46 protein-coding genes, 20 tRNA genes, 3 rRNA genes and 3 pseudogenes (1 of these 72 running past the window's edge) are annotated in these 57,671 nt (G+C 42.8%); 5 read left to right on the top strand and 67 right to left on the bottom strand.

From position 1 onward, the window contains the following. The 3 genes in view from dhaM to dhaK are tightly spaced (at most 10 nt apart) and all read right to left on the bottom strand, a layout consistent with a single transcriptional unit that may run on beyond the window. A protein-coding gene (gene dhaM, locus FFV08_00360) for a PTS-dependent dihydroxyacetone kinase phosphotransferase subunit DhaM (protein ID QLB51269.1) crosses the window boundary here: on the bottom strand, window positions 1–189 show its 5' portion. It extends 186 nt beyond the left edge of the window; 189 of the gene's 375 nt are visible here — the first part of the coding sequence; the start codon lies at window positions 187–189; its stop codon lies beyond the left edge, outside the window. Further along, window positions 189–767, bottom strand: coding sequence for a dihydroxyacetone kinase subunit L (dhaL, locus tag FFV08_00355; protein QLB51268.1), 579 nt, complete (start codon window positions 765–767; stop codon window positions 189–191). Before dhaL ends, dhaM begins: the two co-directional genes overlap by 1 nt. Before the next feature lie 10 nt (window positions 768–777). Further along, window positions 778–1,767 (bottom strand): dihydroxyacetone kinase subunit DhaK, encoded by a 990-nt coding sequence (gene dhaK, locus FFV08_00350; protein QLB51267.1) that lies wholly within the window; start codon window positions 1,765–1,767, stop codon window positions 778–780. A 217-nt stretch (window positions 1,768–1,984) separates the two neighbouring features. Here dhaK and FFV08_00345 point away from each other — a divergent pair, with 217 nt between their 5' ends. Together FFV08_00345 and FFV08_00340 are read left to right on the top strand one after the other, a co-directional pair. Then, complete coding sequence (locus tag FFV08_00345) at window positions 1,985–2,581, top strand: TetR/AcrR family transcriptional regulator (GenBank protein QLB51266.1); 597 nt, start codon at window positions 1,985–1,987, stop codon at window positions 2,579–2,581. Then, window positions 2,578–3,144: an NAD(P)H-dependent oxidoreductase gene (locus tag FFV08_00340; GenBank protein ID QLB51265.1), complete on the top strand. Its 567-nt coding sequence runs from the start codon at window positions 2,578–2,580 to the stop codon at window positions 3,142–3,144. The genes FFV08_00345 and FFV08_00340 overlap by 4 nt, the downstream gene beginning before the upstream one ends. On the opposite strand, the pseudogene FFV08_00335 reads toward FFV08_00340, so the two are convergent. From FFV08_00335 to FFV08_00290, 10 genes and pseudogenes are all read right to left on the bottom strand, one after another. Continuing rightward, window positions 3,127–3,329: pseudogene (locus FFV08_00335) on the bottom strand (hypothetical protein). The gene FFV08_00340 and the pseudogene FFV08_00335 overlap by 18 nt on opposite strands. 6 nt (window positions 3,330–3,335) lie before the next feature. Further along, window positions 3,336–4,631, bottom strand: coding sequence for an adenylosuccinate lyase (purB, locus tag FFV08_00330; protein QLB51264.1), 1,296 nt, complete (start codon window positions 4,629–4,631; stop codon window positions 3,336–3,338). Between the two features lie 21 nt (window positions 4,632–4,652). Continuing rightward, a complete protein-coding gene (locus FFV08_00325) occupies window positions 4,653–5,828 on the bottom strand; it encodes a hypothetical protein (GenBank protein QLB51263.1) in 1,176 nt (391 codons plus the stop codon). Window positions 5,829–5,839: 11 nt separating this feature from the next. Beyond that, window positions 5,840–6,067 carry a phosphoribosylaminoimidazole carboxylase gene (locus tag FFV08_00320; GenBank protein QLB51262.1) on the bottom strand — a complete coding sequence of 76 codons (228 nt, stop codon included), beginning with the start codon at window positions 6,065–6,067 and terminating at the stop codon, window positions 5,840–5,842. A 14-nt stretch (window positions 6,068–6,081) separates the two neighbouring features. Beyond that, entirely contained in the window at window positions 6,082–6,717 is a 636-nt protein-coding gene (locus tag FFV08_00315) for a YdcF family protein (protein ID QLB51261.1), read from the bottom strand. A 147-nt stretch (window positions 6,718–6,864) separates the two neighbouring features. Further along, window positions 6,865–7,944 (bottom strand): 5-(carboxyamino)imidazole ribonucleotide synthase, encoded by a 1,080-nt coding sequence (gene purK, locus FFV08_00310; GenBank protein ID QLB51260.1) that lies wholly within the window; start codon window positions 7,942–7,944, stop codon window positions 6,865–6,867. Next, a complete protein-coding gene (gene purE, locus FFV08_00305) occupies window positions 7,931–8,419 on the bottom strand; it encodes a 5-(carboxyamino)imidazole ribonucleotide mutase (protein ID QLB51259.1) in 489 nt (162 codons plus the stop codon). The genes purK and purE overlap by 14 nt, the downstream gene beginning before the upstream one ends. Before the next feature lie 233 nt (window positions 8,420–8,652). Next, window positions 8,653–9,834 carry an ATP-grasp domain-containing protein gene (locus tag FFV08_00300; GenBank protein ID QLB51258.1) on the bottom strand — a complete coding sequence of 394 codons (1,182 nt, stop codon included), beginning with the start codon at window positions 9,832–9,834 and terminating at the stop codon, window positions 8,653–8,655. A 59-nt stretch (window positions 9,835–9,893) separates the two neighbouring features. Beyond that, on the bottom strand, window positions 9,894–11,153 hold the full coding sequence (gene purD / locus FFV08_00295; protein ID QLB51257.1) for a phosphoribosylamine--glycine ligase: 1,260 nt from the start codon (window positions 11,151–11,153) through the stop codon (window positions 9,894–9,896). A 92-nt stretch (window positions 11,154–11,245) separates the two neighbouring features. Then, window positions 11,246–11,456 (bottom strand): annotated as a pseudogene (locus FFV08_00290) (hypothetical protein). A 17-nt stretch (window positions 11,457–11,473) separates the two neighbouring features. Here FFV08_00290 and FFV08_00285 point away from each other — a divergent pair. Beyond that, window positions 11,474–13,423, top strand: a complete 1,950-nt coding sequence (locus tag FFV08_00285) for a CHAP domain-containing protein (protein QLB51256.1) — start codon at window positions 11,474–11,476, stop codon at window positions 13,421–13,423. Window positions 13,424–13,559: 136 nt separating this feature from the next. On the opposite strand, the gene purH is transcribed toward FFV08_00285, so the two are convergent. From purH to FFV08_00080, 41 genes and pseudogenes are all read right to left on the bottom strand, one after another. Further along, on the bottom strand, window positions 13,560–15,107 hold the full coding sequence (gene purH / locus FFV08_00280) for a bifunctional phosphoribosylaminoimidazolecarboxamide formyltransferase/IMP cyclohydrolase (protein QLB51255.1): 1,548 nt from the start codon (window positions 15,105–15,107) through the stop codon (window positions 13,560–13,562). Window positions 15,108–15,144: 37 nt separating this feature from the next. Continuing rightward, complete coding sequence (locus FFV08_00275; protein QLB51254.1) at window positions 15,145–16,053, bottom strand: hypothetical protein; 909 nt, start codon at window positions 16,051–16,053, stop codon at window positions 15,145–15,147. Further along, a complete protein-coding gene (purN, locus tag FFV08_00270) occupies window positions 16,053–16,601 on the bottom strand; it encodes a phosphoribosylglycinamide formyltransferase (GenBank protein ID QLB51253.1) in 549 nt (182 codons plus the stop codon). The genes FFV08_00275 and purN overlap by 1 nt, the downstream gene beginning before the upstream one ends. Then, window positions 16,598–17,620 (bottom strand): phosphoribosylformylglycinamidine cyclo-ligase, encoded by a 1,023-nt coding sequence (locus FFV08_00265; protein ID QLB51252.1) that lies wholly within the window; start codon window positions 17,618–17,620, stop codon window positions 16,598–16,600. Before FFV08_00265 ends, purN begins: the two co-directional genes overlap by 4 nt. 59 nt (window positions 17,621–17,679) lie before the next feature. Beyond that, window positions 17,680–19,119, bottom strand: coding sequence for an amidophosphoribosyltransferase (locus FFV08_00260; GenBank protein QLB51251.1), 1,440 nt, complete (start codon window positions 19,117–19,119; stop codon window positions 17,680–17,682). 98 nt (window positions 19,120–19,217) lie between these two features. Next, window positions 19,218–22,952 (bottom strand): phosphoribosylformylglycinamidine synthase, encoded by a 3,735-nt coding sequence (locus FFV08_00255; GenBank protein QLB51250.1) that lies wholly within the window; start codon window positions 22,950–22,952, stop codon window positions 19,218–19,220. A gap of 19 nt (window positions 22,953–22,971) precedes the next feature. After that, window positions 22,972–23,679, bottom strand: coding sequence for a phosphoribosylaminoimidazolesuccinocarboxamide synthase (locus FFV08_00250; protein QLB51249.1), 708 nt, complete (start codon window positions 23,677–23,679; stop codon window positions 22,972–22,974). Between the two features lie 154 nt (window positions 23,680–23,833). Beyond that, complete coding sequence (locus tag FFV08_00245) at window positions 23,834–24,082, bottom strand: acyl carrier protein (GenBank protein QLB51248.1); 249 nt, start codon at window positions 24,080–24,082, stop codon at window positions 23,834–23,836. Between the two features lie 2 nt (window positions 24,083–24,084). Beyond that, window positions 24,085–25,082: pseudogene (gene plsX / locus FFV08_00240) on the bottom strand (phosphate acyltransferase PlsX). Window positions 25,083–25,087: 5 nt separating this feature from the next. Then, the gene (gene recO / locus FFV08_00235) at window positions 25,088–25,861 is read right to left on the bottom strand and encodes a DNA repair protein RecO (GenBank protein ID QLB51247.1); all 774 of its coding nucleotides are present in this window, start codon (window positions 25,859–25,861) and stop codon (window positions 25,088–25,090) included. Then, entirely contained in the window at window positions 25,854–27,026 is a 1,173-nt protein-coding gene (locus tag FFV08_00230) for a pyridoxal phosphate-dependent aminotransferase (protein ID QLB51246.1), read from the bottom strand. The genes recO and FFV08_00230 overlap by 8 nt, the downstream gene beginning before the upstream one ends. 178 nt (window positions 27,027–27,204) lie before the next feature. Beyond that, complete coding sequence (gene srtB, locus FFV08_00225; GenBank protein ID QLB51245.1) at window positions 27,205–28,050, bottom strand: class B sortase; 846 nt, start codon at window positions 28,048–28,050, stop codon at window positions 27,205–27,207. 94 nt (window positions 28,051–28,144) lie between these two features. Continuing rightward, window positions 28,145–28,714: a hypothetical protein gene (locus FFV08_00220; protein ID QLB51244.1), complete on the bottom strand. Its 570-nt coding sequence runs from the start codon at window positions 28,712–28,714 to the stop codon at window positions 28,145–28,147. Window positions 28,715–29,023: 309 nt separating this feature from the next. Then, complete coding sequence (locus FFV08_00215) at window positions 29,024–29,989, bottom strand: ribose-phosphate diphosphokinase (protein QLB51243.1); 966 nt, start codon at window positions 29,987–29,989, stop codon at window positions 29,024–29,026. 124 nt (window positions 29,990–30,113) lie between these two features. Further along, a complete protein-coding gene (locus FFV08_00210; protein QLB51242.1) occupies window positions 30,114–31,328 on the bottom strand; it encodes a CHAP domain-containing protein in 1,215 nt (404 codons plus the stop codon). Between the two features lie 96 nt (window positions 31,329–31,424). Beyond that, window positions 31,425–31,925 (bottom strand): rod shape-determining protein MreD, encoded by a 501-nt coding sequence (mreD, locus tag FFV08_00205; protein ID QLB51241.1) that lies wholly within the window; start codon window positions 31,923–31,925, stop codon window positions 31,425–31,427. Window position 31,926: 1 nt separating this feature from the next. Then, on the bottom strand, window positions 31,927–32,742 hold the full coding sequence (mreC, locus tag FFV08_00200) for a rod shape-determining protein MreC (protein QLB51240.1): 816 nt from the start codon (window positions 32,740–32,742) through the stop codon (window positions 31,927–31,929). 73 nt (window positions 32,743–32,815) lie between these two features. After that, window positions 32,816–32,903 (bottom strand) — tRNA-Ser (locus FFV08_00195). A 9-nt stretch (window positions 32,904–32,912) separates the two neighbouring features. Then, a tRNA-Ile gene (locus tag FFV08_00190) sits at window positions 32,913–32,986 on the bottom strand. A gap of 33 nt (window positions 32,987–33,019) precedes the next feature. Further along, window positions 33,020–33,090: transfer RNA gene (locus FFV08_00185), tRNA-Gly, on the bottom strand. Between the two features lie 20 nt (window positions 33,091–33,110). Continuing rightward, a tRNA-Phe gene (locus tag FFV08_00180) sits at window positions 33,111–33,183 on the bottom strand. Window positions 33,184–33,188: 5 nt separating this feature from the next. Then, window positions 33,189–33,262, bottom strand: a tRNA-Met gene (locus tag FFV08_00175). Window positions 33,263–33,281: 19 nt separating this feature from the next. Beyond that, window positions 33,282–33,371: transfer RNA gene (locus tag FFV08_00170), tRNA-Ser, on the bottom strand. A 12-nt stretch (window positions 33,372–33,383) separates the two neighbouring features. After that, window positions 33,384–33,457, bottom strand: a tRNA-Met gene (locus FFV08_00165). Window positions 33,458–33,470: 13 nt separating this feature from the next. Continuing rightward, window positions 33,471–33,544, bottom strand: a tRNA-Met gene (locus FFV08_00160). Window positions 33,545–33,549: 5 nt separating this feature from the next. Next, window positions 33,550–33,623 (bottom strand) — tRNA-Pro (locus FFV08_00155). Window positions 33,624–33,643: 20 nt separating this feature from the next. Then, window positions 33,644–33,717: transfer RNA gene (locus FFV08_00150), tRNA-Arg, on the bottom strand. A gap of 31 nt (window positions 33,718–33,748) precedes the next feature. After that, a tRNA-Leu gene (locus FFV08_00145) sits at window positions 33,749–33,834 on the bottom strand. A 7-nt stretch (window positions 33,835–33,841) separates the two neighbouring features. After that, window positions 33,842–33,913: transfer RNA gene (locus FFV08_00140), tRNA-Gly, on the bottom strand. 14 nt (window positions 33,914–33,927) lie between these two features. Beyond that, a tRNA-Thr gene (locus FFV08_00135) sits at window positions 33,928–34,000 on the bottom strand. 16 nt (window positions 34,001–34,016) lie between these two features. Beyond that, window positions 34,017–34,098: transfer RNA gene (locus tag FFV08_00130), tRNA-Leu, on the bottom strand. A gap of 5 nt (window positions 34,099–34,103) precedes the next feature. Beyond that, window positions 34,104–34,176 (bottom strand) — tRNA-Lys (locus tag FFV08_00125). Window positions 34,177–34,208: 32 nt separating this feature from the next. Further along, window positions 34,209–34,281: transfer RNA gene (locus FFV08_00120), tRNA-Asp, on the bottom strand. Window positions 34,282–34,297: 16 nt separating this feature from the next. Further along, window positions 34,298–34,370 (bottom strand) — tRNA-Val (locus tag FFV08_00115). A gap of 104 nt (window positions 34,371–34,474) precedes the next feature. Further along, a 5S ribosomal RNA gene (gene rrf / locus FFV08_00110) occupies window positions 34,475–34,590 on the bottom strand. Between the two features lie 116 nt (window positions 34,591–34,706). Further along, window positions 34,707–37,608 (bottom strand): 23S ribosomal RNA (locus FFV08_00105). A gap of 242 nt (window positions 37,609–37,850) precedes the next feature. After that, a tRNA-Ala gene (locus FFV08_00100) sits at window positions 37,851–37,923 on the bottom strand. Between the two features lie 57 nt (window positions 37,924–37,980). Further along, window positions 37,981–39,534 (bottom strand): 16S ribosomal RNA (locus FFV08_00095). Together the 16S, 23S and 5S rRNA genes with 18 tRNA genes alongside form the textbook arrangement of a ribosomal RNA operon. 268 nt (window positions 39,535–39,802) lie before the next feature. Beyond that, window positions 39,803–40,288: a sigma-70 family RNA polymerase sigma factor gene (locus FFV08_00090; GenBank protein QLB51239.1), complete on the bottom strand. Its 486-nt coding sequence runs from the start codon at window positions 40,286–40,288 to the stop codon at window positions 39,803–39,805. 347 nt (window positions 40,289–40,635) lie between these two features. Beyond that, window positions 40,636–40,712, bottom strand: a tRNA-Asn gene (locus FFV08_00085). 5 nt (window positions 40,713–40,717) lie between these two features. Continuing rightward, window positions 40,718–40,789, bottom strand: a tRNA-Glu gene (locus FFV08_00080). Window positions 40,790–40,991: 202 nt separating this feature from the next. Between FFV08_00080 and FFV08_00075 the strand changes: the two genes are divergently transcribed. Further along, window positions 40,992–42,518: an IS1182 family transposase gene (locus tag FFV08_00075; protein ID QLB51238.1), complete on the top strand. Its 1,527-nt coding sequence runs from the start codon at window positions 40,992–40,994 to the stop codon at window positions 42,516–42,518. Between the two features lie 72 nt (window positions 42,519–42,590). On the opposite strand, the gene hflB is transcribed toward FFV08_00075, so the two are convergent. The 10 genes from hflB to ychF form a co-directional block, all read right to left on the bottom strand. Further along, window positions 42,591–44,570: an ATP-dependent zinc metalloprotease FtsH gene (hflB, locus tag FFV08_00070; GenBank protein ID QLB51237.1), complete on the bottom strand. Its 1,980-nt coding sequence runs from the start codon at window positions 44,568–44,570 to the stop codon at window positions 42,591–42,593. A 17-nt stretch (window positions 44,571–44,587) separates the two neighbouring features. Beyond that, window positions 44,588–45,130, bottom strand: a complete 543-nt coding sequence (hpt, locus tag FFV08_00065) for a hypoxanthine phosphoribosyltransferase (GenBank protein QLB53247.1) — start codon at window positions 45,128–45,130, stop codon at window positions 44,588–44,590. Between the two features lie 4 nt (window positions 45,131–45,134). Beyond that, window positions 45,135–46,412, bottom strand: a complete 1,278-nt coding sequence (gene tilS, locus FFV08_00060) for a tRNA lysidine(34) synthetase TilS (GenBank protein ID QLB51236.1) — start codon at window positions 46,410–46,412, stop codon at window positions 45,135–45,137. Further along, the gene (locus FFV08_00055) at window positions 46,409–47,692 is read right to left on the bottom strand and encodes a serine hydrolase (GenBank protein ID QLB51235.1); all 1,284 of its coding nucleotides are present in this window, start codon (window positions 47,690–47,692) and stop codon (window positions 46,409–46,411) included. Before FFV08_00055 ends, tilS begins: the two co-directional genes overlap by 4 nt. Beyond that, on the bottom strand, window positions 47,685–47,813 hold the full coding sequence (locus tag FFV08_00050; protein ID QLB51234.1) for a hypothetical protein: 129 nt from the start codon (window positions 47,811–47,813) through the stop codon (window positions 47,685–47,687). The genes FFV08_00055 and FFV08_00050 overlap by 8 nt, the downstream gene beginning before the upstream one ends. Window positions 47,814–47,815: 2 nt before the next feature. Then, window positions 47,816–48,184 carry a septum formation initiator family protein gene (locus tag FFV08_00045; protein QLB51233.1) on the bottom strand — a complete coding sequence of 123 codons (369 nt, stop codon included), beginning with the start codon at window positions 48,182–48,184 and terminating at the stop codon, window positions 47,816–47,818. Next, entirely contained in the window at window positions 48,177–48,443 is a 267-nt protein-coding gene (locus FFV08_00040; protein QLB51232.1) for an RNA-binding S4 domain-containing protein, read from the bottom strand. The genes FFV08_00045 and FFV08_00040 overlap by 8 nt, the downstream gene beginning before the upstream one ends. 90 nt (window positions 48,444–48,533) lie before the next feature. Continuing rightward, complete coding sequence (gene mfd / locus FFV08_00035; protein ID QLB51231.1) at window positions 48,534–52,037, bottom strand: transcription-repair coupling factor; 3,504 nt, start codon at window positions 52,035–52,037, stop codon at window positions 48,534–48,536. Further along, window positions 52,030–52,599, bottom strand: a complete 570-nt coding sequence (locus FFV08_00030; protein ID QLB51230.1) for an aminoacyl-tRNA hydrolase — start codon at window positions 52,597–52,599, stop codon at window positions 52,030–52,032. Before FFV08_00030 ends, mfd begins: the two co-directional genes overlap by 8 nt. A 73-nt stretch (window positions 52,600–52,672) precedes the next feature. Next, window positions 52,673–53,788, bottom strand: coding sequence for a redox-regulated ATPase YchF (ychF, locus tag FFV08_00025; protein QLB51229.1), 1,116 nt, complete (start codon window positions 53,786–53,788; stop codon window positions 52,673–52,675). 166 nt (window positions 53,789–53,954) lie between these two features. On the opposite strand from ychF, the gene FFV08_00020 reads away from it, so the two are divergent. After that, window positions 53,955–54,446 (top strand): DUF1307 domain-containing protein, encoded by a 492-nt coding sequence (locus tag FFV08_00020; GenBank protein QLB51228.1) that lies wholly within the window; start codon window positions 53,955–53,957, stop codon window positions 54,444–54,446. Between the two features lie 256 nt (window positions 54,447–54,702). Here the strand turns inward: FFV08_00020 and FFV08_00015 are convergent, their stop codons facing one another. From FFV08_00015 to dnaA, 3 genes are all read right to left on the bottom strand, one after another. After that, a complete protein-coding gene (locus tag FFV08_00015) occupies window positions 54,703–54,897 on the bottom strand; it encodes a DUF951 family protein (protein ID QLB51227.1) in 195 nt (64 codons plus the stop codon). A 126-nt stretch (window positions 54,898–55,023) separates the two neighbouring features. Continuing rightward, the gene (gene dnaN / locus FFV08_00010; protein QLB51226.1) at window positions 55,024–56,160 is read right to left on the bottom strand and encodes a DNA polymerase III subunit beta; all 1,137 of its coding nucleotides are present in this window, start codon (window positions 56,158–56,160) and stop codon (window positions 55,024–55,026) included. Window positions 56,161–56,318: 158 nt separating this feature from the next. Continuing rightward, complete coding sequence (gene dnaA / locus FFV08_00005; GenBank protein QLB51225.1) at window positions 56,319–57,671, bottom strand: chromosomal replication initiator protein DnaA; 1,353 nt, start codon at window positions 57,669–57,671, stop codon at window positions 56,319–56,321.

Below are 57,671 nucleotides of genomic sequence, written 5' to 3'. Positions count from 1 at the left end.
CAAAATAATGTCCTTGTCATTGGCATCTAAAGCTGCCTGAATCCCTTCAAAGCTGGTCCCGATGCTGCCGTCTTCTAGCCCGCCTACATAGCTGATGGCCACATCTGCCGCTACCTGCGAAATGAGGTCAAACAAACCTTGGGCCAGGTTTTTGGAATGAGAAATGATAAGAATACCAGTATCTGCCATCAGTCTGCCTCCGTTTCTAGAAGAGCCTCAAAGAGGAGACCGGATGAAGCAGAACCGGGATCGAGATGACCAATAGAGCGCTCCCCGACATAGGAAGCCCGCCCCTTAGTCGCTTTCAGATCTTTGGTCGCTTCCACTAGGGATCCAATCTTTTCATGCGTCAAGTCTCCAGACTGCAGAGAAACAGGAATCCCCGACCAAACATCCACCATGGTTTTCTCACCGGGCACAGCCTTGCCCCGCTTCTGAATCATGTCCAGCCCAGCTTGGATGACTTCTGACAAGTCTTTGCCGTCTTTTTCAGCCTTGGCCATGCCCATGAAGGCCGAGCCATAAAGAGGGCCTGAAGCACCGCCGACCTTGCTAATCAGCTGCATGGAAACAGCCTGAAAAACCTCGGCCGCACTAGCAAAGTCTTTAGCAGCTAAACTCTCTACCGCTGCTGCCATCCCTCTGGCCATATTGGCACCGTGATCGCCATCACCGATGGGTGTATCAAGGTCAGATAGATAGGCCTTTTGCTCCTGAATTTTCTCATTGAACAACTGCATCCATTTTTTTGCTCTTGCTGCGTCCATAAGCACCTCCTTACCAAGCGGCTGTCGTGACTGGGCTACTGAGAGCCTCCAGCCATTCTGGCTGATCCAGCTCGATAAAGGTCAGAGAAATCCCTGCCATGTCAATAGAAGTCATGTAATTACCCAGCTTTTTATAGACAACTTCGACTCCAGCATCTGCCAGGAGATTTGCTACATCGGCCGCAAAGACATACTGCTCCATGAGCGGTGTTGCACCCATACCATTGATGAGGATGCCGATTTTCTTGCCAGATTTGAGCTCAACAGACTGACTTAGCTTTTCGACTAATTCTTTAGCTAAGTCCTTAGACGGCTGCATCTTTTCCTTGCGATAGCCTGGCTCACCATGGATGCCAATGCCGAACTCTATCTCATCATCAGCCAAAACAAAACCAGGCTTGCCGACTTCCGGAACGGTTGCCCCACTCAGAGCCAAGCCGACTGTGTGAATATGTTTGACTAGCTCATCAGCCAGAGCCTTGATTTCAGTCAGAGATTTGCCTGCACGCGCCACATCCCCTAGAATCTTATGGACAAGAATCGTACCAGCCACTCCGCGGCGACCTTGAGTATAGAGGCTGTCTTCTACTGCGATATCGTCATCTACGACGACACTAGCCACCTCAATCCCTTCCATCTCAGCCATTTCCTGAGCCATTTCAAAGTTCATGATGTCACCGGAGTAATTCTTGATTACCATGAAGACCCCAGCTCCCTCATCTGCTTCCTTGATAGCCTGCAAGACCTGGTCAGGTGTTGGTGAAGTAAAGACCGCACCGCAGATAGCAGCCGACAGCATACCCTCTCCGACAAAGCCAGCATGGGAAGGCTCATGACCACTGCCACCGCCAGAAATCAGGCCAACCTTGCCTGTCTTCTCACTCTTGCGGGCAATGATATCAAAGCCCTCCACCCGATAAACCAAATCGCTGTGAATATAGGCTAAGCCGTCCAGCATTTCGTCCACAACTGCTGTTGGATCGTTGATAATTTTCTTCATAGGTGTCCTCCGTTTCTCAGCGCTTCTTTATAATTGAGCAATTTCCCCTAAAAAGAAAGCGCTATCATTTTAATGTTATTTTAACATTTTATCTTACCGAAAGCAAATTCTGCCACATCTTAGACTAGAAGAAAGCATCAAATTAGTTGACAAGAGAAAGTAGACAGCGTATACTAAAGATAGATAAGTAGACAGTGTATACTTTTGGAGGACATACATGAAACGCAATACTGCCCAGCTGAAAGAACAACTCATCCAAACAGGGATTGACGAAATCGGAAAACACGGAATTGAACAGCTTTCGCTCAGGACTGTTGCCAAGGCCTGCGGTGTAACTCACAGCAGCCCTTACCGCCATTTTGAGAGCAAGGAAGGCTACCTTAAGGTAGTTTTGACCCAGCTTTCGCTGTTTCTCAATCAGGAAATCAATGAAAATATTGATGCGACAGGTTCTGCGCGTGATCAGCTGACCCGGCTTGGACTTAATTTCATTATTTTTGCTAAGACCTATCCTCATTTTTTCGAAGCTCTCTTTATCAAATTTCCTTTTAAATATATGAAGGTGACTCAGGACACCATTCTCTTGGAGTCTGACTTGCCTGGATTTGATAAATTTAAGGAGCTTGTTTTAAAGCTTCGCGAGGAGGAAAATTTTAGCAATAGCGAAGCGGAAAGCCTTTTTCACTTTTGGAGCTTTATCACAGGCCTAGCCGTTCTAGCCAACAGTCCTATCGGGCAAGACCTTGATCCTCAAGCCATCCAAAGCACAATCGAGCACATGCTTGACATTTATATCAAAGGAGAACGATCATGAAAACCTTGATTATTTACACCCACCCCAGCCCAACTGGCTTCAATGCTGCTATTCTCAAAGAAGTTCAAAGCAACCTTTCTAAAAAGCACGAGGTGAAAACCTTGGACTTGTATGCTGAAAATTTTGATCCGATTTTGCGCTTTGACCAAGAACATAGACGCCGTGACCTGCACAAAGACCCTGAAATGGCAAAATACCGCGATTTGATTACTTGGGCAGACCACCTGATTTTCATTTTCCCTATCTGGTGGAGCGGCATGCCGGCCATTCTCAAAGGCTTTATCGACCGCGTCTTTGTGGCTGACTTTGCTTACTCTTATAAAAAAGTTGGCCTCCAAGGCCACCTGCAAGGCAAGTCCGGCTGGATTATCGTCAGCCATAATACACCAGGTTTTGCCCTGCCTTTTGTCCAAGACTACGGCAAGGTACTTAAAAATCAAGTCCTGAAACTTTGTGGTATTTCTCCCGTCAAACTGACAGAGCTCAACGGAGTAGAACGCAAAACAGACCAACAACGCCAAGAAATGCTCAAGAAAGTCGGGCAACTAGCCAGTCAAATTTAAGATAAAGAAAACGGGAATGGGAAAGAACTTCAAACAAGTAAAAAAAGTTCGTCTTCCCACCCCCGCACAGTTGATTAGGTCATCTTTGGAGCTTAAAAAGCGAAGGAAGATGCCAATCAACCACTGCGCCATCTATTTTTCCTAATTTAGATTCAAAAGCCTGGACTTTTTGCCCAGGCTCGTTTTTATGTTTAATCCAGCCCCACGCGCTTGAAGATTTCATCCACGCGCTTGGTATAGTAAACTGGGTTGAAGATTTCATCAATCTCTTCCTGAGTCAGGCGGGAAGTGACTTCTGGATCCGCTTCGAGCAGAGGCTTGAAGTCCACTTGATTGTCCCAAGACTGGGCAGTCTTTGGCTGCACCAAGTCATAAGCCTGCTCCCGTGTCATGCCCTTTTCAATCAAGGTCAACATAGCCCGCTGGCTGAAGATAAGACCAAAGGTCGAGTTCATGTTCCGCTTCATGTTTTCTGGAAAGACGGTCAAGTTCTTGACGATATTACCAAAGCGGTTGAGCATGTAGTCGATGAGAATGGTCGTGTCTGGTGCGATAATCCGCTCAGCTGATGAGTGGGAAATGTCGCGCTCATGCCAGAGAGAGACATTCTCAAAGGCTGTTACCATGTGGCCACGAATGACACGCGCCAGACCAGTCATATTTTCAGAACCGATTGGATTGCGTTTGTGGGGCATAGCAGATGAACCCTTTTGCCCCTTAGCAAAGAATTCTTCCACTTCGCGTTGCTCAGATTTTTGCAGACCACGGATTTCCGTCGCCATGCGCTCAATAGATGTCGCAATCAAGGCTAGAGCTGAGAAGTATTCAGCGTGGAGGTCACGTGGCAGGACTTGAGTCGAAATCTCCTGCGGACGGATGCCTAATTTCTCACAGACATAGCTTTCCACAAATGGCGGAATGTTGGCGAAGTTCCCAACCGCACCAGAGATTTTCCCGGCTTCCACACCCGCAGCCGCAATCTCGAAACGCTCGATATTGCGCTTCATTTCGCTGTACCAAGTCGCGAGCTTAAGTCCGAAAGTCGTCGGCTCCGCATGCACCCCATGGGTCCGTCCCATCATGATGGTGAACTTGTGCTCCCGCGCCCGCTCTGCAATGATGTCAGTGAAGCGACGCAGATCCTCACGAATAATGTCATTGGCCTGCTTGTAGAGGTAGCCGTAGGCAGTATCTACCACATCAGTTGAGGTCAGGCCATAGTGCACCCACTTGCGCTCTTCACCAAGTGTCTCAGAAACTGCCCGCGTGAAAGCCACTACATCGTGGCGCGTCTCCTGCTCAATCTCCAAAATGCGGTCAATGTCAAAGCCAGCCTTCTCACGAATCAAGGCCACATCTTCCTTGGGAATCTCACCCAGCTCAGCCCAAGCCTCGTCAGCCAGAATTTCAACCTCCAGCCAAGCCTTGTACTTATTTTCCTCAGTCCAAATGTTCGCCATTTCAGGGCGAGAGTAACGTTCAATCATTGTTTGTTTGCTCCTTAAAAATTAAATCAATTTCTTCAATTTTGTACCAATAAATTCAACGAATTTAGAAGGATATTTTATCCACCACGTTTGTTCAACATATTTCTCTAACTGCTGTTCCTCAGATATAATTATTGCTTCAAAATCACTATTTGCCATTATCTTGCTCTCATATTCATCACCACCATAAAAAATACAGTCTCTGAGAGAATCATATTTCACATCGTCTGATGACTTAATATGTGAATAAATATCTTCAGCTTTTGACTTACCTAACTTTATTTTAAGAGTAATAATGATTGTTCCAATAGAATAAGAAGTGAGTAATAAAAATCTTAAAGTAGATAAATCAGAAGTAAAAGAATTCAAATCATGAGCTATAGACATCTCTCGAAATCTATTCATCAAATCAATAATATATGGATTTGCCTTAATGAACGAAAGGACATCTGGGGTTAAACCTTGTTTATTCAATAAATCTAACGTTATAGGATTACTATAAAACTCTTTCTGAATTGCTTCCACCATATAGTACTTAAAGAAATACTCCAAAAATAAAGGAACTAGCAATGTGGTTAGCACTCCAAACAACCAAGTACTACTAGTTATTTTTCTTAATGAGTGCAAGGGTAATAAAAGTGTCAAAAAAATATATGAAATTAATATCGAGACTATAAAGATTATAATCGAATTTATGCTTGAATATGAACCAACATAATCAACAGTGATAAGAACAACTAACCATGGCAAAATATAATAATACATTCCGGTTACATAATTTCGAACTGACAATATTATACCAATAAAAGCAATAATCATTGCTCCATATATAATAATACCAAATAATCCTGTTGCTAACGGATAGTTAATCAAAGAGGTTACAGCTGAAATAATCATAATCAACACTATAAAACCAATATTAGAAAATGCATAAATAGCACTACCTAATTCACGACGTTTCTTTAAATCCGTTTTATAACCTTTTTCGGTAACATAAAAATACTTTCTTTTTCGAATATCTTTTAAAAGATTATATTTATTTTTTAACCAAACAACTAATTTTGATTTCCAAGAGAATACTAATCCCCCCAAGATACACAGCGCTATCAATTTATAGAAAACATTCTCATTTACAAACAATATAGCTGCTAAATAGCCAAAAATAATCGAAATTAATTTCTTTGTTTCCTCTTTCAATATGATGTCTCCTATTCAAACTCTTCTTTTCCAATAAACACAGATGGATAGTGATCTAGTATGTTCAAATCAGTATCCAATGGCAAATCATAGATAGCCAGATAATTGTTTGGATATTGAATCTTTAATTCCTGATATTTGGCTTTTACTTTTTCATGGTCGGCACTGGCAAAGAGCACTTCCACAACAGCTCCAGTCTTGCCTTCTTCCACAAAAGCATTGACGATGATTTGAATCATAGAAACCTCCTATATCATAATTCAACATCTAATTTTAAAATATCTCCCTTTTCTCCATAATGGAGAAGCCGCAGATATTCTCCCCAAACTCTGGACTTGCCAATTTCTGTACTCATCCAGCTATCCCGACCAATCTCAACATCCTTGTAAAAGGCATTGAAGGTATATGGGATATAGCGAAGATGCTCCGGTAAGTGCTGAGCCAAGGTCCGCCATTGCCTACCAGTCGCGTGGCTTTTGCAAATGAACATAACGGTCTCAACAGTGTTAAAATCAAAAATTTCTTTGGCAAACAGTACGTTTTCTAAAGTATTGCTAGAGGAGTTTTCAGATTTAATCGCTTCTTCAGGAATGCCCGCAGCCAGCAGATGCTGGATAATAACCTCTGCCTCTGTATGTCCATTCCAATCTGGATGAGGCGTTCCTGTCAAACTTCGACCGCCGGTCACAATAATTCGTCTTACATAGCTTTTTTGATAAGCCTCAATAGCTTTTTCCCAGTGGCCTGGGTGAGTCCCACTGAAAACAAATAAAACATCACACGGCTGAGGTTCGATTATTTCCCCAAAAACACTCTTAGTCAAAAAAGAGATTTCTTTATCAGATAACTCTTTCGGAACTTCTGGACTTTTCGGGATAATTGGTTTCATCTATAACATTTCCTCCGCAGAGTTTTCTTAAAAATCAATTCCTTCTAGCGGTAGTTGACCGACTTCTCTTGCTGACTTTATCAGCTACGACAAGCCTAGTCAACCTTGCAGGGGTAAGATGACGGACCTTATAACTGGAATCCTGTCTTACTCCCCAAATTCAACCACGCTATCCGGCGCATCACTAAATAAAGTCACATGCCCCATCTTGCGATTGTGCTTCGCTTCTATTTTACCATACAGGTGGAGGTGGGCGCTTGGATTTTCTGTGATATATTTTTCAGCGGCCTCGACGTGCTGGCCGAGAACATTGAGCATGACGGCTGGCGCATGCAGTTTGATGGCTGGCAATGGTGCTCCGAGAACACCGAGAATATGGGTGTCAAACTGCGAGAAGTCGCAGGCTTCGATAGAGTAGTGCCCAGAGTTGTGTGGCCGTGGCGCAATTTCATTGACAATGATGTCATCAGCCGTCGCAAACATTTCCACGCAGAGCGTTCCAGACAAGTTAAGCTGTTCTGCGATTCGCACTGCCATTGCTTTTGCCTTGTCAGCTAAGCTTGCTGGAATGCGGGCTGGCACAGTGGTCTTAGACAGGATGTTGTTACGGTGGATATTTTCCTGAACTGGGAAAACCGTCACGTCCTTGCCATTTCCTGATACAATGACAGAAATTTCAAGGTCAAAGTTGACAAACTCTTCCAAGACGCAGTCTGCCGAATCAGCCAGCGCATAGGCTGCTTCTAAATCTTCTGCTGAACGAATAACCTTTTGTCCATGCCCGTCATAGCCACCAGTCGCAGTCTTAAGGACATAGTTTTTTGACAGGTCTATATCCGCCAAGTCTTGGCTAGAAGCCACGACCTTGTAGGGTGCCACGGTGACTTGGGCCTTATTTACGAGAAAGTCCTTTTCAAAAATCCGATTTTGAGAAATGCGGAGCAAGTTCGTTCCTTGAGGGAGTTGTCCCTCCTTGATAACGGCATCCAAACCGTCGGCATCAACATTTTCAAACTCATAGGTGAGGACATCGCAACGCTCCGCCAGCTGACGGAGAGCGTCCACATCGTTATAAGGTGCCACGATGATTTCTGCCACACGAGAGGCAGGGCAATCTGTAGCAGGATCTAGCGCGATAACCTTATGCCCCATGTAGATAGCAGAAATGGCCATCATCTGCCCCAGCTGACCGCCACCGATAATTCCGATTGTTTTAGATGAGCTCATTGCTAGACTCCTCAGCGATTTTTCCTTGTTCTTCAGCAAAATCCGCTAGCGCTGCTGCTAGGTCTTGGTCTTCAATGGCCAAGATCCGAAGGGCAGTCAGGGCAGCGTTGGTCGCTCCTGCTTCCCCAATAGCCATAGTTGCAACAGGTACACCGCCTGGCATCTGCACAATAGAATAAAGTGAGTCCAGACCGCTGAGAGCACGAGATTTGACTGGTACACCGATGACAGGCAGAGTGGTCTTAGCTGCTACCATTCCTGGCAAATGGGCTGCACCGCCAGCACCAGCGATGATGACCTTGATGCCATGGCTGCGAGCTTCTTCTGCATGCTGAAACATGAGGTCAGGCGTGCGGTGGGCAGAGACGACCTTTTTTTCGTAGGTTACACCGAAGCGATCTAGGACTTGGGCTGTTTTTTGCATGGTAGCCCAGTCAGATTTGGAGCCCATGATGATGGAAATAATTGGTTTCATATTAAGATACAAAGGGACGTTTCGCTTGCGAAAAATCCCGTAGAAAAATAGGAAAACTAACGACGACGTTACGTCTAGGCAGTTTTATCATTTTTCCTAGGGATTTAGTCCCGTGTTCAATTCCTTTCATTTTTATGTTATAGCATTTTTTGTTATTTGCGAAAATCCCTTAGAAAAGAATAAGTAAACTAAGGGAATGTTCCTTTACCCTTTGAATAAATGGAATCTTTTACTCAAATATTTTTTAGGGTGGCTGCTTCCACACTGTAATCTTTAACAGTATTATTGACCAGTTTTGTGACACTTTTAGGATTTATCAATAATCGGATTGTAATAGTGGCAAGAGGGATAAAACTTAGGAAATCTTTCCAAACTGGAGTTAAAACCTCCTCGCTGTCACTTTTAAAAAGCCACTGCCCTATTGTCTGCAATATCTTTTTTCTGCTCTTGGTTCTTTCTGCAGTGCCGATAAGCAAAGCCATCAGGCTATGCGTCCCTACCCCTGCTTGCCCAACACTAACATCAGATTTGGAATAGCAGCCATTGGCTAACTCTATCATGATTTTTGGGAAGTTAACTCCTGCTTTGTAGGCATTAGCAGGTTCAACCATTCTAGGATTGCATTCTATGTAATAAAAATGACCGTCGGTACGTATAAAATCTAAAGTTAAAGCACCATGCCATTGTAAAAATTGACCTAATTTTTCGACATGCTCTCTCGTTTTCTCAGATTCTATACTTAATCTAGCAGCAGCTGAACCACCGGCACCAGAACCCACTTTAACACTAGAATGAACTGCAAGTAACTGACCATGATGAAATACTGCTTGAACCTGACCATAATCTCCGACTATGTCTTGCTGAACCATCCATTTTTCATCATTGGCTAATAAAACGTCCGCAGCTCTCGCCAAATCTTCCTTACTTGTGATTTTATAAACCAAACGACCGGCAGTACCATAGTCTGCCTTTAGCCAATAAGGATAAGGAAGAGAAACAGATTCTAAATTTTCCACACGCTCCCATTTAGGAATTGGCAGATTTAACTGATCCGAAATTTCAGCAAACGCAATCTTCCCAGCCAGCTTTTCAATTTGTTCTTTATCAGCAAGCGCTACTGGCAAACGAGTTGGTAAAAAATTTCCCCCATTTGCCAATAACCAGCCTTCCTCATGTGTCGGCAAAATAGCTGCATAATTTTTTTGATGAAGCAGCTGATTAACTTGTTTCAAGTAATCTAAAGGAAAACGATTTATATCAACTGTCGGAATTCTATGAGTGAGTCGACTGAATGTTGCAATAGAAAACTTATCAGGAGACAGGACATCAACTTTGTAGCTCTCTTTTAGCAATACTGTTAGAGTCTCTCTTGAAGTTAAGCTAGAACCTTCTAAAAATAGCAGTCTGTTTTTCATTTTTCAAACACCAGAATTCTATATTCAAGCCTCACGGCTCAAAGTTTAATACATTTGATTTACAAAGCCTTGCTTCCGATGTCTGTTCGGTAAAAGAGGCCTGTGGTGTCTTGTTTTTTAAGTTGGTCGTAGATTTTTTTCTGCGCAGCTGAGACGGTATCTGCTGTGGTGACCAGCATGTACACTCGGCCACCATTCGACAGCAGTGCTCTACTATTTTCCGCAAACTTAGCCCCAGCATAGTAGGTGATGATGTCGCCTTCGGTTTTTGCTGGCAATTCGACACCCTTTTCATAATCTAGCGGGTAGCCATTTGATGCGACAACCACGCCAAGGGTCACGCCCTCAGCCAGCCAAGTGATAGCAGGCTCTTTCTTGTCCAAAATGTCCGTGATGTTCTGCGCAAAATCAGACGTAAGGCGCGGCAGGATAATCTGGGTCTCTGGGTCGCCAAAGCGCGAGTTGAACTCGATAACCTTGGGGCCATCGGCTGTCAAAATCAGCCCAGCGTAGAGCACGCCAAGATAAGGTCGGCCCTCAGCAATCATGCCTTTGAGAACCGGCTTGATAATCGTCTCAACCGACTGAACCACCACGCTTTGTGGCAGGTGAGGCACTGGCGCATAAGCTCCCATACCACCTGTATTGGGACCCTTGTCCCCATCGTAGGCCCGCTTATGGTCCTGGGCCGTCGGCAGGATGTAAAACTTATCGCCATTGACAAAGGCAAAGAGAGAGAACTCCTCACCTTCAAGAAATTCCTCGATGACCACGCGCGCACCGCTGTCGCCGAACTTATTATCCAAGAGCATATCGTGAGCTGCTTCGACCGCCTGCTCCACAGTCTCCGCTACGACCACACCCTTGCCCAGAGCTAGGCCGTCCGCCTTGACCACGATAGGCGCCCCTTGCTTTTCGATGTAGGATTTGGCTTCCTCAAAGTCGGAAAATGTGCCATAGGTTGCTGTCGGAACACCGTATTTAACCATAATTTCCTTGGCAAAATCCTTGGACCACTCCAGCTCCGCTGCTAAACGAGATGGACCGAAAGCCTTGAGCCCAGCTTGGTTAAAATCATCTACAATCCCAGCTGCCAGGGCATCATCCGGACCGATAAAGGACCAAGCAACATCATTCTCCTTGGCAAATTCGATTAGTTTAGAATGTTCGGAAATTCCAATATTTACTAAATCCAACCCATCCAAGGTCATGCCATCATTTCCAGGAGCGACAAACACCTGCTCCACACCCTGAGACTCTAACAATTTCTTGGCAATCGCATGCTCACGACCGCCTGAACCAACAACTAAAAGCTTCATAGCCAAGATACCTCAATATCCAATATCACAGGCGCTTACGCACCAAACTAACACATCACGTAAAAATCATTCTATTTTTACGAATTATTTATCTAAATTATATCACAATCGTTCGTTTTATTCCATTCTAATGAGAAAAAGAATATCTCTTCTATATGATTGCCGTAGTTATTGTTGTCTTCAGCCTTCCCCTTTTAGAATGGATTGTACCTAATTTAGAAAAAAATATTCAGGGCTTGTCAAATTTACTATCATTTTCAAACAAGTTTTCCGAATAATACAGGTGGGCCCATCCAAAACCATTCTCACAAAGGAGTTTTATGAAGAAATATCAAAAACTGTTTTTATTATCTGGAGCTGTCCTAGGTCTCTTTGCGAACCACTCAACAGTTCATGCGGTTGAATCGCCTGAATCTGAAGTCAAAATTCTAGGCCCCACTGATCGTGCCAGCAATGTCGATGTGACTGTGAACGATCGTACAGCCTCTATTAGTTATACCCGTTCCCAAGCTCAAGAACCTTATCTTATTGCTCATGCTGTTTGGTCTGAAGAAAACGGACAAGATGATTTGAAATGGTATGATACACCACAAACGCCCATCACTGACATTGACTTAAGCAACCATCCAGGATATGGTACGTTTCATGTTCATACCTATATACGGATAGGAGAGCGCTTGGTAGCTCTAAATGCCACTACCTTTCATGTAGATAAACCAGCTAGTAAAACGAATGCATCCGTCTCAGGAGGTACAGGGCGCATTAGTTTTTCCCGCAACAAAGACCAAACTCACTCAAAGATTGTCCATGCTGTCTGGTCAGAGGAAAAAGGCAGCGACGACCTTCAGTGGTATGACGCAGGAGAAGAATCAACTGAGTTTAATCTATCCAAACATCGTAGTTATGGACGATACTTCGTTGACACTTACGAAAATGTAAACGGAAAAATGATTTTCCTATCTGGTACTACGTTCCATCTTGAAAATCCGAAACCGATAATCGAAACCAGCTTCCCTCAAACCGGTATCATGGAAATTACGGTCAAAAACGTACCTGATACCATGCATCGAATTGTTCTTCCAACTTGGTCTGATAAGAAAGGGCAAGATGATCTACAATGGTACGAAGCAAGCAAAAATCCGGATGGCAGCTACAGCGCTCGGGTGGAACTCAGAAAGCATAACTACGACACTGGGACTTACAATATCCACCTTTACGGCCAAAGCTATGTTCAACCGGAATCAACTGGTATAACAGGAACGACAGTTGAAATTGACAGCTTAAAATTACCTTCGGACGAGGAACAGAAACCTCTTTTTACGGTGGAAAATATCAACCCCAAACAAGGGACCTACACCGTGAAAACTACCGAAACTAGCTTATCTAAACCTATAAAGTCTGTCCAAGTTCCCATTTGGAGCACTAGCAATCAGAGTAATCTTAAATGGTATAAGGCAACGCCTAACGGAGACGGAACCTTCAGTGCGACCTTTGATATCCGCAATCATCAGGCTTTGTCTGGGACCTATAATAATCACATCTATATCACTTACAATGATGGTAGCGAACACAACTACGCAGCAGATTCTGTCTCAATGTCTACCGACCAAATTCAAGCCAAGGTTGCAGTTAGGAAAACTGAGGCTAATCGCTATGAGGTGACCGTGACAGACGCCTACGGAGATGGCGATATTGTTCTGCCAACTTGGTCAGAAGTCAATGGGCAAGATGATATCAAATGGTATACCGCCAATAAGGCCGGCAATGGAACTTACAAATTTACCGTGGATACTCAGAATCACAAGGGGAGCGGTCTATTTAACACCCATGTCTATCGTAAAAAAGCGGGGCAACTGACTGGTCTGACTGGAACTAGCTATCAGGTTGAGAAATCAAGCGTTCAATCAGCTAATATTCAGCCTAACTATGCCGCTGCTAATGCGACAACTTATCCTGTCGGCCAATGCACTTGGGGAGCTAAAGCTCTAGCTCCTTGGGCAGGAAATTACTGGGGCAACGGCGGTCAATGGGCAGCTAGTGCCAGAAGAGCTGGATTCCGTACCGGCAGTAGGCCTGAGGTTGGCGCCATCGCCTGCTGGGATGACGGTGGCTACGGCCACGTTGGTGTCGTGACTCATGTCGAATCCAATACCCGCATCCAGATCCAAGAGTCTAACTACCTCGGCAAGCAGTACATCAGCAACTTCCGTGGCTGGTTTGACCCAACTGCTTCCTACTGGGGCCGCCTGACCTATATCTACCCTAAATAAGCCGCTTTCGCATTCCTCAAAACCACTTCAAACCAGTGCTTTGAGCAGACTACTCCTGCTTAGTTTATTCATGAATTTCATTGAGTATAAGTCTACTCAAAAATCCTCGGCTCAACCCGAGGATTTTTTATATTTCTTAATGCCTAAAATGCCGTACGCCAGTGAATATCATAGTCAGGCCATGCTTGTCAGCTGCGATAATAGACTCCTCATCACGGACAGATCCACCCGGCTGGATGATGGCTTTGATACCAGCCGCTGCGATTTCTTCGATATTGTCCGCAAATGGGAAGAAAGCATCAGAAGCCAGAGCGGCACCGTCAAGGCGATCTTTGGCTTGCTCAATAGCAATCTTGACAGAAGCCACGCGGTTGGTTTGACCGGGACCGACTCCCAGCACCTGACGGTCATTGGTAATGATGATACCGTTGGATTTGACATATTTGACGGACTTCCAAGCAAATTCCAAAGCCACACGCTCCTGCTCGTTCGGCTGGCGCTTGGTCACGACCTGCCAATCAGCTGGATTTTCCTCGATAACATCTTGATTTTGCACAAGGAGACCACCCAGAACACCAGTCACTTCCTTCTCAGCTCCAGAAGCTGCCTGCGCATCAAAAGCCAACTCCAAAATCCGCAGATTTTTCTTTTTATTGGTCAAAATCGCTAGCGCTTCTGCCGTGTAGCTCGGTGCGATGATGATTTCCAGAAAAACACCGTGCATCTTCTCAGCCGTCGCAGCATCCACCTGACGGTTGAGGACGACAATCCCACCAAAAATAGAAACCGGATCAGACTCATAAGCATAGTCCCAGGCAGTCTCAATATCGTCCGCCTGACCAATGCCACAAGGATTCATGTGTTTTAGTGCCACAACAGTTGGCCGATCCTTAAAATCTCGAATAATCCGAATGGCCGCATCCGCATCACGAATGTTATTGAAAGACAACTCTTTTCCATTCAACTGCTTAGCGGAAGCGATGGAATAGTCCAGTGGCAAAGCAGTCTGATAGAAATCAGCATCCTGCTGGGGATTTTCCCCGTAGCGCATGGGCTGCTTGAGTTCATAGGTCAAGGTCAGCTTTTCAGGCTTACTTTCGCCCACCTGAGCCGTGAAGTAGTCTGCAATTAAAGCATCGTAAGCGGCTGTGTGACGGAAAACCTTGGCTGCTAAGCGTTGCCGCGTTTCATAGGTCGTTTGGCCATTTGCTGCCAACTCTTCCAGAACAAGAGCATAATCAGCCGGATCTACAACAACCGTCACGCTGGCATGATTTTTAGCCGCAGAGCGCAGCATAGAGGGCCCACCGATGTCAATATTTTCCACCGCGTCCGCATACTCCACACCCGGCTTGAGAATGGTTTCCTTAAAAGGATAGAGATTCACCACGACCAGGTCAATGAGCTCAATCTGATTGTCCTTGGCCGCTTGTAGGTGGCTATCTAAATCCCGACGAGCCAAGAGACCGCCGTGAATGTTGGGATGGAGGGTCTTGACACGGCCATCCATCATCTCTGGAAAACCAGTTACATCATCAATGGCAATGGTGCCCACTCCAGCACTATCAAGGGCCACCTTGGTACCACCGGTTGAGATGATATCCCAGCCCAGAGCTTTCAGCTCTTTCGCAAATTCTACAATGCCTGTCTTGTCTGAGACACTGATCAAGGCGCGTTTAGTCATGTTTTCTCCTTTATTCTTCAATATTTATTGGTTAAAACTACTTATTATAAAATTGCTTTTTTAATTCTTCATAGTAATAAATTAGATCAGAAAGATTTTCAGACTTATCTAAAATTTTATAATTCCTTTTTGAAATAGGAATTGCTCCTTTTTCCCAATATGTACGTGTTACTTCTTGTCCGTTAAAAGATAAATCTTTAATTTTCTTCAACTCTCGTTTATGTGTTTCACATTTCAATAAATAATATTGCTTGAAATTATAAGTGTCCTTTACAATTAGATACTTTATTGTCTCATCATCATTTGAACTATCAAATTCAGAGACTACATTATATCGCAAATTTGAAAATTTTAAATGCGATTCAATATCTTTATATTTTATGACAAACAAAGATCGTACTACGATAAGACAAAGAACTAAATAATTTATATTCCAAAGAAAATTTATCAAACTTTCTTCACTAACTTTTCTTATTAGCACATAGTTATTCTCTATGGAAAAATTTCCCGGTTTAATAATAAAAAGAATAAAAACGTAAACAACATACCAACTTGTTGACAACTTAATTAATAAATTAAATAATCTATTTACTGCACTTACTGGATTCCAGGATTCAGTATATCCATTTACATACTCTATATCTTTTGGAAGTAGATTAAAAACAGGAGTTTTCTCAAACAAGAATAAAATGAGAACCATTACTATAATCACGAAAATATATATTGTTAAAATTCTATCGTAAAATATAGATAAAATCTCTAATAGCAATATGAAAATATTCTTCAGTACAGAATTACTAATAACAAGATCTGAAAGTAGTTGATCTTTATTTAAATAAATTAATACATTTAGTACTATGAACAATATATAATTTATCGGTATCCTAGTATATTCTTCAGTAACTTTTTTTAGCTTTGACCAGCTATCAACAACATTCTCCATCACTACTGCCCTACTCCCAACTCTTTCAGCACTTGAGGATAAAGCTGATACTCGGCGGCATGGATGCGCTCTTCAAAACTTTCCAGCGTGTCTTCAGCTAAACGCGGCACGCGCACTTGCTGGATAATCTTACCAGTGTCGACACCCGAATCCACCCAATGAATGGTCACACCACTTTCAGTAACACCAGCTTGCCAAGCATCCTCGATGCCATGAGCCCCTGGAAATTCGGGCAGATAGGCTGGGTGAATATTGATAATACGACCTTCATAGGCGCCAAGCAAGGTCGACCCGACAATTTTCATATAGCCTGCTAGGCAAACCAAGTCAATCTGGTGCTCTTCTAGCAGGTCTACAATAGCTTGCTCGTAAGCCGCCTTACTGTCAAACTCTCTAAGCTCAAAGGCATAGCTTTTGACACTTAGCTTATCCGCCCGCTCGAGCACATAGGCATCGCGATGGTCTGAAAAGACAAATTCAACAGGAAACTGCTCAGCAATCACTTGGAAATTTGATCCATTGCCCGAAGCAAAAACGGCAATTTTTTTCATTTGATAAGGACACTTTCACTTTCTTTTTTGACAATCCGGCCAACTTTATAAACAGGCTCGTCAAGGAGTTCTCTGACACGATTCACATTTTCAGGAGCTACAGCCAAAATCATCCCCAGTCCCATATTGAAGATTTCAAACATTTCTTGGTGCTTGATGTGACCATATTTTTCTAGGGCTTTAAAAATCGGCAAGACTGGAATCTTGTCTTCTTCAATCTCAGCAGCCAAGTCATTGGCAAACATGCGGGGCACATTTTCAATAAAACCACCACCAGTAATATGGGCAATCCCATGAACCAGCTTTTCCTTAATCAGCGGTAGCAAAGCCTTGACGTAGATACGAGTCGGCTCAAGCAACACTTCCTTAAGTTTCTTACCTTCCAATTCTGGTAAGACTTCTTCACCCGTATAGTCCGCAAAAACACGACGAACGAGAGAATAACCATTTGAGTGAATACCGCTGGAAGCCAGCCCCAGAAGGACATCGCCCTCAGTGACTTTAGAGCCGTCAATAATCTCTGACTTTTCAGCAACCCCAACTGCAAAACCAGCCAGGTCATAATCATCTTCACCATACATACCAGGCATTTCAGCGGTTTCTCCACCAATCAAAGCAGCTCCAGACTGGACGCAGCCTTCAGCCACACCGGCAACAACTTGCTCTAGCTTTGCTGGCTCATTTTTCCCAGTGGCAATATAGTCCAGGAAGTAAAGGGGCTCCGCACCTGCAGCGATGATGTCATTGACACACATAGCCACACAGTCCTGCCCAATGGTATCGTGCTTGTCATACTGAATGGCCAGCATGAGCTTGGTTCCGACCCCATCCGTACCAGAAATCAGCACTGGCTCCTTGACCCCAGTCTGAGACAGGTCAAACATGCCGCCAAAGCCACCCAGTGCTCCCATGACACCAGCCCGCTCTGTACGTGCCACATGCTTTTTGATTCGCTCAACAACTTCATAACCTGCTTCAACATCTACACCAGATTGAGCGTATGCATTTTTATTTGTCATAATTTTCTTCCTTACTCTTATTTTTGAAAAAGATTGCGACAACTACCGTTGGCCTTGTTTCAATAAAAACTTGTCTTCTCCTTCAGGCTTTCCAGATAGCGCTCTTCATAATCATAGAGCGGAGTTGGGTACTGACCGTCAAAGTAAGCCACACAAAGCCCGCCATTCGGAGCATCCGTCTCAATACCAACTGATTCAATCAATCCTTCCAGCGACAGATAGGTCAGGCTGTCCGCCCCGATAATCTCACAGACCTCATCAACCGTATGATTGGCCGAGATGAGCTCGCGCCGATTCTGAATATCAATGCCGTAGAAACAAGGATATTTAAGTTCTGGACTACCGATAGCCACATGGACTTCAGCAGCACCTGCATCTCGTAGGAGCTGGACGATGCGTCGGCTAGTCGTTCCCCGCACGATAGAGTCATCCACCATAACCACGCGCTTGCCCTTGACAATACTGGAAACAGCAGATAATTTCATACGAACTCCTTGCTCTCGCAACTCCTGCGTCGGTTGGATAAAAGTCCGTTGGATGTATTGATTTTTAATCAGACCCATTTCATTTGGCAGGCCAGACTCTTCGGAAAAGCCAGAGGCCGCTGACAAGGAAGAATTAGGCACGCCGACAACGATATCCGCCTCATGTTGAAATTCCTGAGCCAGCTTGCGCCCCATTCGTTTGCGAGCTGCATGGACATTGACCCCATGAATAACGCTATCCGGCCGAGCAAAATAGACATATTCCATTGAGCAAATAGCCAGCTGAGTATCTGTCGTATAGCTGTCATAGGTCACGCCTTCATCATCAATAATCACGATTTCCCCTGGCTCAAGGTCACGCACCCATTCAGCACCCACCACTTCAAAAGCACAGGTCTCACTAGAAACGACCCAGGCCCCATTTTTCATGCGGCCAATGGACAAAGGACGAAAGCCGTTAGGATCCAGCGCAGCGTAGAGCTTGTCCTCTCTCATGATGAGATAGGCAAAGCCGCCCTGAACTCGTCTCAAGGATTCCTTGAGCTTGTCTAAGAAATTTTCCTGCTTACTATGGCGAATCAAGTGCATGAGAATTTCCGTATCAGACGAGCTAGCAAAGATGGAACCCCTCTTTTCCAACTCCTGTCTCAGTGAATGGGCATTGGTCAGATTACCATTATGTGCCAAGCCCATCTGCATATCATAGAAACTGAAGAAGAAAGGCTGAACATTATTGATGGAGGCTCCGCCAGACGTTGCATAGCGGACATGGCCGATGGCTGCTTCTCCTGTCAGATTATCCAAATCTGCCGGGTTCTTAAAGACCTCTGCAACCAGTCCCAAATCGCGGTGGCGTTTGAGCTTTCCATGGTCGTTTGACAGGATGCCTGCTCCTTCCTGACCGCGGTGCTGCAGACTATGGAGTCCGAAATAGGTGACCTGAGCCGCCTGTGGATGACCCCAGATTCCAAAAATACCGCACTCTTCATTCAGTGACTTTACTTCGTATGTCATTGTTTTACCTAAATTCTTTTATCTTGTAAAAGGGAGAAAACCTGGCCTAACAGGCCAAGCAGACTCCTTTTTTGATTGCTCGCTCTTGCAAGCCAACTTTATTCATGACTCGCTTGGAAATAACGAACGGCGCTTTCAAACAATTTCTGGTCTTTCTGACCTGGAATATTTTGGAAAAGACCGTCTTCATAACGCTCTGAGTGGCCCATCTTCCCAATGATTTGACCGTTCTTGCTCATAATCCCTTCGATAGCGTAAAGCGAGCCGTTTGGATTATACTTACTATCCATGCTTGGCTTACCATCGAAGTCTACGTACTGACTCCAAATCTGACCATTGTCACGCAGATCAGCAAACTCCTCAGCCGTCACGACAAATTTCCCTTCACCATGTGAAACCGGAATGGCATGGATATCTCCCACTTGCACACCAGCCAGCCAAGGCGAGTTGGTATTGGCAATGCGAGTCTCCACCATCTTGGCCACGTGCTGGTTGGCATCATTGTAAAAGAGAGTTGGACTGCTAGCCCCTGCTTCTTCGAAATTTCCGTAAGGAAGAAGACCAGATTTAACCAGAGCTTGGAAGCCATTACAGATACCAATGATGAGACCGCCGCGAGCGATGAAAACATCAATGGCTTTCTTGACCTTCTCGTTGAGCAAGATGTTGACGATAAACTTAGCTGAGCCATCTGGCTCATCTGCAGCAGAGAAGCCACCTGCAAAGAAGATGATATTTGCCTTGTCAATGTTGTCAACCATACTGTCAACGGACTTGACAATGGCTGCTTCATCCAAAGTAACAAAGGGAACTAGATTGACCTTGGCTCCAACTGCTTCAAAGGCTTTGGCTGAGTCGTATTCTGAGTTAGTTCCAGGGAATACTGGAATATAAACCAGCGGCTCCTCTACTGTCTCTTTGGCTTTAATAACTGTATCAGCGACAAGAGCTGGCACTTCCTCAATAACTGTTTCCTGTTTAAATTCTGTCGGGTAGATAGGCTCTAGTCGGCCTTCAAAGCTTGCCAAAAGCTCTGCTCCCTCAAGCTGGACACCATTGACAATCAGTGTAAAGTCTGGCTTGGTCTGACCGATCTTCACTGCGCCTGGAATATCCTGCTCCGGACTGGTAAAGACAAATCCGCCCAGCTGCGCCTGCAAAACGGAAGGCAAATTAGCAATATCCACTTGGGCACCAATACGATTACCAAAGCTCATCAAGGCCAGACTCTCTGCTAGACCACCGTATTTGACAGCAGCAGCGGCTGTAATCTGATACTTGGCCTGAATGGCCGCAAAATTTTCAAAGTTATTCTTGATTAAGTCAAAGTCAATATCCTGAGATAGGACCTGTCCTGGCAGATAGTAGATAGACTCTCCTGCTGCCTTAAACTCTGGAGACAGGATGCGCCCAGCAGTTGAAGTAGTCACTCCAAAAGCTACCAAGGTCGGCGGTACGGTCAATTCTTCAAAGGTTCCGCTCATGGAATCCTTGCCACCAATAGACGGCAAACCGAGCTGAATCTGGGCTTCAATCGAACCAAGCAGAGCAGAAACCGGCTGTCCAAAACGCTCAGCCTGCTTGTCCATCCGCTCGAAGTATTCCTGATAAGAGAAGCGAGCCTTGGACCAGTCCGAACCAGCAGCAACCAAGCGAGCTGTCGCTTCAATCACTGCATAAGCTGCTCCATGATAAGGTGACCAAGCTGCCACATAAGGATTGTAGCCCTGCGCCATCACAGAGACTGTCTCTGTCTTGCCATGCTCCACTGGCAGTTTCTGAACAGAAGCCTCAGTAGGCGTGATTTGGTAGCGTCCGCCGATAGGATGATTGACAGTAGAGCGGCCAACAGAGCTGTCAAAGATGGTCTGCAGCCCCTTTTGACTGGTATGATTGAGGTCGCTGAGCAAGCTCTTGAGGTTCTGCTCCAAAGTCGCTTCAGAAGTCACAGCTTGCCCCGGCAATGCTGCTTGGGCATCCACAACCTTGGCATCCACAACCACACGCACACCATTGGTGTCCAGAAAATTCCGCTCAATATCGACGATGGTTTCCCCGTTCCAGTGCATGACCAGATTTGGCTTTTCTGTCACTTTGGCCACAACGACTGCCAACAGATTTTCCTTAGCTGCTGCAACGATAAATTGTTCGACATCTTCTGGGCGGACCACCACAGCCATCCGCTCCTGCGATTCAGAAATCGCGATTTCTGTACCGTTAAGTCCTTGGTATTTGAGAGGTACCTTGTCAAGGTCAATTTCCAGCCCATCTGCCAACTCGCCAATAGCCACACAGACACCGCCGGCCCCAAAGTCATTGGATTTCTTGATGAGACGAGTCACATTGCCATCGCGGAAGAGACGCTGAATCTTGCGCTCCTCAATAGCATTTCCTTTTTGTACTTCTGCGCCAGCCGTCTCCACAGACGCAGCTGTCTGCACCTTGGATGAGCCAGTTGCTCCACCGACACCATCACGGCCCGTCTTGCCTCCCAGCAAGATGACCACATCACCTGCTGCTGGTTTTTCACGGACGACGTTTTCCTTAGGAGCCGCACCTACAACCGCACCAAGTTCCATCCGCTTGGCTACAAATCCTGGATGGAAATACTCACGGACATAGGTTGTTGCTAGACCAATTTGATTCCCGTAAGAAGAATAACCGTGCGCTGCAGTTTTTGAAATGACCTGCTGAGGAAGCTTGCCAGCCCGCGTTTCAGCAATCGGCTGAGTAATATCGCCCGCACCAGAAATCCGCATAGCCTGATAAACATAAGAACGGCCAGAAAGCGGATCACGAATGGCTCCTCCGATACAAGTCGCAGCCCCACCAAAGGGCTCAATTTCTGTTGGGTGGTTGTGAGTTTCATTTTTAAACATCAGCAGCCAAGGCTCTTTGACACCATCCACATCCACTTCAATCTCTACTGAGCAGGCATTGATTTCATCAGACACTTCCATGTCATCCAGACGGCCATTGGCTCGCTCGTAGCGACCAAAAATAGTCGCCATATCCATGAGGGTCCGCGGTTTGTCCCCACGCCCCAGCTCATCGCGCATAGCCAAGTATTTATCATAAGTAGCCTGCAGCTGCTTTTCAAACTTAGAAGCTGAAAAATCAATCTTCTTCAACTCCGTCTCAAAGGTCGTATGTCGACAGTGGTCGGACCAGTAAGTGTCCAGAACCTTGAGCTCGGTCTCTGTCGGAAAACGGCCAATCGACTTGAAATAGTCCTGAATAAAGAGCAAATCTGCTACTTCCATAGCTAGACCGTGCTCCTGCTTGTAGGCTTTAAAGTCCGCTTCTGTATAGTCCTTAAAGAAATCCAGAACCGGAATGGTCTTGTCAGACTCGGAGAATTGCTCCAGCTGGATAGACTGCTCAATATCTTTAAAGCGTGAATCAACTGGATTCAGCAAGTATTTCTTGATTGCTGCCAACTCGGTGTCTGAGATGTCTTTATTGACCAAATAAAGCTGAGCGGTCCTCACCAGAACATCTGTCCCAGCGCCGAGCAAAAAGAGGGCCTCCTGAGAGCTGGCTGCCCGCTGGTCAAACTGACCCGGCAGCGCTTCGATGGCAAAAAACGCTGTCTCTGCAAGTGCACCCTCTACTTCCTCTTCCGCCAGCAATCTATCTGTCACCTGCTCGGAGAAAATATGCTTTTCAGCACGATCAACCAAATCTTCTGCCAGATGAAAGACATCATAAACTTGAATCATCCGAAGATCTGACAATGTTTTCAACTGAAGATTGTGTGTCAGCTCTCTCACCAAGCTCTGTGACTTGACACCGAAGTTGCTCTTCTTCTCTACAAAAATACGCTTGTCCATGATTTTTCACACCCTGTCCTTACTTAATCGCCTGCAATTTTTCCCAAACAACCTGATAGACATCTGTCAATTCACCAAGGCCACGCCGGAAAACATCCTTGTCCATGTGATGGCCTTCCGCATCCCAGAGGCGGCAGTTATCTGGTGAAAATTCGTCTGCCAGAATAATCTTGCCATCTTTGTCAAAGCCGAACTCTAACTTGAAATCAATCAATTTCAATCCAATTTGGCGGAACCAGTCTGACAAGAGCTCATTGATCCGGCGAGTCTCCTCTTTCAAAAAGGCAATTTCTTGATTGCTGGCAATCTTCAAGAATTTCACATGTTCGTCATTGATGAAAGGATCGTCCAAATCATCATTTTTATAGTAAAATTCCACAATCGGAGTTTCAAGCGCGATACCCTCTTCTACTCCAAAACGTTTGGAAAAAGAACCCGCTGTGTAGTTGCGCAGCACCACTTCCAAAGGAATAATCTCCACTTTTTTATTGAGCTGGTCCGTATCCGAAACCTTCTCAATAAAATGCGTCGCCACACCAGCTGCATTGAGTTTCTCAAAAATAAAAGATGAAATCTGGTTATTGAGCACTCCTTTACCAGCAATCTGCTCCTTCTTGACTCCATTAAAGGCCGTTGCTTGATCCTTGTAGCGCGCCAGAATGACTTGCTCATCATCTGTAGAGAAAATATCCTTAGCTTTTCCCGAATATAATAACTTATTAGACATTTTAATATTCGCCTTTCGTGGTTTTATACCCTCATTTTATCATCTTTGAATACATTTTACAAGAAATTCCGTATAAACTTTCTGTGTCCAGTTAAAGAAATCGTTTCCTTTCCAAGATACGAAAAAAAGACCGGAAGATACCGATCTTTGATTTTTAATCTTGCTTCTTCAGTTTCTCATGGATATAAGCCACCACATCGGAAATTGTTTTGAAGTTATCCATATCCTCATCAGGAATCTCAATATCAAAAGCTTCTTCCAGATTGATGATAAATTCCATCAAATCAACAGAGTCCACTCCCAGCTCCTCTTTCAAGCTCAGTTCTGGAGTGATATGCAGCTTACTGCTGTCATGTTCTTGAATGATTTCGACAATTTTTGCATAAATTTCTTTTTCGCTCATGGTTACTCCTTTGCATCTGAAAATTCAATGACCGATTTACCAACAACATCCGTTTCCAGCATGGTACGAATTTGACGAATCGTGCTATAAACAGCCTTAGCATCGCTAGAGCCATGCGTTTTGACAACAGGCGCTTTCAAGCCGAATAGAACTGCACCGCCTGCACTAGAATAGTCCAGATTATTCTTGAGCCCTCTCAGGCTGTCCTTGAGCAGCCAAGCTCCCAATTTAGCCTTAAAACCACCGCCTAAAATAGACTTCTTCAGCTGACCCATGATACTGATAGCAGTTCCTTCGATTGATTTTAGAACGGCATTGCCAGTAAAACCATCTGCAACGACAACATCCGCTACATCATCCATCAAATCGCGCGCTTCTACATTACCGATAAAGTTCAGTGTTGAATCCCCAGCTAAAAGCTCATAGGCTTCCTTGCGCAGAGGGTCGCCCTTGCTGCTTTCCGTTCCGTTATTCAAGAGACCCACCCGCGGTTTTTTAATTCCTCGGACATTTTCAGCATAGAAAGAACCCAAAGTCGCATACTGGTGTAAATGATGGGCTGTGTTTTCAGCATTAGCTCCCAGATCCAGCATATCAAATCCCTGACCGCCAACCGTTGGCATAGTAGATAAGAGCCCAGGCCGATCAATATTCTTGATACGCCCCACGATAAAGAAGCCTGCTGCCAAAAGCGCTCCAGTATTCCCGGCAGACAGCATGGCATCTGCTTCCCCTGCCTTGACAGCCTTGGCTGCCAGCACCATACTAGCCTCTTTCTTCTGACGAATGGCCTTGGTTGGCTCGTCGTCCGAGTCAATCTTTTCCTCCGTGTGGATGATGCGGACCCGCTCACCAGCAGTCAGATAAGGCTTGATTTTCGCTTCATCGCCATAAAGGAGAATTTCAATATCCGAAAACTCCTGTACCGCTCGATTGGCTCCTTCCACCAGAGCTTGAGGGGCATTGTCCCCCCCATAGCATCAACAGCTATTTTTTTCATTCGATTTATTCCTCGTTCTTATCTTTTAAAATGCTTCCCCAGTCTCCCAGAGAATCTATAAATTTTTTGGATTTGAGATGGATGCCGACATATTCATCATAGAGCAGGTCGATAAAATACCGCAACTGTTTTTTAATATCTGGCTTCAAAGAAATGGTCTCCAATTCGCTAAAGCGGACTGCCTGAAATTGGTCCAGCAGAAAAGGAAGGTTGGGATTCAGATGACAGCGGCGTTCATCCTGATGGTAATGATCAGGGCAAAGGACTCCGCTATATTTGAAAGAGAAGTCAAAAGGCAAACCTGTCCGATGACAAAAAGCACAGTCATGGAAGTTCAGCGAAACTCCAAAGCGTGACAAAATCTGAATCTCAAAGATATTGGTCAGCACTTCATAGTCCAGACCATTATTCATCAGTTCCAGGGTTTTCTGCAGAAAAGCAAAGAGCGCTGGATCCGGCTGATTGTCTTGAAGGCTGGCATCTGCCAAGGCTGCCACATAGCTGGCATAGGCCATGATGAATAAGTCTTCATTGATGCGATGGTAGGTGACTACATCCTGATAATCCTCGATATAGCTAAGGCCATCATCATTGATTTTCATCAGCAAGTTCGCCGCAGTCAAAGGCTGAATAACGGGTGCTAGCTTAGATTTACCAGCATGCTTGACGAAAAACATACGCTTGCCAGCCTGTTCCGTAAAGATCTTGACCAGCTTATCATCCTCACGGAAATTGCGGTTATAGAGAACCAGACCTTGACTTGTTAGAGATTTAAGCATAGTCCTCCATGTAGTCCTTGAGGCGTTTCAGAGCTTCTTGAATCGTCTCCATACTAGCCGCGTAGGACAGGCGGATATAGCCTTCCCCGTATTGACCAAAAGCCGCCCCCGGGATAAAGGCCACAGCCTTCTTCTCTGCAAAATCCTGCAGAAAGGCGAAAGAATCTTGATTATAACCATCTGGTATCTTAGCAAAAATATAAAAAGCCCCGTCTGGTTTGATGATCTTAAAGCCTAACTCTGCCATTTTCTCTATGATATAATCGCGACGCTGGATATACTCAGCCTTCATTGGTTCCGCATCATCTTTCCCAACTGTCAGAGCTTCAATGCCTGCAAACTGAGCCATAGTATTGGCCGCTGTTACGAGATACTGATGGCTCTTAATCAGCTGGGCAGTGAAAACTGCTGGAGCAAAGATAAAGCCCAACCGCCAGCCAGTCATGGCATGAGACTTAGACAGGCCGTTGATGACAATGGTTTGGTCTGGCAGATACTCCGCGATGGAGACATGCCCCTCTTCTGTATAGGTTAGCTCAGAATAGACCTCATCGCAGACCACAAAGACTTGGTATTTTCCTAAGACATCCGCCAGAGCTTTTATCTGCTCCCGCGAATAAGTCACGCCAGTCGGATTAGCTGGATAATTGAGAATAACTGCTTTTAGCTGCTCGCCCTGTTCTAAAATAGCCGCTTCCAGCATCTCTGGAGTGAGGACAAAATTATTGGCCGTTGTATCAATCTCGACAATCTCCGCCCCTACTAGATTGACAATGGGCTCATAGCCTGGATAAGCAGGAGCTGGCAGCAAGACCTTGTCTCCTTCTTCTAGAATAGCTGTCAGTGTAGCCGACAAGGCCTCCGTCGCACCAATAGTTACCAAAACCTCATCTTCTGGGCGATAGTTCAGATTGTACTTTTCTTTCACAAAGCTGCTGGCCGCCTGACGTAGCTCCAAGAGACCGCTCATACCAGTGTAGTGGCTTTGATTAGCATCAATCGCTGCCTTGGCTGCTGCTTTGATATGATCCGGTGTCGTAAAATCCGGCTCTCCTAAGGTCAGCCGAAGAACCCCAGGAATAGCAGAAATCGATTGGTCAAACTGACGAATCAGCGAAATTTCTATTTTTCCTAAGTTTTTATTAAATTTCTTACTTAAATCCATACATACCTCCAGCCGCTCAATAGAACTATTATACTATAAATGCAGAAGCATAGCAAAAGCTATTACATGATTTCTTATGCAGAAAAAGGACTAAGCTTGCACTCAATCCCTTTTTCCTTGCCTTAAAATTCTTCTCTAGCAGATAATCGATATAGCCACATCTCATGTGACTGGCCAATCAACGAGTCGGAGTATAGGTCAATTCCTTACCATGCTTGGCCAGAAAATCTGGTAGTTCTGAATCAGGAATCTGCCGCAAATAAAGGTTGGAACGAATCGTGTCATCTTCCTCACGACAGGTTGAGAGAACCAAATACCGGTCGCTCGCCTTAATCTGGATCTTAGGATCCTTAGTACGAGCAGCCTCATAGATATTTCTGAGCTGAGTTGTAAAGTCCTCGTCGTCCTTAAACTCCGTCCGATAAAATGCCGTCTCTTCCGGCACGATGACCAGTCCCATAGCTTGATAATAATACTTACGCTCAGGAGTCTCAATCACGACATATCTATGTTTGTCAAAATAATCCTGACGATCATAGTAGTTGACATCATTAAACATGCGATGGTCTCCTGCCTTGCTGCCCCGAGCATGCCCGAAAAGCCAAGTAAGACGATCGCTGAAATCTTTATGATTATCTTTATCCATGAAGACCGCACCCATATAGGGTTCTTGCTTTCCTTCAAAAGTCTTCAGCAGATAAGTCGCATTATCTTTCGTTTGCACCACTGGCTCATCCAGCTGTGTACCAGGAGCATAGACATAGCCTATCGTTTCTGAATTCACAGCCTTCAGTTTAGCAAAACGCTCTGCTAAATAATCCTTTTCTGTCTGACTGGAATCTGCTGTAGAAGAGCTTGACGTTTCAATCCTGCTGGGAGGCGAAACTCGAGGCTTATTGCCTGTTCCTGAAGAACGGAAAGCATAAAAAACAGAAAAAATAACCAGAACAATCAACAGGAGACAGATGCCAACAACAAGGAACTGTTTCTTATTCGAAGCTTGACTCCTATCTTTTTCTTGCATAATTTAAAAATCCTTTATTTTTCATTTTTGATAAAAAATATCACCGAACGAAGGCTCAGTGATATTTAGGCATTAGCACAAATTAAAAACAAGGTTATTTAACTGCACTTGTTTTAGGAAGTGACTTGTCTTCAGAGTTTTCCTCATTTTCCTTGTTTTCTTCTTTCACTTCCGGAGCTTTTTTTGCTTTATTTTCTGATTTTTTAGTCCTCTTTTTACCTGCTGCTGAAGAGGATGCCGCTGAAGATTGAGACGGTACCGGAAAAGTCGGAACTGATGAAGAGGCTGTGGAGTAAGGTGCTGCTGAATAAGCAGGTGTAGATGGATCTGTAGTAGATGGTGCCACTGAAGGCTGATCCGCATTAGCCGACTCTCCCTCACCAATAACAAGAACTTTGTTACCAGCTTGATCCTCCATCACAGCACTTTTACCAACCGGAGCTTTCTTAGCTTCAGCAACTTGCTGATCCAGAGCTGATTGTGCATCTCTATAGGCCTGCAGTTCATCCATAACTTTATTAGATTCTGAGTCCGTACTGCCTTGGGGAACTTCATTATTATCAATGTCATTAACCCAAAGACTGGCTGTACCCTCAGCAAATACTGGTGCAGCAGCCGCGAAAAGTGAAAGGGCCACAGCACTTGAAAGCAAAACCTTTTTCATTATCTCATCTCCTCTTTACTTTTCAAAAATAATTGTAACTCCCCGTTACCTAATATTACCTACTATTAAGTATAGTTCGAACTCCGAAAAAAGTCAAGAATTTTACTACATAAAAATTTCTAAAATCAAAGAATACCAAGGGATGAGACAAATTGTCAATTTACCAACTATTTAAATGGTCATTTATTTATATTTGAAAAATCAAGTAGTTTGATTCTTCTTCCAAAGTTGATGTTAGATTTTTTTAAAAAAAGTAGGAATGAAATAAAAAGAAGCTAGGAATCAAACTTCCCAGCCATATATATCATATTATTTTTTCCCTATTTCAAATAAGGGTGATAGCGGCCGTTTCTCATGAATACGGACAATGGCTTCCCCTAGAAGATGCGCAATGGAAATCTGATCAATCTTATCAATCAAGCGCTCTTGAGGGAGATAAATCGTATCCAACACAACCAATTTTTTAATCGCCGACTTTTGGATATTATCCATAGCCGGACCAGACAAGACTGGATGCGTACAGCTAGCATAGACCTCTACAGCCCCCGCCTCAGCGAGAGCATCAGCCGCATGGCAGATAGTTCCCGCAGTATCAATCATATCATCAATTAGGATACAAGTTTTTCCTTCCACCTTACCAATGATGTTCATGACTTCACTGCTATTCATCTTGTCCACACTGCGGCGCTTATCAATAATCGCAATCGGAGTTTTCAGAAACTCTGCTAACTTACGGGCCCGACTCACACCACCATGGTCAGGACTGACTACCACATAGTCGGCCCCTGTCATATTACGGCGCTCAAAGTAATCAGCAATCAAAGGTGCACCCATCAAGTGATCTACTGGAATGTCAAAGAAGCCCTGGATTTGCGCTGCGTGCAAGTCAATAGTCAGCATCCGATCCACACCAGCAATTTCCAACATATTAGCAACTAATTTAGATGTAATTGGCTCACGAGCTCTAGCCTTGCGATCCTGTCGAGCATAGCCATAGTAAGGCATGACAACATTGATTGATTCAGCACTAGCCCGTTTCAAAGCATCTACCATAATCAAGATTTCCATCAAATTATCATTGACCGGCGAACTGGTAGACTGCAAAATAAAGACGTGTTTCCCGCGAATAGATTCTTCAATATTCACTTGAATCTCTCCATCAGAAAACTGACGGACAGTTGATTTCCCAAGTGGCAATCCAATCTCTTGAGCAACACGCTGCGCTAATTCTTTATTAGAAGAAAGAGCAAAGAGTTTTAAATCAGAAAAAGACATGATTCCCTCCAGATTCTAAATCGTCTTTCATTGTCCAATTACAACTTTTCCCAACTACCATTGTAACGTTTTTCAGTTGATTTTTCAATTAAAAATAAAAAACGCCAGAGGCGCTTTTTACTGATTAGTTCGGATAGATATATGAAACTGTACCTTGTGCAGTTGTTGGGTTAAACCATCCACGGTAGTTACCGATTGATTGTTGTCCAAGGTAGTTTGCTTCTGATACTTGGATGCTTGTAGTAGATTGAACAGCTGTTACTACTGCAACGTGTCCGTATCCACCGTCAGTCCAACATGCAATTGCGCCAACTTCTGGCTGTGAACCAACACGGAAGCCTGCTGCTGCTGCGCTTGCTGACCATTGTCCACCATTACCCCAGTAATCGCCAGCCCAAGGAGCTAATGTCTTAGCACCCCAAGTACATTGACCTACTGGATAAGAAGAGGCAGATGAGCTATAAACTGGTCTATTTGCACGGACAACAGATTGAGTCACTGCAGGTGCTGCCGCAGCTGGTGCTTCAGAAGATGAAGGTGAATTAACAACTGCTTGGACCTGAGCTTGCAGAGTAGTGTTACCTGAAGCTTCAACTGCTTGACGTTGTGCTTCTTGTTCTGCTTTATAAGCTGCTTCACGAGCTGCTGCTTCAGCTGCTGCTTTTTCAGCTGCTGCTTTCTCTTCAAGAAGAGAATTCTTTTCATTTTCAGCAGTTGCTTTTTCAGCCGCAAGGCTTGCTTGAGCTGCTTTCAGTTCTGCTTGTTTTGTTGCCAAAGTTTGCTCATCATCAGCTAACTTTTCTTGGTTGGCAATAACAGTATTAATAGCTTCGTTATTTGCAACTTGCTTTTCAGCAATTGCTTCTTTATCTTTCTTTTGTTGTTCCAGCATTTTGTTATTTGCTGAAACGATTTCGCTCATAGCTGCTACACGAGAGATAGCTTCTGTGATAGAGCTAGAATTTACAACTGTATTAATGTAGCTAGTAGCAGTTCCGTTTGTTTGGGCACTGCGCGCTTGATTAGCAAGTGACTCATTACGAGCTACGATGTTTTTAGACAGTTCGTCAATCTCAGCAGAAAGTCTTGCAGATTCCGCAGACAATTTTTCATTTTCTGCTTTAAGCTCTTCTTGTTGCTTTTGAATAGCAGATACTTGGCCTTGAATCTCGTTGACTTGTGCCTGAGCTGATTGTTGTTGCTCTGTCAAACTATTAATCTTGCTGTCTTGTGCAGCAATCTTTTCATCAGTTGTCTCCGCTTTAACGCTCACAAGTGCAGCTCCTTGTGAAAGGATAACTGTACTCAATAAAATTGATGTGAGTAGTTTTTTCTTCATAAAAATAATACACTCCTTCTTATAAGACATTATCTAGTATACCAGAAAATACCGTATCATATGTTACGCATTTGTTACATTTTTATTTCTTGTTTATCATAAATATATTTTTTCGAAAATAGGCTGAAAAATGAGGAATATCAAGCTATTGAGGAGCATAGTCGGTACTAGACTCCTAAGGACAAAATCTTGTAAATTCAGACTAGAAAGATTCAAAAAAACTGCAAAAGCAAAACTAGTTAATTCAAATAAAAATACAAGAATCAGAACAGATAGAAAGCGAGTAAATTTATTTAAAAGCATAGTCGAACTAGACTGACAAACCAAGAGACTTAAAAGAGGAAAAAGAATAAGAGCAATACCGATGGTATGAAAATAGTAAACATCGTAAATTAGCCCCAGACAGCAAAATAAGAGAATATTGTAGTTTCTAGAGAGGTTGATGGACACAAAAAGCATGAAAATAAAGATAAAATGACTGACTAAATGCCATTGTAAAGGCAGAATATTAGCCAGAAAAGTCGAAATCTGCCCATCAATCAGTAAAACAAAAAATAAAATAATAGGAGTCAAAAGATGTTCTTTAATATTTCTCATATCAGTTCCCTACCAACATTACAGCACGGATATCCGACAAATCAGCAGCCGGCTTAACCAGGACAACCTTATTTAACTGATCCTTAGCCTCAGACACGGTAAGCACCTTACCGACAGGAATATTTTCTGCATTATAAGCACCCAAGCCACTGGTTGCCACCTCATCTCCCTCTTTTATATCTTCAGCACTATTTAACTGACTGATGATATAAGCAGAGTTTTTTTCATCATAACCAGTAATAATCCCATAAACTGGACCAGACTTAGTTTGAATTCTAACAGAAATTTTAGTTGAGTTTTCCTCGTTAGTCAGTAGAGATACTAAGCTAGACTGACTACTAGTTTCAGAAACACTTCCTACTAGACCACCATTAGCGACCACTAGCATAGCATCAGTCACATTATCAGATTCTCCCTTGTCAATAGTCAGCTCATTTTTCCAAGATGCTGGCGTACGGGCAATCACTTCGCTAGCAATTTGAACTTGATTTTTATCAGTCTCTTTAAATTCCAAAAGTTTTCGCAACTGCTCATTTTCATCTTCTAAGGAATCTGCCTTCCCAGCCTTTTCCTCAACCTCATAAAGATTTTTCTTGAGCTGCTGATTCTCTCTGTAAGTAGACATCAAATCTGACATTTCTTCTTTTTTATCAGCTACAAAAGTAAAAGGAGAGCTGACAAGTCTATCTACCAATGAAATAATATTTGAAGTAGTTGATACAAACCAACTAGAAGAAGTAGATAAGATGAGTATCGTCATTGCAACAACTAATACAAAAAAAGAAAGCAGAAATTTAGACTTTTTAAATCGATTCATCAGAAAAACCTCACTAAACAAGACAAGAAAGTATAAGAAAAGGAGATAGCAAATGCTAAACTCCTTATTCATACGGAGAATGGGGGATTCGAACCCCCGCGCCGGTTACCCGACCTAACGATTTAGCAAACCGTCCTCTTCAGCCTCTTGAGTAATTCTCCAATATTTTATGGGCACGAGTGGACTCGAACCACCGACCTCACGCTTATCAGGCGTGCGCTCTAACCACCTGAGCTACGCGCCCAAGTTCGAAAACTTGGTATGAACATTCGTTCAAAGCGGGTGACGAGAATCGAACTCGCGACAACAGCTTGGAAGGCTGTAGTTTTACCACTAAACTACACCCGCATTTCCAATACGATGATGTATGGCGCGAGACGGAATCGAACCGCCGACACATGGAGCTTCAATCCATTGCTCTACCAACTGAGCTACCGAGCCAACTATTGCGGGAGCAGGATTTGAACCTACGACCTTCGGGTTATGAGCCCGACGAGCTACCTAGCTGCTCCATCCCGCGTTATTACTATTCGTCCCTAAGGAGGATGTGGGATTCGAACCCACGCACGCTTTTACACGCCTGACGGTTTTCAAGACCGTTCCCTTCAGCCGGACTTGGGTAATCCTCCAAGATAATACTATGGACCTTGTAGGACTTGAACCTACGACCACTCGGTTATGAGCCGAGAGCTCTAACCAGCTGAGCTAAAGGTCCGACAAGATCATTATAGCGGCGAAGGGGATCGAACCCCCGACCTCCCGGGTATGAACCGGACGCTCTAGCCAGCTGAGCTACACCGCCATCTATCGGGAAGACAGGATTCGAACCTGCGACACCTTGGTCCCAAACCAAGTACTCTACCAAGCTGAGCTACTTCCCGAACTTAAGTTATTCACTTAATGCACCCTAGAGGAGTCGAACCTCTAACCGCCTGATTCGTAGTCAGGTACTCTATCCAGTTGAGCTAAGGGTGCTCATCTTCTTCTACTGCCTCTTACAAGTCTATGCCGAGGACCGGAATCGAACCGGTACGATCGTTACCAATCGCAGGATTTTAAGTCCTGTGCGTCTGCCAGTTCCGCCACCCCGGCCGCCTCAAGCGAACGACGGGATTCGAACCCGCGACCCCCACCTTGGCAAGGTGATGTTCTACCACTGAACTACGTTCGCATCCTATTCAAAAATGCCGGCTACATGACTTGAACACGCGACCCTCTGATTACAAATCAGATGCTCTACCAACTGAGCTAAGCCGGCTCATTATTATCTTATATGCGGGTTAAGGGACTTGAACCCCCACGCCCTAAAGCGCCAGATCCTAAATCTGGTGCGTCTGCCAATTCCGCCAAACCCGCTCTTATGACCCGTACTGGGCTCGAACCAGTGACCCTTTGATTAAAAGTCAAATGCTCTACCAACTGAGCTAACGAGTCTCTTGCTTTTCTTGAAATCTTCTTGACTTCAACGGTCCCGACGGGAATCGAACCCGCGATCTTCGCCGTGACAGGGCGACGTGATAACCGCTACACTACGGGACCTATTCTTTTCAGAATATGGGAGTTAACGGGATCGAACCGCTGACCCTCTGCTTGTAAGGCAGATGCTCTCCCAGCTGAGCTAAACTCCCAAAGGGTGGAGTCTAGCTCAGCCAACAGTGAGAAACTTCGTTTCTCTCATCCGCCGATTGTAATTTCGATTTCCTCTCAATTACAACTAAGCTAAACTCCCTTCGCTAAGCGACTTCCATATCTCACAGGGGGCAACCCCCAACTACTTCCGGCGTTCTAGGGCTTAACTGCTGTGTTCGGCATGGGTACAGGTGTATCTCCTAGGCTATCGTCACTTAACTATTGAATTAACTTTCCTGTCCTCTCAGACAAGCCTTGTCAACTCAAAATTGAATACAATATCAAATCTCACAATTTTCTAAACCATTCGCTGCACTCTGATGAAGTTCTTATTTCTAGGATAAGTCCTCGAGCGATTAGTATTGGTCCGCTCCATTGCTCACACAACTTCCACTCCCAACCTATCAACCTGATCTTCTCTCAGGGCTCTTACTAACTTGCGTTATGGGAAATCTCATCTTGAGGTGGGTTTCACACTTAGATGCTTTCAGCGTTTATCCCTTCCCTACATAGCTACCCAGCGATGCTCTTGGCAGAACAACTGGTACACCAGCGGTAAGTCCACTCTGGTCCTCTCGTACTAGGAGCAGATCCTCTCAAATTTCCTACGCCCGCGACGGATAGGGACCGAACTGTCTCACGACGTTCTGAACCCAGCTCGCGTGCCGCTTTAATGGGCGAACAGCCCAACCCTTGGGACCGACTACAGCCCCAGGATGCGACGAGCCGACATCGAGGTGCCAAACCTCCCCGTCGATGTGAACTCTTGGGGGAGATAAGCCTGTTATCCCCAGGGTAGCTTTTATCCGTTGAGCGATGGCCCTTCCATTCGGAACCACCGGATCACTAAGCCCGACTTTCGTCCCTGCTCGAGTTGTAGCTCTCGCAGTCAAGCTCCCTTATACCTTTACACTCTGCGACTGATTTCCAACCAGTCTGAGGGAACCTTTGGGCGCCTCCGTTACCTTTTAGGAGGCGACCGCCCCAGTCAAACTGCCCGTCAGACACTGTCTCCGTAGATGATTAACCTACCGGGTTAGAGTGGCCATAACACAAGGGTAGTATCCCAACAACGCCTCCATCGAAACTGGCGTCCCGATCTCGTAGGCTCCTACCTATCCTGTACATGTGGCACAGACACTCAATATCAAACTGCAGTAAAGCTCCATGGGGTCTTTCCGTCCTGTCGCGGGTAACCTGCATCTTCACAGGTACTAAAATTTCACCGAGTCTCTCGTTGAGACAGTGCCCAAATCATTACGCCTTTCGTGCGGGTCGGAACTTACCCGACAAGGAATTTCGCTACCTTAGGACCGTTATAGTTACGGCCGCCGTTTACTGGGGCTTCAATTCATACCTTCGCGTTACCGCTAAGCACTCCTCTTAACCTTCCAGCACCGGGCAGGCGTCACCCCCTATACATCATCTTACGATTTAGCAGAGAGCTGTGTTTTTGATAAACAGTTGCTTGGGCCTATTCACTGCGGCTGACTTCAGTCAGCACCCCTTCTCCCGAAGTTACGGGGTCATTTTGCCGAGTTCCTTAACGAGAGTTCTCTCGCTCACCTGAGGCTACTCGCCTCGACTACCTGTGTCGGTTTGCGGTACGGGTAGAGTATGATACAACGCTAGAAGCTTTTCTTGGCAGTGTGACATCACTCACTCGCTACTAAACTTCGCTCCCCATCACAGCTCAACGTTAGAGGTATAAGCATTTGACTCATACCACGCCTCACTGCTTAGACGTACATCCATTCGTACGCACGAGTTAGCCTACTGCGTCCCTCCATCACTTCATACTCTAGTACAGGAATCTCAACCTGTTGGCCATCGGATACACCTTTCGGTCTCTCCTTAGGTCCCGACTAACCCAGGGCGGACGAGCCTTCCCCTGGAAACCTTAGTCTTACGGTGGACAGGATTCTCACCTGTCTTGCGCTACTCATACCGGCATTCTCACTTCTATGCGTTCCAGCGCTCCTCACGGTACACCTTCACCACACATAGAACGCTCTCCTACCATACCTATAAAAGGTATCCACAGCTTCGGTAAATTGTTTTAGCCCCGGTACATTTTCGGCGCAGGGTCACTCGACTAGTGAGCTATTACGCACTCTTTGAATGAATAGCTGCTTCTAAGCTAACATCCTAGTTGTCTGTGCAACCCCACATCCTTTTCCACTTAACAATTATTTTGGGACCTTAGCTGGTGGTCTGGGCTGTTTCCCTTTCGACTACGGATCTTAGCACTCGCAGTCTGACTGCCGACCATAATTCATTGGCATTCGGAGTTTATCTGAGATTGGTAATCCGGGATGGACCCCTCACCCAAACAGTGCTCTACCTCCAAGAATCTTTATGTCGACGCTAGCCCTAAAGCTATTTCGGAGAGAACCAGCTATCTCCAAGTTCGTTTGGAATTTCTCCGCTACCCACAAGTCATCCAAGCACTTTTCAACGTGCCCTGGTTCGGTCCTCCAGTGCGTTTTACCGCACCTTCAACCTGCTCATGGGTAGGTCACATGGTTTCGGGTCTACATCATGATACTAAGGCGCCCTATTCAGACTCGGTTTCCCTACGGCTCCGTCTCTTCAACTTAACCTCGCATCATAACGTAACTCGCCGGTTCATTCTACAAAAGGCACGCTCTCACCCATGAACGGGCTCGAACTTGTTGTAGGCACACGGTTTCAGGTTCTATTTCACTCCCCTCCCGGGGTGCTTTTCACCTTTCCCTCACGGTACTGGTTCACTATCGGTCACTAGGGAGTATTTAGGGTTGGGAGATGGTCCTCCCAGATTCCGACGGGATTTCACGTGTCCCGCCGTACTCAGGATACTGCTAGGTACAGAATCTATTTAAAATACGAGGCTCTTACTCTCTCTGGCCAACTTTCCCAAGTCATTCTTCTATAAATTCTGAGTCCACAGCGCAGTCCTACAACCCCGAAGAGTAAACTCTTCGGTTTGCCCTCCTGCCTCTTCGCTCGCCGCTACTAAGGCAATCGCTTTTGCTTTCTCTTCCTGCAGCTACTTAGATGTTTCAGTTCACTGCGTCTTCCTCCTCATTTCCTTAACAGAAATGGGTAACAGGCATCAACCTGTTGGGTTCCCCCATTCGGACACCCCCGGATCGAAGCTTACTTACAGCTCCCCGAGGCATTTCGTCGTTTGTCACGTCCTTCTTCGGCTCCTAGTGCCAAGGCATCCACCGTGCGCCCTTACTAACTTAACCTTATTTTTGACCTTTCAGTCTTAAACTCATTAATATTCACAGCGTTTTCGGTTTATTTTCTTGTTACTATTTGATATCAGTATTCAATTTTCAATGGACAAGTAGGATAGCTATCAACCAAAGTTGAATTCCAGACTAACTTCTTAGGAAAAAAGACTAACTTCCTTGTGTTCATCGAACACAATGTCAGTTCTCTATTTTTCTACAGAAGTTCCCGCAAGCGGAACGTCTTCCATATCCTAATGGAGCCTAGCGGAATCGAACCGCTGACCTCCTGCGTGCAAAGCAGGCGCTCTCCCAGCTGAGCTAAGGCCCCACATAGCCCTCTCAAAACTAAACAAGACCCAAGTGCATTCCGTGTGTCCTTACGGACTCCTTAGAAAGGAGGTGATCCAGCCGCACCTTCCGATACGGCTACCTTGTTACGACTTCACCCCAATCATCTATCCCACCTTAGGCGGCTGGCTCCTTACGGTTACCTCACCGACTTCGGGTGTTACAAACTCTCGTGGTGTGACGGGCGGTGTGTACAAGGCCCGGGAACGTATTCACCGCGGCGTGCTGATCCGCGATTACTAGCGATTCCGACTTCATGTAGGCGAGTTGCAGCCTACAATCCGAACTGAGACTGGCTTTCAGAGATTAGCTTGCCGTCACCGGCTTGCGACTCGTTGTACCAGCCATTGTAGCACGTGTGTAGCCCAGGTCATAAGGGGCATGATGATTTGACGTCATCCCCACCTTCCTCCGGTTTATTACCGGCAGTCTCGCTAGAGTGCCCAACTCAATGATGGCAACTAACAATAGGGGTTGCGCTCGTTGCGGGACTTAACCCAACATCTCACGACACGAGCTGACGACAACCATGCACCACCTGTCACCTCTGTCCCGAAGGAAAACTCTATCTCTAGAGCGGTCAGAGGGATGTCAAGACCTGGTAAGGTTCTTCGCGTTGCTTCGAATTAAACCACATGCTCCACCGCTTGTGCGGGCCCCCGTCAATTCCTTTGAGTTTCAACCTTGCGGTCGTACTCCCCAGGCGGAGTGCTTAATGCGTTAGCTGCGGCACTAAGCCCCGGAAAGGGCCTAACACCTAGCACTCATCGTTTACGGCGTGGACTACCAGGGTATCTAATCCTGTTTGCTCCCCACGCTTTCGAGCCTCAGCGTCAGTTACAGACCAGAGAGCCGCTTTCGCCACCGGTGTTCCTCCATATATCTACGCATTTCACCGCTACACATGGAATTCCACTCTCCCCTTCTGCACTCAAGTTAAACAGTTTCCAAAGCATACTATGGTTAAGCCACAGCCTTTAACTTCAGACTTATCTAACCGCCTGCGCTCGCTTTACGCCCAATAAATCCGGACAACGCTCGGGACCTACGTATTACCGCGGCTGCTGGCACGTAGTTAGCCGTCCCTTTCTGGTAAGATACCGTCACAGTGTGAACTTTCCACTCTCACACCCGTTCTTCTCTTACAACAGAGCTTTACGATCCGAAAACCTTCTTCACTCACGCGGCGTTGCTCGGTCAGGGTTCCCCCCATTGCCGAAGATTCCCTACTGCTGCCTCCCGTAGGAGTCTGGGCCGTGTCTCAGTCCCAGTGTGGCCGATCACCCTCTCAGGTCGGCTATGTATCGTCGCCTTGGTGAGCCGTTACCTCACCAACTAGCTAATACAACGCAGGTCCATCTGGTAGTGATGCAATTGCACCTTTCAATCAATTATCATGCGATATTCAATTTCATGCGGTATTAGCTATCGTTTCCAATAGTTATCCCCCGCTACCAGGCAGGTTACCTACGCGTTACTCACCCGTTCGCAACTCATCCAAGAAGAGCAAGCTCCTCTCTTCAGCGTTCTACTTGCATGTATTAGGCACGCCGCCAGCGTTCGTCCTGAGCCAGGATCAAACTCTCATTAAAAAGTTTGAGTTCGCACTCATTACTGTCCACTGACAGATTTATTTTCTCGTTTTTGACAGGTTACATATCTCTATGTCACCCTGCACTTGGTTCGTCTTGTTCAGTTTTCAAAGGGCTTTGTCTTTCGCGACAACTATATTAGTATATCACCTATACCTCCACCCTGTCAATACCTTTTCTAATATTTTTTCAATTTTTTAATTAATAAAAAACTTGATGCTCGAACCTGTTCTAGTAAAACAGATTGAGAGTCATCAAGTTTATTCATTATAAAATCGTATTGTCTTGAAAATCTTTTAAATGATTTTTCAAATCTTTGAGCATAGCTCTTCTTCCTTTAAAGCGCTCATTGCTCATCAGTCTCTGATAATTATCCAATCCAACATCATCAAGAGTTCTTTTATAATTGTCAATCGCTTCTCTGAAGGCGACTAACTCATCTAGAAACAACTCTTTTGATTTTAGTCGATGTCCAATCTCACTCACTTCTTCATAAGGCTGGCGGTCCAATTTGCGCTTTTGGCTTTCTTGTTTACGAATTTTATCATGTATATGATTTCTGAATTTTGTTTTGAAATAACGATAGAGTTTTTCCTCATCGTTTTCAATTCCTTTCTCTTTAAGCAGAAGTTCGTATAAAACTAACATTCCTTCTTGCTCCCAATCACTATGTTCCCACAAGTGTATATAGTAATCTTTCTTACACTTCCAAACTATCCATTTCACCTTCTCATAAGTAGCTCTAAAATCCATAGTTCCTCCTTAAAATTTACTTGACTTAATTCTACTGTAAATAGAAAGCAAGGTGGACTCTTTCTTCTAAAAAGCAACTTTCAGGAGCTCTTCTGACTCGAATAACTATTTTTAAGTCATTTCAGGCACATATTTAGTCATTTGGGAGGATTGTTCGAAGTATGAAATCAAGAAAAAAGAGTTTGGGACAAAAAGATTTCAATTTTTAAAAATCTTAATTATTAAGCCTTTCAAATCTATAATTAAATGCGAAAAGCGAACAAAGCAGAATTCTGATTACCAGAAAACTAGTTTTGTTCGCTTTTTATATTTGAGGTTGGACTTTTGTCCCAGCCTCTTTTTAAACCTAGCTCCGCCAGTAGGACTCGAACCTACGACATCATGATTAACAGTCATGCGCTACTACCAACTGAGCTATGCCGGATAATATAGTCCGTACGGGATTCGAACCCGTGTTACCGCCGTGAAAAGGCGGTGTCTTAACCCCTTGACCAACGGACCATTTCTTGTCCTTCTGCAGAACATATTTCATTATATCAGCTTTTCTTCCTTTGTCAATAATTATTTCAGAAAAAGAGAAAAGAGTCTGGGACAATAGTCTCTTTGCTACAAAAAAGCAACGGCAAATCCGTTGCTTTTTGCATGGTTGCGATAGCCTTGGTAAAATAGAATTACCCAATAAACCATTTAGAAAGGCTATCCCATGCATATTCACTATAACACAAATCAAACAACTTTACCACTAGAAATCAGTTCTTTCTTACCACAAGACCATCTCGTCTTTACTATTGAAAAAGTGGTCAATGCCTTGGAGGAACGTCACTTCCACGCCTTCTATCATGCCTTCGGTCGCCCGTCTTATCATCCTAAAATGCTTGTAGCTACTCTTCTGTTTGCCTATTCACAAGGAATTTTCTCTGGACGAAAAATTGAAAAAATGATGATTGAAAATCTCGCTATGCAATACCTAACAGGACAGTTGCTTGTCAGCTACCGCACCATCAATCGCTTTCGAGTCGCTGAAGGGATGGAAGACCTTATTCGTGATCTTTTCATCGACCTCAATCTTCGTTTAAAAATGGAAGAGTTAGTAACTTTAGATTGTCTGTTTATTGATGGGACTAAGATTGAAGCCAATGCCAACAAGTATAGTTTCGTGTGGAAGAAAGCGACAGACAAGTTTTCCGTCAAACTTCAAGAACAGATACAGGTCTATTTTCAAGAAGAAATCACACCCCTTATCCATCAGGCTATTAGGCTGGATGAAGAAGAGCCTATTTCTTCAGAGCAGTTGCTTGAATTCGCTCAAGTCCTGGAAGAAGAATTGGAAAAACTGAGCCAAGACATTGAGGAGGCACCCGTTAAAGGAAAGGATGAACGTAAAAACCAGCGTCGTAAACTCAAGAAAGTCTTGCGTAAAGTCAAGGATGACTTTTCAGTGCGTGCTGAGAAATATGAGAGCTATCAGGAGACATTTGAAGGACGTAACAGCTTTTCCAAAACAGATCCAGATGCCACTTTTATGCGGATGAAGGAGGATCATATGAGAAATGGTCAACTCAAACCTGCTTACAACTTACAAATCGCTACGGAAAATCAATTTGTTCTTCACTATGATGTCTTCTCAAATCCGACAGATACCAGAACGCTGTTGCCTTTTTTAGAAAGCTATCCACATGAGTTAAAAAGAGTTGTCGCCGATGCGGGATACGGAAGTGAAGAGAACCTCCTTCGTTTAGATGAAAAGGAGGTCAACCATCTGATTAAATATGCCATGTTTGATAAGGAACAGAAAAGAGGGTATAAACAGTCGGTTAGAAATTTAGCGAATTGGCACTATGATGACAAGGAGGATAGCTACACACATCCTGACGGCTGGTGCTATCGTTTTCACCATATCAACCATCAGAAAACACAGACGGACTTTCAACAGGAAATCAAGGTTTACTACGCTGATGAACCTGAATCAGCCCCTCAAAAGGGACTGTATATGAACGAACGTTATCAACACTTGAAAGCTAAAGAATGCCAAGCGCTTTTATCTCCCGAAGGTAGACGGATTTTCGCTCAACGTAAGATTGATGTGGAACCTGTCTTTGGTCAGATAAAGGCTTGTTTGGGTTACAAACGGTGTAACCTAAGAGGCAGACGGCAGGTTAAAATTGACATGGGATTGGTACTCATGGCTAATAACCTCCTTAAATACAATAAGAGAAGGAGTCAAAATTAAAAAGCTAGAGGTCCGCAATTGGGAATCTCTAGCTTTTTTGTGGCTGAGAATTATTTTGTCTCAGGTTCTCTTCTACTCGGAAGATTTTTCTTCCATTTTCGTTTTAATTTCATCATAAGAAAGTGCATGGGCTTCTTTGTCTAATTCAAGTTCAGACTCTTCTGGCATTTTGCCAGTTTCATACAATGATTTAATTTGATTGCTATCCAAAGTTTCATATTTAAGAAGCGCTTCAGCAATCAATTTATGAGTTTCGCGATGAGACTGGATAATCTCTGCAGCTTTGTTACGAGCTTCATTGAGAAGTTCTCTTACTTCTTCATCAATCTCATATGCAGTCTGTTCTGAAATTGATTTTTGAGGACTGGCTGCACCAAACATAGCATGATTGCCTTCGTATTGAACTGGACCAAGTTTTTCGCTCATTCCATATTCCGTTACCATACTGCGGGCCATCTGAGTTGCCTGTTCAAAGTCATTAGAAGCACCTGTTGTTTGAACATTAAAGATAATCTCTTCAGCCACACGGCCACCCATAAGACCAGCTAATTGCTCTTTCATGTCTTCTTTAGATAGAAGCATTTGGTCTTCCTTAGGCAGGGCAATCATATAGCCACCAGCACGTCCACGAGGTACGATGGTTACCTTATGTACTACACGCGCATTTGACAATACCAAACCAACAATAGTATGTCCAGCTTCATGATAAGCAACTAGTTGACGATCGCGTTCAGACACCGTTTTATTTTTCTTAGAAGGTCCTGCGATCACTCGGTCTTCTGCTTCATCAATATCATCAGCATCGATGACTTTCTTATTACGGCGGGCAGCAACCAAAGCAGCCTCATTCAAGACATTTTCCAAATCAGCACCAACAAAACCTGGTGTCTGCTGAGCAACTAGTTTCAAATCAACATTTTTAGCTAGCGGCTTATTCTTAGCATGGACGCGAAGAATGGCTTCCCGACCTTTAACATCAGGACGGCCGACCAAGACTTTTCTGTCAAAACGGCCAGCACGCAGCAAGGCTGGATCTAATACATCCGAACGGTTAGTAGCCGCAATGATAATGATTCCTTCATTGCCTTCAAAACCATCCATTTCAATCAAGAGCTGATTGAGGGTTTGCTCACGCTCATCGTTACCACCGCCAAGGCCAACACCACGCTGACGACCGACTGCATCGATTTCATCGATGAAGATAATGGCAGGGGCTGCTTTTTTCGCATCTTCAAACAAAGAACGGACACGGCTTGCTCCGACCCCAACAAACATTTCTACAAAATCAGAACCTGAGATACTGAAGAAAGGAACTCCTGCTTCTCCAGCAACAGCCTTGGCAAGCAAGGTTTTACCAGTTCCTGGAGGGCCTTCTAGAAGGACACCGGCAGGAATACGAGCACCTAACTTGGTGTAGCGTTTCCGATCTTTCAAAAACTCAACGACTTCTACAAGTTCTTGTTTCTCTTCCTCGGCACCAGCTACATCCGAGAAACGAACCCTAATATCTTCTTTGTTAGCAGCACGCGCCTTATTGCGGCCAAAATTCATGGCACCGCGAGCACCACCGCCGCCACCTTGATTCATCATGGACATAAAGAAGAAGATGACAATTACAAAAGGAACGATGGAAGTGAGGATTGTAATCCACATTCCGCTTGAACTTTCGCGCTTTATGCTGATTTCAGTGTTATGCTCAGAAGCTAAATTTTGTAAATCAGAAATTGTAATATCTGACGGTAAAATAATACTTGTAAATCTCTCTACTTTAGAAACGTTTGGAGTGAAAAATAAAATCCCTGTATCTTCTTTCGATTCCTGAGGTGTTTTGTAAGTACCTGAAATCTCAATGACGCTGCCATTTGGCTGGTAGCTCATCTCTGTGACATTATTTTCCTTAATTTCCTTCACTAATTCTGTGTAATTGATTTGCTGACTACGACCGCCAGTATCTCCTGAAAAGAAATACTGAAATCCTGTCACTAGGACAACAATAATCAGAATATAGAGAAATGGATTTTTTATAAAACCATTATTTTGCTTATTTTTCATCTATTAATAGTAAACCTTTATTTTGTATAAACTTCTTCTTTTAAAATACCAATATATGGAGTATTACGATAGTTCTCATTGTAATCTAGCCCATATCCAACAACAAATTCATTTGGAATTGTGAAACATGTATAATCTGCATTGATTTCAACAATACGCCCTTCTGGCTTATCCAAAAGTGTAGCAATTTTCACTGATGCAGCATTTCTTTCTCTAAACAAATCGCACAGGCTTTTCAAAGTCTTACCAGTATCAATGATATCCTCAACAAATAGGATATCACGTCCTGTAATGTCTTGATCAATGTCTTTAATAACATTAATAACACCTGAGCTGGTAGTACCACCATGGTAGCTGGAAACCAACATAAAATCAAGCTCAATATGTGTATCAACATGCTTGATCAGCTCAGCCATAAAAGGCACAGAACCCTTTAAAATTCCAACAAAAATTGGATTTTTACCTTGGTAGTCTTTGGTTAATTGCTGGCCAAGTTTTTTTGCAGCATCCACGATTTCTTCATGGGAAATCAATATTTTTTTGATATCTTGTTCTAGCATAATTTTACCCATCTATTTTCTGAATATAAAGTACAGTACTCATTATATCACTTTTTAATGCCTTACTCAAATCACTGATAGCAATATTTAAGATTGCTAAAATTTGATGATTTTGTTCAACTACTACAGATGAATTCCGTTCTTCAAAGGAAACCTTCTTATCAATAAAAAGACGACGAAGTTTCTTGTGATGACCATTCAGCAAAATACTGTCTCCCTCTTTTCGGAAGCGGAGTGTCAGCGAAGTTTCACGCGAAACAAAAATTTTCTGGATATTTTCACCACTCAAAGGAATCCCGAATGAAAATCGATAATACCCAAACTCAATCAGATTCTCAAATTCTAACAAAATTGAATCCATTTTTAAATCGGGCTTACGACTGATTTTTCTAATTTCAAAACGCTGGTAATCTTTAACAAGCTCATAGTCTTTTTTCAAAATGTGCTGATAATTAGCCTTAGTCCGCAGGATGTTTAAAACCTCCTCAAACTGCTGCTTACTCAGATTCAGACCAGAAAAGTTTTCAAGATAGTTCTGCAATAGAAAACGTTGAACCTGGGGGATTTGCTGATGAAAGACTTGTAGATTTCTTATATCTAAATCACTGGTCAAGTGAGACAAAGCGATCTGCCAATCTTCAATTTCCTTGCCCAGATACCGCAAAGAATCCTTAAATTGTGGATTTTCTTTTTCTAGCTCCGGCAGATAAAGATTACGAATTCTATTTCTGAGATAGTCATTTTGAAAATTACTACTATCTTCAAAATGCTGAATATCTGGAAAGTCTGACTTATGAAAAGTAAGCAAAGGACGAATCAGCTCCCCGCAAGCAAAAGACTGGACAGCTTTCATACCAGACAGATGGCGAAGTCTAGCTCCACGCAGCACCCGCATAAAAACAGTCTCAGCTTGATCATCTGAGTGGTGGGCAGTTATCAAAGCAGTATAGTGCTCCTCCTGCATCACTTTCCCAAAAAAATCATAACGAAACTGCCGAGCAGCATTTTCTGAAAAATTACCAGAAAAACTTGATGTAAAAATCTTTACACCAAGCTGTTCCGCAATCTTTACTAATGCCTTTTCTTCTTGATCTGACTCTGGCCGCTGTTTGTGATTGACATGAGCAATCGCAAGCTCGATAGCCAGTTCTTTTTGAGAATCAATCAACAGCTGCAGCAGTGTCATAGAATCCAGTCCACCTGATACAGCAACCAAAACTTTTCGATGGTCTTGGAAATACTTTTTCTCCTGCATTTTTTTAAGAAATTCTTGCTTAATCATTTCAGGACTCCATAGACATCGTCTGCTATCTGGGAAATGTTATCGTAGGTTGCATTATTAGTAAAAATGACAATGATAAAAGGGGAATCTGCATAGACAATCGCAGCATCGTGCTTAAAATCATAGGCGTCGCCAATTTTATGAGCTACTTTAGCATCAATATTTTTAGAAATCCGCTGATTATCATAATTTGTCTGAGACAAGGCATCGATAATCATGCCATTTTGCTCATAGATAGCTTCCAAAACATTTCCAGCCATACGTGAAGAAGCCTGTCTTTCTTCCACATCCCATTTCTTTCCAGCAATTTTGTTGATAGTTTGCTGAAAATTTTTATCAGATTGATTGGTCGCATAATAGCCTAAAATATTGTGGGCGACATTATCTGATTCTTTGGCCACTCGATTAATCAAATCCTGAACTGAATATTCCTTGTCATCAGCTGACTTAGCAATGCTGCCACTTCCTTCTGGTTCATAAGCACCTGCAAAATCATTAACTGCTCCAATATACTTGAACTTCTGATCTAAGGAAAGTTTTTTCTGATCCAGCTGTTCCTGTACATAGTAAAGATAAGGCAGTTTGGTCACACTGGCCGAATACATCTCTTGATCTTGGTTGATACCTGCTTCTTTGCCAGTGTCCAGCTGTTTGACATAGATAGAGTAGTCCGCTTTGTTGTACTTACTGCTCAGAATTTCTTGAATCTTGTCCATTCGATTATCAGTCTCATCCAGAAATTCCATAGAAACCCAGCCCTGTCCTTCAATCTGGGCATAAGTTCCTTTGACAGTCTGGACAATTTGAACAATCGTCACTTTTGTATATGGAGCTAATGTTGTATTGACTTTTTTAGCTCCGTTGATATTGGCTTTATCATAGAGAATGAAGCCGGGTTTCAGCCACATTTCTTGATGGATATCTTGAATTGACTGGACAGTATCTTCGTAAATTGTGTTTTTGTCCGCTATCACAAACTGCCCATTTTTCAGCTTGAAAATCGGAACTCCTTCTTCATTTACATAAAATCCTGTTATCTGGATTGGCTGGTCTGGAACCAGTTTTCCAGCAGTCTTACTCAGAGTAGAATCTGTAAATGTAGGAGTTTCTTCATAAACATTAGGATTTGTCGGGATGCTATCATAATAGCGTCCATACGTAGTGCTCGTAAAATGATATTTTTCTTCCTCGTCTAATACGAAATCTTTTTCGGTACTAATAACTGTGATACTGCTAAATAAAGCTGGCAGCAAAAATATCAGTAACAAAAACTTACGCATGTTTTCCCCTTTCCTCTTGATTTTCTTGAAGTTTCAAAGCTTGATTTTTTTCAGACAGTTCTTCTAATTTCTCATCTGAAAAGGCCAAGAACTGCTCAATGGTTTTTAGTAAATCTTCCATAACTACTGTGGTAATAAATCTGGGATAGTATAAATGTACTCCCCCTCTTTTGAAAAAGAGTATTTAGCGCGTGCATACTTAGCCGCATAGCTATCATCTTTTAATTTGGCTGCTATATCAGATTGATAGACCTTTTCTTCACTGAGCGTCTGGTATTTCTCCTGAAGTTTAGAATACTGTTCACGACGCTGCAGCAAGGTTTGATAGCTCTGGTATAAATTATAGGTAGGTAGAATAAATAAGAGGATAACCAAAATCAGAACCCAGCCCATAAAACGGTTGCGTTTCCGCCGTTCCTGATCCACATATCTGCGGCGTTGATTTTCATCTTGAATAAAACGATTATTGAGTTGGACGATATTTTTAGGCATTTTCTTCTATCCTTGTTTCCCTGACGATTTCATACATCTTAGCTGCATCTTCTTTTTTAGTACTGTCTTTCATCTCCAGAACCTTTACAGTCAAGAGTTTATTACCAAAGCGTACTTCAACCAAGTCATCCACTTTCAAATCTGTTGAGCTCTTGGCCAAGATACCATTCACCTTTATCCGACCCTTGTCAGCTACTTCTTTAGCCACTGGACGTCGCTTGATAATCCGTGACACTTTCAAAAATTTATCTAATCTCATCCTATTACCTCATTTTCTCTTAATTTATTATTCTACCATTTTTTGAGAAAAATAGAGCTTAAAAAGCCAAACTTCACTGAATTGTAACCTTTATTCTGCCTTGCGCTGTTTAATTTCCAGCATCTTTTCTCCAAAATTAACCAGACCTTCTAAAATCTCATAATCTTTTTTATTCTTTACATCAAAAATCACTTCAATCAAGCCATTTTTTTCGCCAATTCGAGCCTTTAAATTCGTCATCGAAAGTGCTTCAAAATAGTCCTGCGTCAGATAAAGCTGCTGCGAAATTTTCTCAAAATGAATAATTACTGCATTCTGCTGGCGTTCCACTGACTTTACAAAAGCCTGATCTAAATAAGACTTAGCAAGTCCAATCTCCAACAGATAGGCTACAACATCAGGATACTCCCCAAAGCGATCAATCAATTCATCCTGTAGATTTTTATAGTTTACACGGCTGTCAATCTCACGAATTCTCTTGTAAATTTCAATCTTCTGTCTTTCATCAGAAATATAGTCACTAGGCAGATAGGCATCAATCTGCAGATTAAGCTCTGCATTGCTTTTTTTGCGCTTGTTTTCTCTGCCCTGCTTTTTAGCAATGGCCTCTTCTAGAAGCTGTGAGTACATCTCAAAACCAACAGAATCAATAAAGCCAGATTGCATACTTCCTAGAATATTGCCAGCTCCTCGAATAGACAAATCTCGCATAGCAATCTTAAATCCAGAACCTAACTCTGTAAATCCTTTAATAGCCTCTAGACGCTTTTCAGAAACTTCTGTTAAGATCTTATCTGGTCTGTACATTAGATAAGCGTAGGCAATCCGATTGCTGCGGCCAACCCGTCCACGAAGTTGATACAAGGTTGACAGCCCCATATGATCAGCATTTTCTACAAACAAAGTATTGGCATTGGGGATATCAACTCCAGTTTCAATAATGGTAGTGGTCACCAAAATATCGTATTCTCTATTAATGAAATCCAGTAAAGTATTTTCTATACGAATCTCACTCATTTGGCCATGAACATAGCCTATAGAAGCTTCTGGGATTAACTCTCTTAACTCTGAAACTTTCTGTTCGATTGTGTCAACCTTGTTGTAAAGGTAGTAAACCTGTCCACCTCGGTCTATTTCACGTAAGACAGCTTCTCGAATCACTGTAGGATTGCTTTCTAAAACATAGGTCTGAACAGGATAGCGATTGGTTGGTGGGGTCTCAATGACTGACAAATCGCGAATCCCTAGCATAGACATATGAAGAGTTCGAGGAATAGGAGTTGCTGTCAAGGTCAGGACATCAACTTTCTTTTTCAATTCCTTTAATGTTTCCTTATGCTTAACTCCAAAACGCTGCTCTTCATCAATGATGATCAAACCTAAATCCGCAAATGCTACATCTTTGGATAAGAGTCGGTGGGTTCCAATGATAATGTCAACTTGTCCCTTCTGCAGCTTCTCCAGAGTCTGTTTTTGTTCTGCCTTACTCCTGAAACGGCTGAGTACCTCAACATTGACCGCAAAATCATTAAAGCGTTCTTTAAAGTTAGTATAGTGCTGCTGGGCTAAAACCGTTGTTGGCACTAATACAGCTACTTGTTTATGATTATTGACAGCCTTAAAAGCAGCCCGCATAGCTACTTCTGTTTTCCCAAAGCCTACATCACCAACTAAGAGGCGGTCCATCGGACGGCTGCTTTCCATATCCTTCTTCACTTCCTGAACACTTCTTAGCTGGTCCTCTGTTTCAACATAAGGAAAATCATTATCAAATTCCTCTTGATTGGAATCATCTGCTGAGAAAGCAAAGCCTTTTAGCTGGCTGCGTTCAGCATATAGTTTAATCAAATCATCAGCAATATCCTGAACCTGATGCTGAACTTTTTGCTTACTCTTCTGGAAACGACCGTCATTTAGCTTATTTACCTTAGGTGTTTTTCCATCGCTGGCAACATACTTTGATAGGAGATCAATCTGGTCAACTGGAATCGAAATACGATCAGAATTTTGATATTGAATCGTCAGATAATCACGGTGGACACCAGAGATTTCAATCGTTTCTATTCCCAGATAACGTCCTATCCCATGAATATTATGGACAACATAATCCCCTTTTTCTAGCTCATTATAATCTTTCAGTCGTTCAGCATTGGAGATATTCTGACGCCGGATTTTTCGTTTTATTTTCTTATGAATAATTTCGTGCTCTGTAATAAGCACAATTTTCTCATCTACGAAATTAAAGCCCTGAACAAGATTTCCTTCTATAAGCTGAACTGCATTTTTGTGAATGTCATCCTCTTTTATATAGTCTAAATGAATATCATATTCCTGTAAATTTTTATGTAAACTTTGTAAACATGTCGAAGAATTTGCTTGTAAAATTATTGTATAGCCAGATTTTTTATAACGATTAATTTCTTCCTTAAGCAAGGGAAACTGACTGAAAAATTCTTGCATTGGGTACTGATTGAATTGATACAAAGCATCAAATTTCAGATTTCCTAAACCTTTTTGAAAGCTTGAAAAGAAGGTCGCTGGTTTATATTGACGATAATCTTGGTACTTATCTGCAAAATATTTCTGACTTGATAAAGCTTTACAATTTTGTAAATCATCTGTCAATAATCCAGCTGTTTCCAGTTCAAATTGAGCATGCCGATCCACTATTTTTTGAAAATCATCAAAAAACACAGGGCTATGAACAGGTAAATAGTCTAAAATAGTCCATTCTTTCTGATAAAAATAAGAAAGGAATTTACGAATATCTGCATGATGAAACCCCTCTTTGGCACTGATTAGTAACTCTTCTAAGTAAGATTTCAAAGCAGGATCAACAGCTTTTTCTAAAATTACTTCCAGATTTTCTCGTCCTCTAGCATAATCTTTCTCAGAAAGCAGGATATCAGAAGCAGGTTTAATCAAAATACTTTCTATGTTCTCAATTGAAGTTTGATTTTCTGGATTGAAAATCCGAATACCGTCAATTTCATCTCCAAAAAACTCCAGTCGATAAGGGGACTCTGCTGAGCGCTCAAAAATGTCTAAGATATCTCCTCTTAGACTATATTCTCCCTGACTTAAAACTTGAGACACTTTCTTGTATCCTGATCTTGACAACATCTTTACAAGACTATTTAGGTCATATTCTTGTCCAACTGTCAAATTTATGTTGGTCTTTTTGAAATCAATGGGATCAGGCAAGAGTAATTTGCTAGCTGCGACATTAGTAACTAGAATTCCAGACTTTTGATGGTCTATTAAAAAGTTCAGAGCATCTAATCTCGAAAATATTTTTTCCTGTGACGCAAAAACAAATTCTGCTATAGGAGTATCATCTGCTAAGAAAGTATAGACCTTGTCTTCTCCCAACAAAGAAATCAAATCACTAGCCAAACGATCTGCTTCATTTTGACTAGAAGTCAGCACAAGGATTTTATCCGCTTCTTCTAATCCAGCCGCTATAGTAATCGCTTTTGTTGATGCAGACAATCCCATTATCAACTGTCTGCTGCTTTTATGGAGATTTTTCTTCCAATCTGAAATTTGCTGGTTTTGACAAAATAAGTCAATCAGGTTCATTTTATTATCCATTGTATTTCTGCATTGTTTGTTCAAAATTGCCTGACTGTAAATAATAATTTACAGCGTTGTCAACTTTATCAAGAGTATTCAGAATCATTATATAATCATCTTTATCAAATTTTCCTAGAACGTGGTGGACCACTGTCATGCCTTCTTTTGGACGGCCGATACCTATCTTTATCCGTTTGAACTCTTGACTTCCAATGTGTTTGATAATAGATTTAATACCGTTATGACCACCAGCTGAACCCTTGCTGCGCAAACGAATCTTACCAACTTCCATATCTAAATCATCATAGATGACCAATAAATCCTCTATATCTAAACCATAGTATGCCAGTAATGCTTGAACAGCCTTTCCACTCTCATTCATAAATGTAGTTGGTTTGACAAAATAGACTTTTTCACCATTCAGAAAAGTAGAGGCGATATCTGCTTGAAAGATTTTATCAGCTGTAAATTTTAAATCAAGATCTTTACAAATCTTGTCAACTAGCATAAAACCAACATTATGTTTGGTTTCAATATATTTTTCTCCTGGATTTCCCAGACCGACTATTAACTTTACCATTTTTCTCCTTTATAAAAGCCAAAAGGGCTGGAAAAAAATTTCCAACCTAGAATTTTTAGACTTTACAAATACTTTACACATTAAATCTAAATTCCATAATATCGCCATCTTGAACGATATATTCTTTTCCTTCTTCGCGCAGACGTCCAGCCTCTTTAACTGCTTTTTCGCTACCATAGTTCACTAGGTCATCATAAGACATAGTGACTGCTCGAATAAAGCCTTTTTCAAAGTCTGAGTGAATAATGCCAGCTGCTTGCGGAGCTTTCATTCCACGCTTAAAGGTCCAAGCACGCACTTCCTTTTCACCAGCTGTAAAGTAGGTTCCAAGTCCCAACAGATGATAAGCTGCTCTGGTCAGTTTATCCACACCTGATTCTGTCAAGCCGATAGCTTCCAGAAATTCTGACTTATCATCATCATCCAATTCAGAAATCTCTTCCTCTGCACGCGCTGAAATGACAACAACTTCAGCATTTTCTGTTGCTGCAAATTCACGAATCTGCTTCACATAGTCAATATTATCTGGATCAGCCACCTCATCTTCACTGACATTGGCCACATAGAGAACTGGCTTAGTCGTTAAAAGAAAGAGTCCTTTGACGATTTTTTGCTCTTCTTCTGTGAAGTTAATTGTACGAGCTGACAGACCATCTTCCAGGACAGGCTTAATTTTCTGTAAAACATTAAATTCTGCCACTGAATCCTTATCTTTTTGAGTACGAGCCATCTTCTCTACACGCGCATAACGTTTATTAATACTTTCTAAGTCTGCTAAAATCAATTCTAGATTAATGGTCTCAATATCTGCCATTGGATCTACAAATTCAGACTCACGGCCCTGTTCCCGCATGACATTTTCATCATCAAAGGCACGTACTACGTGGACGATAGCATCTACTTCACGGATATTGGCCAAAAATTTATTCCCTAGCCCTTCTCCTTTTGAAGCACCTTTCACAATTCCAGCAATGTCGGTAAATTCGAAGGTTGTTGGAACTTTCTTCTGTGGTTTGATGAGTTCTGTTAATTTATCCAAACGTGCATCCGGAACTTCTACCCGCCCGACATTTGGATCAATTGTCGCAAAAGGGTAATTAGCTGCTTCTGCACCTGCTTTTGTAATTGCATTAAATAAAGTTGACTTACCAACATTGGGTAAACCAACGATTCCTGCTGTCAAAGCCATTCTTATCTTCTCCATTCATCTTTTCAATCCAAACCATTATACCATAAATCCTTATCCTAAACAGCGGATTTGAGTTATTTTTTCTAGCTTTCTTTACAGAAGTGTAAAATAAACTGAAGATAAAAATGATATAATATAGATATTATTCTTACTAAAGGAGTTCCACATGAAAAAGAATACTTCTAAAACACTTTTTCTTTACTTCCTTGCGTTTACTGCTTTGTTTATTTTAACTGCCTGCAGCAGTCCTAAAAAGGCTTATTTCCAATTAATTGACCAAAATACTAAGAAAAATAGTCGCATCATTTATGAATACAACAATGATGAACTTCTTATACAACAAATAAACAATACTTTCTACTATGAACCAATTGGCTTGACAAAAGACACTGCTAAAGAGCAGACAGAAGCCTATGCTAAATCTATCAAAGATGTCAAAGGGTTGACTCATGAAATTGATTACAAAGATGAATATTTGACCGAAAAAATTACAATTGATTTTAGAAAAGCTGACATCGAAGAGCTACAAAGAAAACATCTTCTTCAAATATCAGGTAATCAAAAATTAAGTTACATAAGTTATAAAGAAAGTGCTAAAACACTTGAGAAAAAAGGCTATAAAGAAGTTAAAGACGGTAAATTTGAAGATCTTAAATAAAAGTAAAAGAGTCTGGGACAAAAGTCCAACCTCAAATATAAAAAGCGAACAAAACTAGTTTTCTGGTAATCAGAATTCTGCTTCGTTCGCTTTTCGCATTTAATTATAGATTTGAAGGGCTTAATAATTAAGATTTTTAAAAATTGAAATCCTTTTGTCCCAAACTCTTTTTGATTGAAAATAAGAAAAAAATCTAAATCTGATCTTCAGCAATGCAAATTAGTTTTCCACAATAGCATTTACAATGAGTTTTCGTCTAATCAATTATTTTCTTCATTTTTCTTTCAAAATCGTGACGACTCATCATCACAAGATGTTCACAATTGGTGCAACGGATTTTGATATCTGCACCAACCCTTGTGATTTCCCAGCGATTCGCCTTTTTCCCAGTCGCTTTTATGGTGCAGGCATGGGGCTTTTTCATTTCTACAAAATGACCAATTTCATACATTTTTTTCTCCTTTCAAGGAACTATCATAGTCCAGGAAGAAATATTAAGAATCTATCATACTTTGTAAATGAAAAGAGCTTAGGACCAAGAATTAAAAATCTGTAACTTGGCCCACTGCTTTTCATCTTAATTAGTTCTGACAGGTGTAATCAACTGAATAAAGTTTTCTGTGTCTTCACTCGGTACCAAGGTGAACGGGCGGACAGATGAGATAAAGCTAATCGTTACTTTTTCACTGTCAATGGCCTTCAAAGCATCAATCAAATAAGTTGGATTAAAGCTAATGGTCAAATCTTCTCCAGTTACACTTTCTGTATCAATTTCTTCGTTAACACGGCCGACCTCTGGTGAATTTACATGGGCACTGACAATACCGCCTGCAATCTCCAGTTTAACTGTTCCATTCTGTGTGGCATTAGACAAGAGACGAGCGCGTTCCATAGCTGCACGCAAATCAGATGTATTAAAAGTAAGGACACTTGTAAATTCAGTCGGAATCAAACGATCTGTATCTGGATAATTTCCTTCCAAGAGGCGGGTATAGAAGCTAATATTTTCGCTTCTGAAAAGAATTTGATTGTTAGCAAAGAAAACCTCTACCGTTTCAATTTCATCGGTAAAAACAGCAGTAAATTCCCGTAAAGAGCGACTTGGAATAACTACGTCGAAATTATCTCCGTTTTTCTCCAGAGTAATTTTCTTTTGACTCATTCTGTGGGAGTCTGTCGCAACAGTCTTCAAAGAACGGTTATCTGTCAAAACAAAGTGAACACCAGTTAAAATTGGACGGCTTTCTTGAACACTAGCTGCAAAAGCTGTTTCGTTAATGACATCTTTAAGAATTTTTGTTTCAAGAACCAAGGGATTGCTGGCAGAAATTTCCTGGATGCGTGGATACTGGTCAGCGTCTTTTCCTTTCAGGGTAATCTCTGATTTGCCGCTAGTCAAAACGATTTGTTTTTGTTCAATTTCTTTAAAATCCAAAATAATATCTGGCAGGCTGGAAACAACATTAATAAAGAAAGTAGCTTCTAATAAAATTGAACCGGTTGAGTTGACAAGCAAGCCTGCATTTTCATTTTGAGTAGAAATAAAGTTTTCAATCGACACTTGGCCATTTGAACCGATTAAGGTGATTCCTTCTTTGGTTACATCGATTTTCACAGTAGAAAGGATAGGAATTGCATTTTTATGACTGATAGCCCTTTTAGTAGTATTTAACGCTTGTAAGAAGAGATTTTTATTAATAGAAAAATGAATCATAGGATCTCCTTTTTATTTATTTATGATTATAAGATTAATAGTAATAGTAGTTTATGTGAATTCTGTGGAAAAATAGCTTGGTTCTTATTCTAACAAGTTTTGAGACTTGTTCACAAAGTGTGGATAAGTTTTGAAAAAAATCTGTAGTTTTCCACACGCTATTTAATTTTATTTTTGATGCTTTCAATTTCTAAACGCAAATTGTCGTCTGATTCAATCATGGTTTTGATTTTTCCATGTGCATGGATAACAGTCGTATGGTCTTTCCCGCCAAATTCACGACCAATTTTAGGCAGACTGTTGTCAGTTAGCTCACGAGTCAGATACATAGCTACCTGTCTAGCTAAAACGATATTTTGCACTCGACGACTGCCTTTCATCTCTTTGACACTAACACCATAGAATTTCCCAACTTCAGACTGAATCTTATCAATCGGGATAACTGTTACCTGACTTGAATCCTGCTTGCGTGCTCGAATAGCTTCCGCAGCGATATCAATAGTGATTTCTTTCAGATGACGAACTCTAGCGATGAGGCTGATGTCATTCAAAGCACCTTCCAAGTCGCGAACATTGGAGTCGAACTGACCCGCAAGATATTCTAAGGTATCATTCGGGAAAATATAATCCAAATCTTCAATTTTGTTTCGCAGAATTGCAATTCGTGTTTCAAAATCTGGCGGTGTAATATTCTGAGTTAATCCCCATTTGAAACGTGTCACCAAGCGTTCTTCCAAATTGTCCAGATGATCAGGACTGCGGTCACTAGTTAAAACAATCTGTTTATTTTCACCATGAAGAGCATTGAAAGTGTTGAAAAATTCTTCCTGAGTTGAAACCTTTTTTCCTCCTAAAGATTGAATGTCATCAATCAGCAGAAGATCTAGACTGCGATAGATTTTTTTAAAGCTATCCATCTCTCCCAATCTTAAATGTTCTAGAAAGTCGTTAATAAAGGTTTCAGCAGGTATGTACTTAACACGCGCATCTGGAATATTTTCTAAAATCTGATTGCCAATAGCGTTTAATAAATGAGTTTTGCCCAGGCCAGGTCCTCCATAGATAAAAAGAGGATTATAGGTTGTGGCTAGATTCTCAGATACTGCTAAGGCAGCAGCTTTAGCCCAGATATTTCCGTCTCCCTGAACAAAATTGTCAAAGGTATATTTTGACTTTAATCCAGTATCAATAGGTGGCAAGCTTGGCTGAACAGTGCTGATTTGAGGACTGGTTACTGCAGATTTCGGTGTATCAATGTTAGTTTCTTCTTCAAAAATATACTTTCCAGCAATCTGATCATTAAAAATCTCAAATCCTGCAGTAAGAATAACTCCTACTAAGTTTTGCTCCCAAAATAGTTGTTTTACTGGACTATCCAGGAAAATAATAGCTTGTTTTTCTTCAACTTTGACAAGCTTGGCTTCAGCAACAAAGAAATCATAAGTTGTCTGTTTTAGCTGAGCATGAGCCAATTCTAAAATACGATTCCAAAAGTCCTGTTCTTTGGTCAT

It is taken from the genome of Streptococcus sanguinis (assembly GCA_013378335.1).
Taxonomy (GTDB): domain Bacteria; phylum Bacillota; class Bacilli; order Lactobacillales; family Streptococcaceae; genus Streptococcus; species Streptococcus sanguinis_I.
The sequence above is the reverse complement of the archived record's forward strand: the minus strand, read 5'-3'. Positions and strand labels throughout refer to the sequence as shown.

Bases quoted from the DNA above. Each gene is read 5' to 3' on its own strand.
- FFV08_00245 (QLB51248.1), bottom strand. From the start codon at position 24,082: ATGAGCGAAAAAGAAATTTATGCAAAAATTGTCGAAATCATTCAAGAA.
- FFV08_00265 (QLB51252.1), bottom strand. From the start codon at position 17,620: ATGACAAATAAAAATGCATACGCTCAATCTGGTGTAGATGTTGAAGCA.
- FFV08_00040 (QLB51232.1), bottom strand. From the start codon at position 48,443: ATGAGATTAGATAAATTTTTGAAAGTGTCACGGATTATCAAGCGACGT.
- dnaA (QLB51225.1), bottom strand. From the start codon at position 57,671: ATGACCAAAGAACAGGACTTTTGGAATCGTATTTTAGAATTGGCTCAT.
- srtB (QLB51245.1), bottom strand. From the start codon at position 28,050: ATGCAAGAAAAAGATAGGAGTCAAGCTTCGAATAAGAAACAGTTCCTT.
- FFV08_00255 (QLB51250.1), bottom strand. From the start codon at position 22,952: ATGGACAAGCGTATTTTTGTAGAGAAGAAGAGCAACTTCGGTGTCAAG.
- FFV08_00050 (QLB51234.1), bottom strand. From the start codon at position 47,813: ATGGAAGATTTACTAAAAACCATTGAGCAGTTCTTGGCCTTTTCAGAT.
- FFV08_00340 (QLB51265.1), top strand. From the start codon at position 2,578: ATGAAAACCTTGATTATTTACACCCACCCCAGCCCAACTGGCTTCAAT.
- FFV08_00260 (QLB51251.1), bottom strand. From the start codon at position 19,119: ATGACATACGAAGTAAAGTCACTGAATGAAGAGTGCGGTATTTTTGGA.
- FFV08_00300 (QLB51258.1), bottom strand. From the start codon at position 9,834: ATGAAAAACAGACTGCTATTTTTAGAAGGTTCTAGCTTAACTTCAAGA.
- mfd (QLB51231.1), bottom strand. From the start codon at position 52,037: ATGGATAATAAAATGAACCTGATTGACTTATTTTGTCAAAACCAGCAA.
- dhaK (QLB51267.1), bottom strand. From the start codon at position 1,767: ATGAAGAAAATTATCAACGATCCAACAGCAGTTGTGGACGAAATGCTG.
- ychF (QLB51229.1), bottom strand. From the start codon at position 53,788: ATGGCTTTGACAGCAGGAATCGTTGGTTTACCCAATGTTGGTAAGTCA.
- FFV08_00020 (QLB51228.1), top strand. From the start codon at position 53,955: ATGAAAAAGAATACTTCTAAAACACTTTTTCTTTACTTCCTTGCGTTT.
- FFV08_00210 (QLB51242.1), bottom strand. From the start codon at position 31,328: ATGAAGAAAAAACTACTCACATCAATTTTATTGAGTACAGTTATCCTT.
- purN (QLB51253.1), bottom strand. From the start codon at position 16,601: ATGAAAAAAATTGCCGTTTTTGCTTCGGGCAATGGATCAAATTTCCAA.
- dnaN (QLB51226.1), bottom strand. From the start codon at position 56,160: ATGATTCATTTTTCTATTAATAAAAATCTCTTCTTACAAGCGTTAAAT.
- purB (QLB51264.1), bottom strand. From the start codon at position 4,631: ATGATTGAACGTTACTCTCGCCCTGAAATGGCGAACATTTGGACTGAG.
- hpt (QLB53247.1), bottom strand. From the start codon at position 45,130: ATGCTAGAACAAGATATCAAAAAAATATTGATTTCCCATGAAGAAATC.
- FFV08_00055 (QLB51235.1), bottom strand. From the start codon at position 47,692: ATGCGTAAGTTTTTGTTACTGATATTTTTGCTGCCAGCTTTATTTAGC.
- FFV08_00230 (QLB51246.1), bottom strand. From the start codon at position 27,026: ATGGATTTAAGTAAGAAATTTAATAAAAACTTAGGAAAAATAGAAATT.
- tilS (QLB51236.1), bottom strand. From the start codon at position 46,412: ATGATTAAGCAAGAATTTCTTAAAAAAATGCAGGAGAAAAAGTATTTC.
- FFV08_00215 (QLB51243.1), bottom strand. From the start codon at position 29,989: ATGTCTTTTTCTGATTTAAAACTCTTTGCTCTTTCTTCTAATAAAGAA.
- purD (QLB51257.1), bottom strand. From the start codon at position 11,153: ATGAAGCTTTTAGTTGTTGGTTCAGGCGGTCGTGAGCATGCGATTGCC.
- recO (QLB51247.1), bottom strand. From the start codon at position 25,861: ATGCTTAAATCTCTAACAAGTCAAGGTCTGGTTCTCTATAACCGCAAT.
- FFV08_00075 (QLB51238.1), top strand. From the start codon at position 40,992: ATGCATATTCACTATAACACAAATCAAACAACTTTACCACTAGAAATC.
- FFV08_00220 (QLB51244.1), bottom strand. From the start codon at position 28,714: ATGAAAAAGGTTTTGCTTTCAAGTGCTGTGGCCCTTTCACTTTTCGCG.
- FFV08_00320 (QLB51262.1), bottom strand. From the start codon at position 6,067: ATGATTCAAATCATCGTCAATGCTTTTGTGGAAGAAGGCAAGACTGGA.
- purH (QLB51255.1), bottom strand. From the start codon at position 15,107: ATGACTAAACGCGCCTTGATCAGTGTCTCAGACAAGACAGGCATTGTA.
- FFV08_00090 (QLB51239.1), bottom strand. From the start codon at position 40,288: ATGGATTTTAGAGCTACTTATGAGAAGGTGAAATGGATAGTTTGGAAG.
- dhaL (QLB51268.1), bottom strand. From the start codon at position 767: ATGGACGCAGCAAGAGCAAAAAAATGGATGCAGTTGTTCAATGAGAAA.
- hflB (QLB51237.1), bottom strand. From the start codon at position 44,570: ATGAAAAATAAGCAAAATAATGGTTTTATAAAAAATCCATTTCTCTAT.
- FFV08_00315 (QLB51261.1), bottom strand. From the start codon at position 6,717: ATGAAACCAATTATCCCGAAAAGTCCAGAAGTTCCGAAAGAGTTATCT.
- FFV08_00045 (QLB51233.1), bottom strand. From the start codon at position 48,184: ATGCCTAAAAATATCGTCCAACTCAATAATCGTTTTATTCAAGATGAA.
- mreC (QLB51240.1), bottom strand. From the start codon at position 32,742: ATGAATCGATTTAAAAAGTCTAAATTTCTGCTTTCTTTTTTTGTATTA.
- FFV08_00015 (QLB51227.1), bottom strand. From the start codon at position 54,897: ATGTATGAAATTGGTCATTTTGTAGAAATGAAAAAGCCCCATGCCTGC.
- FFV08_00250 (QLB51249.1), bottom strand. From the start codon at position 23,679: ATGTCTAATAAGTTATTATATTCGGGAAAAGCTAAGGATATTTTCTCT.
- FFV08_00285 (QLB51256.1), top strand. From the start codon at position 11,474: ATGAAGAAATATCAAAAACTGTTTTTATTATCTGGAGCTGTCCTAGGT.
- purE (QLB51259.1), bottom strand. From the start codon at position 8,419: ATGAAACCAATTATTTCCATCATCATGGGCTCCAAATCTGACTGGGCT.
- FFV08_00030 (QLB51230.1), bottom strand. From the start codon at position 52,599: ATGGTAAAGTTAATAGTCGGTCTGGGAAATCCAGGAGAAAAATATATT.
- mreD (QLB51241.1), bottom strand. From the start codon at position 31,925: ATGAGAAATATTAAAGAACATCTTTTGACTCCTATTATTTTATTTTTT.
- FFV08_00345 (QLB51266.1), top strand. From the start codon at position 1,985: ATGAAACGCAATACTGCCCAGCTGAAAGAACAACTCATCCAAACAGGG.
- purK (QLB51260.1), bottom strand. From the start codon at position 7,944: ATGAGCTCATCTAAAACAATCGGAATTATCGGTGGCGGTCAGCTGGGG.